Source organism: Gemmatimonas aurantiaca (genome assembly GCF_037190085.1).
Taxonomy (GTDB): Bacteria; Gemmatimonadota; Gemmatimonadetes; order Gemmatimonadales; family Gemmatimonadaceae; genus Gemmatimonas; species Gemmatimonas aurantiaca_A.
Map to the genome: position 1 here is coordinate 346,028 of NZ_JBBCJO010000001.1, position 57,253 is coordinate 403,280.

General features: G+C 65.8%; 51 protein-coding genes and 4 tRNA genes (2 of these 55 cut by a window edge). 34 read left to right on the forward strand and 21 right to left on the reverse strand.

Going from position 1 to position 57,253, the window contains the following annotated elements; all coding sequences use genetic code 11:
• On the reverse strand, window positions 1–2,843 hold the 5' portion of the coding sequence (locus WG208_RS01360; RefSeq protein WP_337169518.1) for an RHS repeat-associated core domain-containing protein. 1,846 nt of this gene lie to the left of the window's left edge; the window shows 2,843 of its 4,689 coding nt (coding positions 1–2,843); its start codon is at window positions 2,841–2,843; the stop codon falls past the left edge of the window.
• A gap of 273 nt (window positions 2,844–3,116) precedes the next feature.
• Here WG208_RS01360 and WG208_RS01365 point away from each other — a divergent pair, with 273 nt between their 5' ends.
• A complete protein-coding gene (locus WG208_RS01365) occupies window positions 3,117–4,142 on the forward strand; it encodes a sigma 54-interacting transcriptional regulator (RefSeq protein WP_337169519.1) in 1,026 nt (341 codons plus the stop codon).
• A 35-nt stretch (window positions 4,143–4,177) separates the two neighbouring features.
• Here WG208_RS01365 and WG208_RS01370 read toward each other — a convergent pair whose 3' ends face one another.
• Window positions 4,178–6,268 carry a hypothetical protein gene (locus tag WG208_RS01370; protein WP_337169520.1) on the reverse strand — a complete coding sequence of 697 codons (2,091 nt, stop codon included), beginning with the start codon at window positions 6,266–6,268 and terminating at the stop codon, window positions 4,178–4,180.
• 356 nt (window positions 6,269–6,624) lie between these two features.
• Here WG208_RS01370 and WG208_RS18750 point away from each other — a divergent pair, with 356 nt between their 5' ends.
• Together WG208_RS18750 and WG208_RS01375 are read left to right on the forward strand one after the other, a co-directional pair.
• Window positions 6,625–6,744 (forward strand): AbrB family transcriptional regulator, encoded by a 120-nt coding sequence (locus tag WG208_RS18750; protein WP_345786947.1) that lies wholly within the window; start codon window positions 6,625–6,627, stop codon window positions 6,742–6,744.
• A complete protein-coding gene (locus tag WG208_RS01375) occupies window positions 6,728–7,144 on the forward strand; it encodes a type II toxin-antitoxin system death-on-curing family toxin (protein ID WP_337169521.1) in 417 nt (138 codons plus the stop codon). The genes WG208_RS18750 and WG208_RS01375 overlap by 17 nt, the downstream gene beginning before the upstream one ends.
• A 27-nt stretch (window positions 7,145–7,171) precedes the next feature.
• Here the strand turns inward: WG208_RS01375 and WG208_RS01380 are convergent, their stop codons facing one another.
• The 5 genes from WG208_RS01380 to WG208_RS01400 all read right to left on the reverse strand — a co-directional run bounded on the left by WG208_RS01380 (window position 7,172) and on the right by WG208_RS01400 (window position 12,228).
• Window positions 7,172–9,070, reverse strand: coding sequence for a hypothetical protein (locus WG208_RS01380; protein ID WP_337169522.1), 1,899 nt, complete (start codon window positions 9,068–9,070; stop codon window positions 7,172–7,174).
• The gene (locus tag WG208_RS01385; protein WP_337169523.1) at window positions 9,067–10,248 is read right to left on the reverse strand and encodes a prepilin-type N-terminal cleavage/methylation domain-containing protein; all 1,182 of its coding nucleotides are present in this window, start codon (window positions 10,246–10,248) and stop codon (window positions 9,067–9,069) included. Before WG208_RS01385 ends, WG208_RS01380 begins: the two co-directional genes overlap by 4 nt.
• A complete protein-coding gene (locus WG208_RS01390) occupies window positions 10,245–10,619 on the reverse strand; it encodes a prepilin-type N-terminal cleavage/methylation domain-containing protein (RefSeq protein WP_337169524.1) in 375 nt (124 codons plus the stop codon). Before WG208_RS01390 ends, WG208_RS01385 begins: the two co-directional genes overlap by 4 nt.
• Window positions 10,616–11,170: a GspH/FimT family pseudopilin gene (locus WG208_RS01395; RefSeq protein WP_337169525.1), complete on the reverse strand. Its 555-nt coding sequence runs from the start codon at window positions 11,168–11,170 to the stop codon at window positions 10,616–10,618. Before WG208_RS01395 ends, WG208_RS01390 begins: the two co-directional genes overlap by 4 nt.
• 119 nt (window positions 11,171–11,289) lie before the next feature.
• The gene (locus tag WG208_RS01400) at window positions 11,290–12,228 is read right to left on the reverse strand and encodes a zinc-binding alcohol dehydrogenase family protein (RefSeq protein ID WP_337169526.1); all 939 of its coding nucleotides are present in this window, start codon (window positions 12,226–12,228) and stop codon (window positions 11,290–11,292) included.
• A 130-nt stretch (window positions 12,229–12,358) separates the two neighbouring features.
• Between WG208_RS01400 and WG208_RS01405 the strand changes: the two genes are divergently transcribed.
• Window positions 12,359–12,811 carry a MarR family transcriptional regulator gene (locus tag WG208_RS01405; protein ID WP_337169527.1) on the forward strand — a complete coding sequence of 151 codons (453 nt, stop codon included), beginning with the start codon at window positions 12,359–12,361 and terminating at the stop codon, window positions 12,809–12,811.
• Window positions 12,812–12,912: 101 nt separating this feature from the next.
• Here the strand turns inward: WG208_RS01405 and gyrB are convergent, their stop codons facing one another.
• The 4 genes from gyrB to WG208_RS01425 form a co-directional block, all read right to left on the reverse strand.
• Window positions 12,913–14,889: a DNA topoisomerase (ATP-hydrolyzing) subunit B gene (gyrB, locus tag WG208_RS01410; protein WP_337169528.1), complete on the reverse strand. Its 1,977-nt coding sequence runs from the start codon at window positions 14,887–14,889 to the stop codon at window positions 12,913–12,915.
• Between the two features lie 173 nt (window positions 14,890–15,062).
• Window positions 15,063–15,386, reverse strand: a complete 324-nt coding sequence (locus WG208_RS01415) for a DciA family protein (RefSeq protein WP_337169529.1) — start codon at window positions 15,384–15,386, stop codon at window positions 15,063–15,065.
• A gap of 21 nt (window positions 15,387–15,407) precedes the next feature.
• Window positions 15,408–16,646: a DNA replication and repair protein RecF gene (gene recF, locus WG208_RS01420; protein WP_337169530.1), complete on the reverse strand. Its 1,239-nt coding sequence runs from the start codon at window positions 16,644–16,646 to the stop codon at window positions 15,408–15,410.
• A 66-nt stretch (window positions 16,647–16,712) separates the two neighbouring features.
• A complete protein-coding gene (locus WG208_RS01425) occupies window positions 16,713–17,492 on the reverse strand; it encodes an enoyl-CoA hydratase-related protein (RefSeq protein WP_337169531.1) in 780 nt (259 codons plus the stop codon).
• A 371-nt stretch (window positions 17,493–17,863) separates the two neighbouring features.
• Here WG208_RS01425 and mtnA point away from each other — a divergent pair, with 371 nt between their 5' ends.
• From mtnA to WG208_RS01460, 7 genes are all read left to right on the forward strand, one after another.
• Window positions 17,864–18,877: an S-methyl-5-thioribose-1-phosphate isomerase gene (mtnA, locus tag WG208_RS01430; RefSeq protein WP_337169532.1), complete on the forward strand. Its 1,014-nt coding sequence runs from the start codon at window positions 17,864–17,866 to the stop codon at window positions 18,875–18,877.
• A 114-nt stretch (window positions 18,878–18,991) separates the two neighbouring features.
• Complete coding sequence (glpK, locus tag WG208_RS01435; protein ID WP_337169533.1) at window positions 18,992–20,488, forward strand: glycerol kinase GlpK; 1,497 nt, start codon at window positions 18,992–18,994, stop codon at window positions 20,486–20,488.
• Window positions 20,489–20,665: 177 nt separating this feature from the next.
• A complete protein-coding gene (locus tag WG208_RS01440; protein ID WP_337169534.1) occupies window positions 20,666–21,121 on the forward strand; it encodes a cytochrome c maturation protein CcmE in 456 nt (151 codons plus the stop codon).
• A 33-nt stretch (window positions 21,122–21,154) separates the two neighbouring features.
• Window positions 21,155–23,206, forward strand: a complete 2,052-nt coding sequence (locus tag WG208_RS01445) for a cytochrome c-type biogenesis CcmF C-terminal domain-containing protein (RefSeq protein ID WP_337169535.1) — start codon at window positions 21,155–21,157, stop codon at window positions 23,204–23,206.
• A complete protein-coding gene (locus tag WG208_RS01450) occupies window positions 23,203–23,874 on the forward strand; it encodes a cytochrome c-type biogenesis protein CcmH (RefSeq protein WP_337169536.1) in 672 nt (223 codons plus the stop codon). The genes WG208_RS01445 and WG208_RS01450 overlap by 4 nt, the downstream gene beginning before the upstream one ends.
• On the forward strand, window positions 23,874–24,446 hold the full coding sequence (locus WG208_RS01455; protein ID WP_337169537.1) for a zinc ribbon domain-containing protein: 573 nt from the start codon (window positions 23,874–23,876) through the stop codon (window positions 24,444–24,446). Before WG208_RS01450 ends, WG208_RS01455 begins: the two co-directional genes overlap by 1 nt.
• Complete coding sequence (locus tag WG208_RS01460) at window positions 24,377–25,294, forward strand: hypothetical protein (protein ID WP_337169538.1); 918 nt, start codon at window positions 24,377–24,379, stop codon at window positions 25,292–25,294. Before WG208_RS01455 ends, WG208_RS01460 begins: the two co-directional genes overlap by 70 nt.
• 63 nt (window positions 25,295–25,357) lie before the next feature.
• Here WG208_RS01460 and WG208_RS01465 read toward each other — a convergent pair whose 3' ends face one another.
• The 4 genes from WG208_RS01465 to cutA form a co-directional block, all read right to left on the reverse strand.
• Window positions 25,358–26,059, reverse strand: a complete 702-nt coding sequence (locus WG208_RS01465; protein WP_337169539.1) for a hypothetical protein — start codon at window positions 26,057–26,059, stop codon at window positions 25,358–25,360.
• 226 nt (window positions 26,060–26,285) lie between these two features.
• Window positions 26,286–27,992, reverse strand: a complete 1,707-nt coding sequence (locus WG208_RS01470) for a hypothetical protein (protein ID WP_337169540.1) — start codon at window positions 27,990–27,992, stop codon at window positions 26,286–26,288.
• A complete protein-coding gene (locus WG208_RS01475) occupies window positions 27,985–28,761 on the reverse strand; it encodes an ABC transporter ATP-binding protein (RefSeq protein ID WP_337169541.1) in 777 nt (258 codons plus the stop codon). The genes WG208_RS01470 and WG208_RS01475 overlap by 8 nt, the downstream gene beginning before the upstream one ends.
• A gap of 5 nt (window positions 28,762–28,766) precedes the next feature.
• Window positions 28,767–29,129 carry a divalent-cation tolerance protein CutA gene (gene cutA, locus WG208_RS01480; protein ID WP_337169542.1) on the reverse strand — a complete coding sequence of 121 codons (363 nt, stop codon included), beginning with the start codon at window positions 29,127–29,129 and terminating at the stop codon, window positions 28,767–28,769.
• Window positions 29,130–29,243: 114 nt separating this feature from the next.
• Between cutA and uvrA the strand changes: the two genes are divergently transcribed.
• The 6 genes from uvrA to WG208_RS01510 all read left to right on the forward strand — a co-directional run bounded on the left by uvrA (window position 29,244) and on the right by WG208_RS01510 (window position 36,231).
• Window positions 29,244–32,162, forward strand: a complete 2,919-nt coding sequence (uvrA, locus tag WG208_RS01485; RefSeq protein ID WP_337169543.1) for an excinuclease ABC subunit UvrA — start codon at window positions 29,244–29,246, stop codon at window positions 32,160–32,162.
• Window positions 32,163–32,325: 163 nt separating this feature from the next.
• On the forward strand, window positions 32,326–32,994 hold the full coding sequence (gene sdaAB, locus WG208_RS01490) for an L-serine ammonia-lyase, iron-sulfur-dependent subunit beta (RefSeq protein ID WP_337169544.1): 669 nt from the start codon (window positions 32,326–32,328) through the stop codon (window positions 32,992–32,994).
• Window positions 32,995–33,047: 53 nt separating this feature from the next.
• On the forward strand, window positions 33,048–33,932 hold the full coding sequence (sdaAA, locus tag WG208_RS01495) for an L-serine ammonia-lyase, iron-sulfur-dependent, subunit alpha (RefSeq protein WP_337169545.1): 885 nt from the start codon (window positions 33,048–33,050) through the stop codon (window positions 33,930–33,932).
• Window positions 33,933–34,002: 70 nt separating this feature from the next.
• Entirely contained in the window at window positions 34,003–34,896 is an 894-nt protein-coding gene (locus tag WG208_RS01500; protein ID WP_337169546.1) for a hypothetical protein, read from the forward strand.
• A 75-nt stretch (window positions 34,897–34,971) separates the two neighbouring features.
• A complete protein-coding gene (locus tag WG208_RS01505) occupies window positions 34,972–35,376 on the forward strand; it encodes a YbjN domain-containing protein (RefSeq protein WP_337169547.1) in 405 nt (134 codons plus the stop codon).
• Window positions 35,377–35,379: 3 nt separating this feature from the next.
• The gene (locus WG208_RS01510; protein WP_337169548.1) at window positions 35,380–36,231 is read left to right on the forward strand and encodes a PspA/IM30 family protein; all 852 of its coding nucleotides are present in this window, start codon (window positions 35,380–35,382) and stop codon (window positions 36,229–36,231) included.
• A 69-nt stretch (window positions 36,232–36,300) separates the two neighbouring features.
• On the opposite strand, the gene WG208_RS01515 is transcribed toward WG208_RS01510, so the two are convergent.
• Window positions 36,301–36,948, reverse strand: coding sequence for a DUF1345 domain-containing protein (locus WG208_RS01515; protein WP_337169549.1), 648 nt, complete (start codon window positions 36,946–36,948; stop codon window positions 36,301–36,303).
• Between the two features lie 93 nt (window positions 36,949–37,041).
• Here WG208_RS01515 and WG208_RS01520 point away from each other — a divergent pair, with 93 nt between their 5' ends.
• The 11 genes from WG208_RS01520 to WG208_RS01570 all read left to right on the forward strand — a co-directional run bounded on the left by WG208_RS01520 (window position 37,042) and on the right by WG208_RS01570 (window position 47,763).
• Window positions 37,042–37,620 carry a hypothetical protein gene (locus WG208_RS01520; RefSeq protein ID WP_337169550.1) on the forward strand — a complete coding sequence of 193 codons (579 nt, stop codon included), beginning with the start codon at window positions 37,042–37,044 and terminating at the stop codon, window positions 37,618–37,620.
• An 88-nt stretch (window positions 37,621–37,708) separates the two neighbouring features.
• A complete protein-coding gene (gene cysS / locus WG208_RS01525) occupies window positions 37,709–39,130 on the forward strand; it encodes a cysteine--tRNA ligase (protein ID WP_337169551.1) in 1,422 nt (473 codons plus the stop codon).
• Between the two features lie 90 nt (window positions 39,131–39,220).
• Window positions 39,221–39,293: transfer RNA gene (locus tag WG208_RS01530), tRNA-Thr, on the forward strand.
• A gap of 38 nt (window positions 39,294–39,331) precedes the next feature.
• Window positions 39,332–39,414, forward strand: a tRNA-Tyr gene (locus tag WG208_RS01535).
• 75 nt (window positions 39,415–39,489) lie between these two features.
• Window positions 39,490–39,562: transfer RNA gene (locus tag WG208_RS01540), tRNA-Gly, on the forward strand.
• Between the two features lie 149 nt (window positions 39,563–39,711).
• Window positions 39,712–40,272: a hypothetical protein gene (locus WG208_RS01545; RefSeq protein ID WP_337169552.1), complete on the forward strand. Its 561-nt coding sequence runs from the start codon at window positions 39,712–39,714 to the stop codon at window positions 40,270–40,272.
• Window positions 40,273–40,309: 37 nt separating this feature from the next.
• Window positions 40,310–40,831 carry an ECF-type sigma factor gene (locus tag WG208_RS01550; RefSeq protein ID WP_337169553.1) on the forward strand — a complete coding sequence of 174 codons (522 nt, stop codon included), beginning with the start codon at window positions 40,310–40,312 and terminating at the stop codon, window positions 40,829–40,831.
• 15 nt (window positions 40,832–40,846) lie between these two features.
• Window positions 40,847–43,591, forward strand: a complete 2,745-nt coding sequence (locus tag WG208_RS01555; protein ID WP_337169554.1) for a serine/threonine-protein kinase — start codon at window positions 40,847–40,849, stop codon at window positions 43,589–43,591.
• Between the two features lie 90 nt (window positions 43,592–43,681).
• A tRNA-Thr gene (locus WG208_RS01560) sits at window positions 43,682–43,754 on the forward strand.
• Window positions 43,755–43,865: 111 nt separating this feature from the next.
• Complete coding sequence (locus WG208_RS01565) at window positions 43,866–47,066, forward strand: ATP-binding protein (RefSeq protein WP_337169555.1); 3,201 nt, start codon at window positions 43,866–43,868, stop codon at window positions 47,064–47,066.
• 22 nt (window positions 47,067–47,088) lie between these two features.
• Window positions 47,089–47,763 (forward strand): response regulator, encoded by a 675-nt coding sequence (locus tag WG208_RS01570; protein WP_337169556.1) that lies wholly within the window; start codon window positions 47,089–47,091, stop codon window positions 47,761–47,763.
• 5 nt (window positions 47,764–47,768) lie between these two features.
• On the opposite strand, the gene WG208_RS01575 is transcribed toward WG208_RS01570, so the two are convergent.
• The 5 genes from WG208_RS01575 to WG208_RS01595 all read right to left on the reverse strand — a co-directional run bounded on the left by WG208_RS01575 (window position 47,769) and on the right by WG208_RS01595 (window position 53,093).
• Window positions 47,769–48,314 (reverse strand): DUF1003 domain-containing protein, encoded by a 546-nt coding sequence (locus WG208_RS01575; RefSeq protein ID WP_345786948.1) that lies wholly within the window; start codon window positions 48,312–48,314, stop codon window positions 47,769–47,771.
• Between the two features lie 69 nt (window positions 48,315–48,383).
• Window positions 48,384–49,766, reverse strand: a complete 1,383-nt coding sequence (locus tag WG208_RS01580; RefSeq protein WP_337169558.1) for a TolC family protein — start codon at window positions 49,764–49,766, stop codon at window positions 48,384–48,386.
• 23 nt (window positions 49,767–49,789) lie between these two features.
• Window positions 49,790–51,004 (reverse strand): ABC transporter permease, encoded by a 1,215-nt coding sequence (locus WG208_RS01585; RefSeq protein WP_337169559.1) that lies wholly within the window; start codon window positions 51,002–51,004, stop codon window positions 49,790–49,792.
• Window positions 51,001–51,759, reverse strand: a complete 759-nt coding sequence (locus tag WG208_RS01590; RefSeq protein ID WP_337169560.1) for an ABC transporter ATP-binding protein — start codon at window positions 51,757–51,759, stop codon at window positions 51,001–51,003. The genes WG208_RS01585 and WG208_RS01590 overlap by 4 nt, the downstream gene beginning before the upstream one ends.
• Before the next feature lie 11 nt (window positions 51,760–51,770).
• Window positions 51,771–53,093 (reverse strand): efflux RND transporter periplasmic adaptor subunit, encoded by a 1,323-nt coding sequence (locus WG208_RS01595; protein WP_337169561.1) that lies wholly within the window; start codon window positions 53,091–53,093, stop codon window positions 51,771–51,773.
• A gap of 304 nt (window positions 53,094–53,397) precedes the next feature.
• On the opposite strand from WG208_RS01595, the gene WG208_RS01600 reads away from it, so the two are divergent.
• The 6 genes from WG208_RS01600 to rplK all read left to right on the forward strand — a co-directional run.
• The gene (locus tag WG208_RS01600) at window positions 53,398–54,618 is read left to right on the forward strand and encodes a histidine kinase (protein WP_337169562.1); all 1,221 of its coding nucleotides are present in this window, start codon (window positions 53,398–53,400) and stop codon (window positions 54,616–54,618) included.
• Window positions 54,615–55,463 carry a LytTR family DNA-binding domain-containing protein gene (locus tag WG208_RS01605; protein WP_337169563.1) on the forward strand — a complete coding sequence of 283 codons (849 nt, stop codon included), beginning with the start codon at window positions 54,615–54,617 and terminating at the stop codon, window positions 55,461–55,463. Before WG208_RS01600 ends, WG208_RS01605 begins: the two co-directional genes overlap by 4 nt.
• A gap of 327 nt (window positions 55,464–55,790) precedes the next feature.
• Complete coding sequence (gene rpmG, locus WG208_RS01610) at window positions 55,791–55,943, forward strand: 50S ribosomal protein L33 (RefSeq protein ID WP_012682337.1); 153 nt, start codon at window positions 55,791–55,793, stop codon at window positions 55,941–55,943.
• Window positions 55,944–55,945: 2 nt separating this feature from the next.
• On the forward strand, window positions 55,946–56,179 hold the full coding sequence (gene secE, locus WG208_RS01615) for a preprotein translocase subunit SecE (protein ID WP_337169564.1): 234 nt from the start codon (window positions 55,946–55,948) through the stop codon (window positions 56,177–56,179).
• Between the two features lie 10 nt (window positions 56,180–56,189).
• Entirely contained in the window at window positions 56,190–56,747 is a 558-nt protein-coding gene (nusG, locus tag WG208_RS01620) for a transcription termination/antitermination protein NusG (RefSeq protein ID WP_337169565.1), read from the forward strand.
• Between the two features lie 165 nt (window positions 56,748–56,912).
• Window positions 56,913–57,253 carry the 5' portion of a 50S ribosomal protein L11 gene (gene rplK, locus WG208_RS01625; protein ID WP_337169566.1) on the forward strand. Its footprint extends 82 nt past the window's final position, so only the first 341 of its 423 coding nucleotides appear in the window; it begins with the start codon at window positions 56,913–56,915; its stop codon lies beyond the right edge, outside the window.

Consider the following 57,253-nt stretch of genomic DNA (forward strand, 5'->3'; position numbering starts at 1 on the left):
GTCCACTGCTCCTGATAACCACCCGGAAAGTCCAGCGTTGCCGGTTCACTCCGCACCGTGTACGAGTAGGTGTAGGCATTGCCCAGCGGATCGGAGATCGACAGCAGATCGTCGAGGTAGGGATGGTAGACCCGCAACAGACTGTCCTGTCCCGCGCTCGCCAACTGCGACGGCAGTTTCACCGACGTGCGTCGTCCGTTCAGGTCGTAGCGGAACGACAACAGGTAGTTGTGTTTGGTGGTGTCGATCGTTGCGGCGTTGGCGGCACGCAGGATCTGCCGCTCCGAGGCGAGCAGACCGTTCGGGAGATAGGTGCGCGTGACACGGGCGTCGCGATTGTTGGCCGTGAGAATCCGTCCCGCGCTGTCGTACGTGAATTGCTGGGTGTCGACCGGGATCAGATAGTCGGTGCCGCTGTTCGGCTTCCACGGAAATGCGAACGTATCGAATGCCGTGTCGGTCACCGCCGTGTAGCGCACCGCCGACAGCCGTCGCGTCAGCAGCTCGTTCGCCAGGCCGTACGTCATCGACACCGTATCGCTCTTGCGCGTGATCACCCGCTCGACGTTTCCCGCTGGGTCGTAGAACGTGCGCTCGACCTGGTTGTCCGGTGCGGTCTCCACGATGCGCCGTCCCGCGCTGTCGTACTGCCACTGGGTGGTGATGGCTCCGATGCTCGCGTCGGGCGACGACGACTGCCGTTGCAGCCACACCAGACGTCCCTCTCGGTCGTAACGACTCCGCGTCGTGAGGGTCTGTGTACCGGCGCCGAGTGGCGCGGTGACGGTGACGATGGAATCACGATCCATGCGATCGAACGTCGTCGACGTGCACTGCTGTGCCGGCGTGACCGCAATGCTGGTGTCGACACACACCTGGGCCGCACGTCCGATGGCGTCGCTCAGGGTGTGCGTGGCCGAATGGATCGTCGTGACCGCACCGATGCGCGACGCGGTACGGGTGTCGGACACGTTCCCGAGGGCATCGTATTGCAGGGAATCGAAATCGGTGCGTCCCGCCAGTGTATTCGGATGGACGACGGAGACCAGCAGCCCCGACGCCGAGGTCCCGGCCGCCCCGTAGTTGAACGAGGTGCGGGACACCGCGCCGCGATAGTCTTCGCGGGTCAGTACGTTGCCGCGGGTGTCGTACGTGAATTGCACCGACCCGCCCATCGGCACGAACATCGCCGTCACGCCGTCGGGCCACTGCGTGCTGCCGTAGGCGTACGAATAGACCACGGACACGCCTGGCGCGAAGGCATTGAGATCCCAGCGGGAGGTGGGATTGCCACGATCGTTGTAGGTGTACTGCTGCACGAATCCCGTGGGATCGGTGGCCTCGGTCACGAGCCCGGGGAAACGGGAGTCGTCACGCCGCAAGGTCGAGGTGCTCCCCCGGGGATCGCGGAGGCGATTCACCGCGCCATACCGGCTCACAGCGATGTTCCAGGTGTCCGCCACGGCACGCGGTCCATCGATCGTCGTGCGGGCATTCACCGTGTCGGGAGGCAGCGACACGCCACAGGTACCGCCGCCCAGCATTCCGCGCGTTTCGGCGGTACACACGGCCCACGTGATCGGATCGGTCGATCCGGCCCCGGCATGGACCGTGGTCCCCGCCAGCCGCGCCGCGCCGTCGAATGTGAAGGTCCGCGCCCGCGCATGTTTGTCGCTGCGCGAGGTCATGAGGTTCGTCACCGATCCGCCGTACGCGAAGGTGGTGACGAAGCCGTCGGGATCGGTGATGGACGTGAGGCGTCCACTGCTCACCGACGTGCCGACATTGCGTGTGCCGGATACGGTCGGTGCCGTGATCTGTGCGAGCTTCTGATTGCCGTCGTAGGTGAAGGCGTATGTCAGGGCCCCACGCGGCAAGGTGATACCCGAGAGGCGTCCGCTCGTGCGGGCGAAGTGGGTGGTATCGCCGAGCCGGTTGATCGTGGCGATATGCTCTCCCGTGATGTCGAACACGACACGTGCGCCCCCTTCGACTGCCCGCACGAACGTATTGCTGGCCAACGGACTCATGATGGAGTCGGGGCGCGTGATGGTGTCGGTGACCCAATGATTCAGCAGCTCCGCCTCGCCCACCACTTTCCGGCGATAGAGTCGCGTGCTGCCGTCACCACCCACCCACAACATCGGCCCATCGGGAAGGAGTACGAGGCGCTCGTAACCGGCCAGCCACCATCCGGCGCCGAACTCGGAGGCGCTGCGGTTGACGATGATCAACGTATCGACGGACTGGGTCTGCACCGTTGTCCCGTTCACCGTGGCCGAGAGCGCCAGAGTGTAGGGATAGACACCGGTGGGATAGCTGATGCCATCGAATGTCAACGCGATCCGGCGCGTGCTCCCACCGGGGAGCTGGGTGCCGGTGTAGTTCTGTGCCGCGACGGTGGTGGGTGTGCCGTTCACGACGAGTTGCAACGTGGCCGTCGCGGTCGACACCGTTCCACTGGGGAGGGTGACGTTCGCGCGCACGACGGGATAGGGATGCGCATGTTGCGCGTGATACACGAGCGTGGGCGTCCGCGCCGACCCCCGCACGCGGGTCGAGGGGAGTGCATGCGCCACACGCAGATCGCCGCATTCCGATGCCGTCGTGGCATCGAACGCGAATGTGAAACACTGATCGGTGGCGATCGATGTGCCGGGATTGACGGCGCGGGTGTTGACGGTGAGTGACTGGCGCGATCGTGGCGACGGCAGCGATCGCAATGGTGGAGCATGGTGCGCATCGGAAGCGGGTGCAGGCCGCTCCGGAGGGACCAGCGAGGAGAGCATCGAAGCAGCGGCTGCCGCGCCGACGCTCACGAGCACCGCGAGACGTGAGAACATGGGAAATGGGGATGATGGTGAACGATGAACGACCATCCCCCGAACAAAGCACGAAGAGTGCCATGTGAATCATTCATGCAACTCGTTGATGTACAGTCATTTGAGCGTTTCCACTCTCCCCGGTCGTTTTGCGGATTCGCGCGCATTCGCGCGAATTCGCATGACGGCCTCGGGCGTTTCGGCACGTCCTCGGCCTCTCTTGTGATTCGGTATTTATTCGGGTATCATGAGCACTCCAGTTCCGCGGATCCACTGCGCAATGCGGAGAGCACCATGTCCGTCAATTCGAACAATTCGAGGAGTACCGTCGGTTCCGTAAGCACGCTGCTGGGACGCAGTGAAATCATGGATCGCGTCCGCGATCTCATTGCGCGTGTCGCGGCGGCTCGTCTACCGGTGCTCATCGAAGGGGAGACCGGCACGGGGAAGGAACTCGTCGCGCAGGCGATCCACGTGGCGTCGGGGCGCCGCGGTCGTTTCATCCCGTTCAATGTGTGCGCGATTCCCGAGAGCATCTTCGAGAGCACCCTTTTTGGGCACGTCCGTGGTGCATACACCGGCGCACTCGATGATGCCGATGGTTTTCTCGTCGAGGCCGATCGTGGCACCGCGTTTTTCGATGAGATCGGCACACTCGCGGCGATCGCGCAGGGGAAACTGCTGCGCGCTCTGGAGACGGGAGCGTTTCGTCCGGTGGGTGCCCGGTTGGACCGGCGGAGCGATTTCCGTATCGTGGCGGCCGCCAACCTGCCGCTCATGCAAAGTGTCGAGGCCGGAACGTTCCGCGCCGACCTGGCGCATCGGTTGTCGGGGTGTGTGATCACACTGCCGCCACTTCGTGCGCGTCGTGAGGACATCGGTCTGCTCGTCGAACATTTTGGCGCGCAGGCGAGCGCCCGCACGATCCATTTCACGTCGGAGGCACTGGACGTACTGGCCTCGCTGCCGTGGCCCGGCAATGTCCGGGAGCTTCGACTTTTTGTCGAACGGGCCGCGCTGCTCGCCGACGGTCCCACCATCGGCACCCGGCAGGTCCAGACCATGCTCTCGGCTGCCACCTCACAGAGCGTATTCCCACCGGTATCTCCACCGGCGCGCGCGGTACACGAATCCGGACCACGAATGTTCGCCGCGTCCGACACACCGGGCCATACGGATGCCGATCGGGTGGAGTTGCTTCGTCTCCTCGACGACGCAGGCTGGAATACGAAGCGGCTTGCGATGCGGCTCGGCATTCATCGATCCACGCTCTATCGACGCATGACGCGGCTGGGCATCGCACCACGACGATCTCTCTGAGCGGGCGATCGGTTGGCGCGTCGTGTCGCCGTCGGCTAGCGCACCTGAATCACGCGTGATGCCAGCGCGGTCCGTTGTTTGGCATCCGTCGCCGAGATTTCGAGCACGTATTCACCCGGTGAGAGCTTCGAGAGATCGAAGTACATCGCCCGCGAGAGAATGGGCGTGCCGCGTCGCTGCGCCTGGCCGCCGGTGGCGTTGGGGGAGGCGGCCGGGTCCTGCCAGCCAACGGCCACACCATTGTAGGGCGCGGCCATGAGTTTGAGTGCCGCCACCGCGCGACGCAGGAAACCCGGGCGCTGCCGAGGAGTCACCGCGATGGTGAACTGCACACTGTCGCTCGCCGGCACGCCGTAGGTTTCCCAGAAGAGACCGATACGGTCCCGTGCGACACTCACACCCGGCAGCATGTGCGGCAGCATCGCGTCGACATCGCGTGGCAGGTCTGGGCCGTCGGCACGGAACAACACGGGATCGGACAGGGCGATGGAATCGCTGCCCAGGTCGTCGAGCGTGCCCGGCGCACGATAGCCGCGTCGTACACGACCCAGGACGCGATCGGGCGTATGGTCACTCGTACTGCTCTGCGTATTGCCCTGCATGGTGCCCTGCAACTCGAACGACAGCACGCCCGAGATCGGCGCGATCCGACCCGACAGCACCGCCGAGGCACCCTGGACGCCCGACGTGGTTGCGATGGTCGTGAAGACATCGGGCTCGGGACTCACGAGAAAGGTGAGTGTGTCATGTCGTGGCGATGCGGAGTCGGAACCCGCATGTACGGCGGCGATGTCCACGGCAGCGGCGATCTGCAATTGTGTCTGTCGCCGGAATGTGACCATCTGCCACTCCGTGAACTGGACCACGCGGGTGCCGGGCATGCGCATGTGTGCGAACGGCCACCACACGGTTTTCCGGAAGCCGCGCTCGTGGACGGCCGACACGCCCTCCGGTGGGGTGAGTGTCCATGCGGTATCAGCGGCCCGCGTCTCGTCGAGAAACAGGAGCCCCGGCGCGTCGAAGGCCACGCGGGGACCGTCGTATTCAGCCGAGGAGTAGGGAGCGAGAGGCGACGTGCCGCGGGCTTCGAGATAGCTGGAGTGCCCGGTATCCGTCTGCACCCCGATCCACGTCGTCAGCGCAGGCCAGCCGTATCGCTGGATCATTTCCTGGACCGTGGGCCCACCACCGTTCGGGGTCCAGTCGTAGCGTTCGTCGACGCCACCGGAGGTGTGCAACATGGCCGCGATGCGTCGGGCCATGTGGGTGGCGCGACGCTCGTTGTATGATGTCGTCCATGCCGGATCGGCCAGCCAGAAGTGGCGCTGCGCCATCGCGTGCCGAATGTCGCAGGGACGCTCGAGGTATTCCTTGCGTTGGGCCAGTGGCAGGATGGCCCCGATATCGGTGAGTCCGCACCGTTCGTCCGGCGCCATGGTCGACAGCGCCCGCGCGAAGTGGGCATCGGCTTCACGGTCATCACCTTGTTCGTGATGCACATACGCCGTGAGCGCGGCGCACAACCACGGCTCGGCGCCGCAGGAGGCCAGAACCTTCAGGGCCGGCGCGTACAGGCTGTCGTATACGAGAAAGCGGATGTACTGGCCGAGGATCCACTGGTCATCCGGCGTTTCGGCGAGCGTCCGTTGCAGCACCGTGCGCAGGCTGTCGCGGGCGTGCGCCAGGGAATCGGCATGGGCCGCCGTGAAGAACGCTCCCTGTCTGGCGGTCTCGCGCACGGAGTCGGGAACGTCCATCAGCATCCACGTGGGGCAGAGCCCGTATGCACTGCTCACCGCGATGGGAGTGTAGCCGCGGGGCATCGGCAGAATGTATCGGCCACGGGTTTCGTTCGCGTGGCAGTGTACATATGTCCCGAACTGTCCGCTGAGCCAGTCGTGTCCCCGGCCCCCGACGCGGCGGTGTTCACTGTCCAGCCAAGCGGTGCGCGCGCGCTTCAGGTAGCGTTGCACGACACGTCTTGCTCGCACGAGCGGTGCGGTGTCGATCACCGCTGCTTCGGATGTCGCCGGCTGCGCCTGCTGGTCCTTCTGCGCGTGCGCTGGTGACGCGACGACGAGCAGCAGGCCGAGGCTCAGCGGGAGGAGCGAGCGAGGGAAGGGCATCGGACGGTTCGCACAATCCAGCATTGGGACGTGGTGCGATATGGTGGGAGCGGGATGCCGCGGAATTGCATGGCAGGATTGAATGGTCCAATGTGGACCCTCTTGCTATTCTGGCGTTCCGGCACGCCGTCGGCAATTCCGCGACCATTCAGCGGTTGCCGCCACCTGCGGGGGGGCCAGGCGGTTCGGCACCACTCGATTCTTCCGCGACCGCCTTCTGTTGTAGTATGACAGTGCCACGGAGTGGCGATGGTGCGCGAACTCACCTTGCGCCAGGTCGGTGGCTCGATCGGGGCGACGATCCCCAAGGATATGGCGGAGCGGCTGCATCTCACGGTCGGTGACCCATTCTGGCAGTGGAGACCGATCAGGGCATCCTGCTGACCCCGTACGATCCGGATGTCGAAGCTGGGCTTGCCGTGGCGGCGCATGCCGCCAGGAAGTTCCGGAACGCATTGCGTGAACTCGCGAAATAGCGCATGGCTCCCCCCGCGTTGGGTACCGGGACTCGTACTGGACGCCGTTCACCTCGACCAACTGCGCGAGCACGGCGGTCTGCTGGGCGTGCGCGACGAGCACGCCCTGGAGGCCGCGCTCGCCCGTCCCCTGCAGACGCATCACGCCGAATCCGATTCCGATCTGGCGATGCTCGCCGCGGCCTGCGCGTTCGGACTGGCGAAGGGACACCCGTTCAATGATGGCAACAAACGCACGGCCTTCCTCGCGGCCATGATCTTTCTCGGATTGAACGGGAAGGATCTGGACGCTACGGAGGCAGAGGTTGTGCAAGTCATGACGGCTCTCGCTGCCGGCTCACTCACGGAGGTCGCGCTGGCCGCGTGGATGCGGAGTCGTCTCGCACGACTCAGGCTGTAGCTCACCCAACCGCCGCCGCCAGCCGACCTACCGCCGCGCGAACCAGTCGCCGATATCGAATCCCTGCGGATCGAGCTCGTAGTACTGACTGAGTGTCCAGCGTCCCGTCGTGGGGAAGTACGGCGGCGGATACGACATCGCACACCGATTGAACGACACGTCCTCGTGATAGCCGTGCAGCACGGTGCCACTCATGGTGCCGCTGGGTGAAGCCTGCTTGTTGATGCGGCCACCGACCTGGCGGATGGTACCGCGGTTCACCCAGTAGGCCGTTCCCAGCCCGGACGGTGGTCCGGGCCGCTCGGTGGCGACCGACTGAATGCCGAGTGTCACGGCATGCACCGCCAGATCCGGTCGGCCGGGTGACGGATCGAAGTCCTTGCGGGGCAGGCGCCAGCTCGTGCTGTCGTTGCTGCGCCGCTGCTGCGGACTCTGTAGCGTGTTGTCCGCGAACAGGATGTAGTCACCGGCAAACAATCCGATGATGTCATCGTCGGGGCGGCACGTGCCCGACGTGGTGGCGGGACTCGTGGCCTGCGTGAGGTCGGACAGCACGATGGTGGCGTTGCGTGAAGCCAGCGTGACACGGCCGCGCACGACACCGCTCACACCCACACGTCCTTCGACAAAAATGGTGCCGCGGAAGTTGGGGTTGTAGTTCGGGCTGAGCGGCCACAGATATGCGCCATCGGGACGCGCCGCCACGACGGCCGGCACCGTGCCACTGGTTCGTGGCAGCCACTCGCCGGCCGAGTCGGTGGGCGTGAAGACACCCGTGGGAGTCAGACGCGGGTCACCACCCAGGAAACACCGGGCATTGAGATCGTCGAAGGCGTCCTGCTTCTGCTTCATGCGGTCGCGGTAGTTGCCGGTCCCGCCTTCGGGAATCCCGCGGAGCGATGTCGTCATGCTCGTCACGCCACCGACGGTCGTGACGACGCCGCAATTCGGCGAATACAGCAGACTGTCCAGGGGACCGCGGGCACCGGCTGGTGGTGCCATGGTCCGTGCGGCGGCATACCCATGGCCATAGGGATTGGTTGCCTTCGTCCGGTACACCCGGAAGAAACCTTCGTCAGGGCCGGTCACGTTGCCATCACCATCGACATCGATCGCGACGAACTCGATGCGCATGGTCACCAACGCACTGTCGCCGGTCACGACCGCCGGCGTGAACACGTATCCCGCCTTGGTCGCGATGGTCTTGACCAGATTCAGATCGGCAGTGCCGGGCAGCGCAATCGGTGCGATCTTCGTGGCGGGTCCCTTGTCCCAGCGGGCATTCGACGCGTTGTACACACCGGTGGCGGTGGTCACCACATCTTTGAAGATCCCCTGCGGATACGCCAGTGTGTAGATGTAGATGGAATCGTTCGAATGAAACGGGCCGGCGTAGGTTTCACCGAGCGCGATCCACAACGTCGTGCCGTTGGCCATCTTCCCCTTGTCGGTGAAGTACGCGTAGCGCGCAAAGGAGCTCTGGTACACGAGCGAGCGACGGATCGTGGAGTTGCCGGCGGCGTCCTTGGCCCGGGAGACGATCTCGGCCTGCACGCCGTATTCACCGGCGTTGGCAAGTGAGTCGGCGTTGCCGATGCGCCCCACCCATGTGGATCGGGTGATGCCGTTGCCCCCGGTGATCGCCACGTCGTTTTCGAGGGCGATGTAGCCGGCCAGTGGAACGGTATCGAGCGCGGCGTTGAGACGGTTGCGCGCTTCTTCCAGGCCGGAGAGTGCGGCGTCGTCGAGCATGGCCGCGCGCTCGCTGGAATTCTGGACGAGCGTATTGCTCATCACGAGCATGGACGACGTCAGCGCCAGGGTCACCGCCACGATGCTGACGATCAGCACGGTGAGCAGCGCCGCGCCCCGCCGCTCATTCGCAAGCCGACGGTGGCGATGGGTATGCGTCTGTGAGGGCATCATGGGACGGAGACGTTGGCGGATGCGGCGATCCCGGAGAGATTGGGTGTGCAATCCTGCACTGCGACCGCATACCGGTAGACGCCAGGCCGCACTGGCATCCCCATGTCGTGGATGGTGTAGGTGCTCGACTGATTGGCGGCGATGGTGCTGATGGGATCACCCCAGGAAGCCGCTCCCACCTGTTGCCGCCACAACACATACCGCACCGCGTCGGCCTCGCCGGCGCCATCGTCGACGGCGCGGGGAATCGTGACCTGGACGAAGTTGGAATCACTCCGCCATGTCACGGTCGGCGCCACCGGCGTGATGGGCGGACGGCCACAGGCGCGCGACTGCCGTGCGTTCGCCACATTGGGCAACGGGACCAGGTAGCGGACCACCTCGTTCACTCCGCCCCGTTGTGGCGTCACTTCGTAGTTCACTTCGACCGCGCGCAGGGCGTCGATCCGTGTGGTGACGGCGACTCCGGTGTCGGCCCCCAGACCGCGCTGCGCCACGGTCTTGGCCAGAGGCAGCCAGGCCCGCGGCACGGAATCGAGACTCGGGTTGGTCGCGCCGAACTTCGCCGGGTCGTAGTAGTATCGGAAGAAGGGCTGCCCGGTGGCCTTGTTGATGCCCGTGGCCACGACTTCGGGAGCGCCGTTGTTGACCTGACGCCACAACGCATACTTGTTGTTGCCGGCTGCGGCATCGGGCGCGAACCAGTAGCTCAGGAACTCGGCGTCGCTGTTGATGAAGATCGACGTGGACTGCGAATAGTCCTGCAGGGGATACGTCACCGCCGGATTCGATCCGGGCACCGTCACCGCCGCCCCCTGCGTCAGCGCCGTCACCTGGCCCGCTTCGGCGTAGGTATCGACATAGACGGCGCCCGTGAGAGCCACCGAGTCCCTGTTGGCCGTGGTGAGATCGGCGTTGAAGGCGAAGGCGCTGTCGTTGGCCAGCACGATGATCGGTTGCTCTTCCGTCACGCCCGTGCCCGCCGTGCGCAATTCGGTCCGCAGAAGATCACGGCCGAATCGACCGCTCTGCACCGCATTGCTCTGGGTGGCCAGCGTCCGCAGACCCTTGCTCTGCGCAACGAGGAAGCTGATGGCTCCGCCGAATACCACACCGAAGATCGTGATCGAGATCAGGATCTCCGGCAGCGTCATACCACGTCGGGGTCTCGTGCTCATGGGGCCGCGATGGAAATCGTGCGTTTGACCGGAATGGCGAGCGCGCCCGGCACGGCGGAGGTCACTGTCACCGTGAGCCGTTTGATACGCTTCTTCGCCAGGGTGTCCACCTGAACCACCGTGGAGGTGATCAGGCCGTCCTTCGTGCCGTTGTAGGGCGTTCCGGTGAGGTTTTCCAGTGTGCCCCATGTCGGCCAGGCGCGCGCCATGCCGATCTGCACGTCGGCGCGGGCAAAGGCGCGGGTGCGCAGACCGGAATCGCTGACGCTGCGTTGCAGCTTCGTCGTACCCAGACCGATGGAGAGCACCACCGCCGAGAAGATGCTGAGCGCGATGACGGTCTCGATCAGTGTGAAACCCTTGCGGTTCATTGCAGCCTCCAGCCATCGGTGGCGTAGATGTAGACCGTGGCATGGCCGGTGGCGCGGGAGAACTGCAATGCCCGGGCGTCGACCTCGCCGATACCCTGGGCGCCGCGACGCGAGGTGACATACAGTGTGCCGCCCCGATCGAGCGCCCCATTGCGCTGAATGACGAGGGCCGGCATGCCGTCGACTGTCATCAGGGAGGGGAAATCCTCCGTGACGCCATTGTAGGGCGGAATGCCGGCGCCGCGTGCGAACGTCACGCGTTCGCCGAGCAGTGCCGGCCGGGTCTTCTCGCCGCCGTCGATCTGCAGATTGTTGTTCGTATCCCAGACCGTGCGCACGACACGTGCGGCGGTGTCGAACACCACGAGCACATTGTGGCCGCGACTGACGGCATCCGTGCGCGCTGCCATGATGGCGCTGGAGATGGTCCGGGCCGCGCCATCGACCTGTGATTGTTCGATGCGCATGCGGGGGAGGGCAATGGCCGCCAGCACGGCGATCATCACCACCACGATCAGAATCTCGATGAGAGTGAAACCGCGTCGTTTCACGAGGAGCCTGATTGAAGTTCAGAAAGGGAGGTCCTCGGCGAGAACCCCGGTCCCCGGAATGCACAGCCGGGGACTCCCACCATTTCAGACTTCGGTTGGTACCAGGCGTCACATCGCTGTCACGGCCTGAGCACGATCCGTTCGTTCGTGCCGACATCGCTCCAGGCGGTTTCCACATCCCGCAAAGGCATCACTCTGGCGTCGATCCGGAGGGTGCCGCGGGTGATCTCCTCGGCGAGTGTCGGGAGCTCGGCCACGATCTCACGTCCCGGCACCGAACCGATGCCACTGCCGATGAACTGCAGCCGCGATGCGCGCAGGGCCGCCGCGGGGATGGGAGCGGTGGCTCCGCCAACGGACCCCACCTGGATCCAGGTGAGTGGCCTGGTGCGATCGGCGCGTTCGATCACCAGGGATTCGGCAAGACGGCCCGCCGTGTCGCCCCACACAAAATCGAGGACCACATCGATGTCGTGGGCAAGGGCACCGAGTCGCGCATCGTCCAGCGTCACCACATCGGTGGCGCCGAGCGCCGCCAGCGTGGCCAGTTGTTGTGGATTGCGCCCCGCGGCGATGATGCGCGCGGCGCCGAGATGGTGGGCAATCTGCACCGCCATGCGCCCGGCACTACCCGTGGCGCCGAGGATGAGGACCTTCTGTCCGGCTGCAAAGGGGAAACGACAGCGGAGCGCGAGCCACGCTCCCATCGCCGGGTTCATGGCCGCGGCAATCGTGACGGGATCGGCGTCCGGCGGCAACACGATGCTGCGATCGAGTTCGATCACCGTACGTTCGGCCATGGTGCCGCTCTTCGAGCCATCGACCACGAAGTAACGGAGCAGGCCATCGGGCCCGCGTCCCACGCCATCGGCACCGGGAACGGCCGGAAGCGCGACGGTACCCGAGTAGTGTGTCCCGCTGGCCCGGGCGCGCGTGAGGTGATGGAGGCCCACGGCGAGTACGTCCACGAGCATCTCTTCCGGGCCTTCGGGGATCGGGTCGGCAAAATCGCCATAGCGGGGTGGACGGTCGAACGAGGTGATGACGGCGGCTTTCATGGGAGTGCCTCGCAGGGAGTCGGAGTGAGCGGACGTGCATCCGGCGGCGTGGGAGCGCCGGGGGTTGAAAGGTTCGTAACAGAAACTAAATTAATTCGTAATACTAACCATAGAAAGTGGAGACCGACCGATGCCGAAGACGACATTGCCGGAATCATCCGGTGCACACGACGAGGATGTGATCGACGCGCTCGTGCAGGCGGCCTTCGTCACGATGGCCGTGCTCAACCGCATCGGCGCGGAGAACGATCTGTCGCTGACGCAGTTGCGGGTGCTGGGAATCCTGCGGGACCGGCGTCCCCGGATGGCGGCGCTCGCCGATCATCTCGGTCTCGAGAAATCGACGATGACCGGATTGATTGCCCGGGCGGAGCAGCGGGGGCTGGTGGCCCGTGCGCCCAGCGCGGAAGACGGCCGGGCCGTCGATGTGTTTCTGACACGTACCGGTGCGCGACTCGTCGAACGGCTCTACCGGCAGGTGCAGGATGCGCTGGCGCCGCTCACCGATCGGCTGAATGCGGCCGAGCAGCAGCGTCTGCGGACATTGTTACGGCGCATGCTGGCGCCTGGTGATGAACATTGAAGGAGCAGAAACGACCGACGCCGGCCCGATAGGAGCCGGCGTCGATACACCTCGCTGCAACCGTGGTGACACACCCCGGTGCAACACCGCGGCGGTTCCGTCTAGATATCCAGATTGCTCACGAATCGCGCGTTGGTTTCGATGAACACCCGGCGGGGTTCGACGTCGTCGCCCATGAGGGTCTGGAAGGTCTGATCGGCCATCACGGCGTCGTCCATGGTCACGCGAAGCATCGTGCGTGTCTCCGGGTCCATCGTGGTTCTCCAGAGCTGATCGGGATTCATTTCCCCCAGCCCCTTGTACCGCTGCACCATGATGTTGCCGCGCCCCTCCGGTCCACCGAGACGCTCGGCGTATCCGTCACGTTCCCGTTCGGAGTAGGCGTAGAACTCCTCCTTCCCCTTGGCCACGCGATAGAGGGGCGGCTGCGCGATGTACATGTGACCGGCGTCGATCAGCTCGGGCATCTGCCGGAAGAAGAACGTGAGCAGCAGCGTACGGATGTGCGCACCGTCCACGTCGGCATCGGTCATGATGATGATCTTGTGATACCGGGCCTTCTGGAGATCGAACTCCTCCTTGATGCCCGTACCGATCGCCGTGATGATCGTGCGGATTTCCTCGTTGGAAAGCACCTTGTCGAAGCGCGCTTTCTCCACGTTGATGATCTTGCCGCGCAGCGGCAGGATGGCCTGGAAATTCCGGTTGCGCCCCTGCTTGGCCGAACCGCCGGCCGAGTCACCCTCGACCAGGTAGAGCTCGCAGAGCGCCGGGTCGGAGAGGGAGCAGTCGGCCAGCTTGCCGGGCAACGCGGCCACGTCGAGCGCGTTCTTCTTGCGCGTGAGATCACGCGCCTTGCGTGCCGCCTCGCGCGCACGCGACGCGGAGATGGCCTTGTCGATGATGGCGTTGGCCGTGCGCGGATGCTCTTCGAGATACTGCGAGAGCAGTTCGTTCATCACGCTGCGCACGGCGCCTTCGGCTTCCGAGTTGCCCAGCTTGGTCTTGGTCTGTCCTTCGAACTGCGGTTCACGCACCTTCACCGACAACACGGCCGTGAGACCTTCGCGCACGTCGTCGCCGGACAGACGGATTTCCTTGTCCTTCTTGTTCAGATTGCTCGACTTCTCGATGTACTTGTTGATCACCGAAGTCAACGCGCTCTTGAAGCCGGTGAGATGCGTGCCGCCTTCGTGCGTGTTGATGTTGTTGACGAACGAGAACACCGTATCGGCATAGCTGTCGTTGTACTGCAGCGCCATCTCGATGCCGATGTCGTCACGCTCGGTGTCGATATACACCACGTCCTGATGCAACGGCTTCTTGTGGCCGTTGAGGAACGCCACGAATTCCTTGAGGCCGCCACGCGCGAAGAAGATTTCCTCACGCGGCTGCCCGTCCTTCAGTTCCTCGGGCCGCTCGTCGCGCAGCGTGATCTGGATGCCCTTGTTGAGGAAAGCCAGTTCCCGCAAACGGCTCGCCAGCGTGCTCCACTCGTAGCGCGTGGTCTCCTGGAAGATCGTGGCGTCAGGCTTGAACCAGGTCTTCGTGCCGGTCTCCTTCGCCGGTACGCTGCGCAGCACCTTGAGCTTGGTCGTGGTCACCCCACGCGCGAAGTCGATGTAGTGCTCCTTGCCGTCGCGCTTGATCCACACCTTGAGGCTGTCGGAGAGTGCGTTCACCACCGACACACCGACGCCGTGCAGACCGCCCGACACCTTGTAGGTGTTCTTGTCGAACTTGCCGCCGGCATGCAGCACGGTCAGAGCCAGTTCGACACCGGGCAACTTCTCCACCGGATGCACGTCCACGGGAATCCCGCGCCCGTCGTCTTCCACCGTGATGGAGTCGTCGGCGTGAATGATGACTTCGATCCGCTTCGCGAAACCGGCCAGTGCTTCGTCGATGGAGTTGTCGACGACTTCGTACACGAGGTGATGCAGACCGCGCGCCGAGGTCGAACCGATGTACATACCGGGGCGCTTCCGGACCGCTTCGAGACCCTTGAGGACGGTGATGCTCTGTGCGCCGTACTCGTTCTCGTGCGCGTCGTTGCCGCTGGCGTTGCTGTTGGCCATGTGACGGGGAGATTCCTGCTGAATTCGTGCCGGGATGTGACAGGATGTGGCTTGGAAACACAAGCCTGAAATCTACCCGAAACCGGGGTACAAAGCAACTGGGAATGCTCAGCGCAACATATTGAAAATCAACGACTTACAAAACCATGAAAACCCCGGTCGACGCCTGTTCCTCAGCGCCGCAGCATCCAGCGGAGTCTGGCGATCGGCGCGCGTGACGGATCGCGGTTGAGCGACCGCAGCAACTCCGGTTCGAGCAGGGTCAGTTCCTGCATCCAGGCATGGGTTTTCACCATGACCACCAGCGTGCCGTCCTGTTGCAGCAACAGGGGTTCCGTCACGCCCGCGATCTGTACGCCCACCAGATGGGGCCACTCCGGAATGACCGAGGCCTGCGCGACACGGTCGGTGAGCCCGGCCTTTTCGAGCACCGAGGCCACCACGTCGCCCATGGCGCTCAGCGGCCGGCGACCGCCACGATCACGGCGAGGGGGCATGGAGGGGAGCTCCTCTGGAGTTCAGGATGCCGCGGCGCTGGTGGCGCCATGCAGCACGCCGTCCTGCATCGTGCGGCGTTCCAGTCGTGTGTAGGCGTCGGGGATGTCCTCTTCGCGCGGGACGGCCAGCAACACCTGTGAGGCGCCGGTCTCGTGAAGCAGATCGAGCACCCGGGCCGCACGTCCCAGGTCCAATTCGGCGAACGGATCGTCGAGCAGCAACAGGGGGGTGTGGCCGAGTGCCTCGCGCAACGTCAGCAGTTCGAGCAGACGCAGGGCGATGGCGGCACTGCGTTGCTGACCGGCCGATCCGAACGTCCGCAGATCGCGTCCGCCGAGGGTGAGCACCAGGTCGTCGCGATGCGGGCCCACGAGGGTGACGCCCCGCCGGAGTTCCGTGGCCCGCTGCTGGGCAAACGCGCGGGTGAGCGCCTCGGTCTGCGTGGCGGCATCTCCAATCGATGCCGGACTCGCTGCATCGATCGCTCCGGCGGGAATCGCTCCGGCGGAAGATGTACGGGCCGATGTATTGGCCGGTGCCGTGGCGGCGTGACCACCCACACTGGTGTAACGCAGGTGTGCGGGTTGACGCTCGCCGATGGCGGCGCAGAGTTGCGCATACCGTTCGGCGTGGGTCTGCACGAAGGTCTGACGGGCCGCGACAATGACCCCGCCATGCTCGGCCAGCGCCGGTTCCCACACGCTCACCCGCGCTTCGTGATCGTGGTGGCGGTCCTGGCGTGCCGGGCCGCGCAGCGCGGCTTTCAATACCGCGTTGCGGCGCAGCAGTGCACTGCGGTATCCCTGCAGCGCCTGCAGATACACGGGGGACGAGAGCGCCAGCATGACATCGAGATACCGACGTCGTTCGCCGGGTCCGTCGGCCACCAGCGCCACGTCGGCCGGTGAGAACGTCACCGATGGCAACGCGCCCAGCGCTGCCGTGAGACGGGGTTGCTCCACACCATCCAGCATCGCGCGTTTGCGCTTGCTGGCGCGTTCATACCCCACGCTCACCGTGTGCCACGAGGCGGGCGTGTCCAGCGTGGCGCGCACATGAAACGCCGGCGCGCCGAATCGCACGACATCGGCGTCCCGCGCGCCGCGGAACGAACGCAGCAGGCCGAGGTAGGCCACGGCTTCGAGCAGATTCGTCTTGCCGTGCCCGTTCTCCCCGATCACCACCAGCCCGCCCGTGGGCACATCGAGATCGAGACTCGCGAAATTGCGATACTCACGCAGGACGAGTCGGGCGAGCACGAGCGGGCTGTGGCTGAAAAAACGGATGGTCCGGTGGCGCGTCGCTGCGGCGGATTCCGGCGACCGTCAGCGGCCGGTGAAAACCGGCGCGCGCTTCTCGAGAAACGCCTTCATGCCTTCGCGCATGTCGCTGGTGGCCGACAGCAGTCCGAAAAAGTCCGACTCGATGGTGCAGCCTTCTTCGAGATCGACATCGAGACCGCGGTTGAGCGCTTCGATGCAGCCCGCGAGAGCCAGCGGGGCGTTGGCGAGCATGGACTGCAGCAGTGCGCGTGTGGTGTCCATCAGGGCATCCGGCGCCACCACCTGGTCCACGAGCCCGAGGCGCCAGGCTTCCGCGGCGTCGATCATCTCGCCGGTGAGCAACAGGCGCAGGGCCGGGCCACGACCCACGAGGCGCGGCAGACGCTGGGTGCCACCATACCCCGGCACGATGCCGAGCTTCACTTCCGGCTGACCCAGTTTGGCTTTTTCGCTCGCGATGCGGATGTGGCACGACATCGCGAGTTCACACCCCCCTCCAAGCGCAAAACCATTGATGGCGGCCACGGTGGGCTTGGGGCTGGTTTCGAATCGACGGAAAATGGCCTGTCCGGCGCGGGCCCGCTTGAGGGCTTCCAGCGGCGACTGGCTCTCCAGCTCCGAGATATCGGCCCCCGCCACGAACGAGCGACCGGCGCCGGTGAGCAGCACCGCACCCACGTCTTCCCGGGCGTTCGCTTCGTCGATGGCCCGCCCGAGTTCCGCGATGGTCGCGTCGTTCAGGGCGTTGAGCTTGTCGGGGCGATTGACCGTGATCGTCGCGATCCGGTCGGCGACATCGAACTGCAGGAACTGGTAGGACATGGCGGGGGCGCGGGTTGGTAAGGGAGATGCGGAATCTAGTGGATGGGGAGAGGAAGGCGGGCGATGGACCTACGGGGGGGCGCTACGGGGCTGGAACTACGGGAGCTGGAACGACGGGAGCTGGAACTACGGGCCCCGTTTTTCCAGCCTCCGTGGTACCGTGGTTCCCCGTAGGTCCAGCTCCCGTGGTTCCAGCTCCCGTGGTTCCAGCTCCCGTGGTTCCAGCTCCCGTGGTTCCAGCTCCCGTGGTTCCAGCTCCCGTGGTTCCAGCTCCCGTGGTTCCAGCTCCCGTGGTCCCAGCTCCCGTGGTCCCAGCTCCCGTAGGTCCTCCAGTATCCGTCCCCCTCGTCCCCATCCACTAGCTTCCCCCCGTGCTTCCCATCCCCGCCGTCGGCTGGTCCCCCGACCAGCGCGCTCTGCGCATTCTGGATCAGCGTCTGCTGCCAGGTGCGGAGGTGGTGCGCGATCTCGTCACGCTCGATGAGATCGTGGAGGCCATCCGCTCGCTGGCGGTGCGGGGCGCGCCGGCCATCGGGGTGGCGGCGGCGATCGGTCTGGTGGTCGCACTGGAAGCCGACGGCGACGGGCAGGATGCCCGGGCGGGCGCGCTGCTGGGCGGATATGCACGGCGGTTGCAGCACGCACGCCCCACGGCGGTGAATCTTGCGTGGGCGATCGATCGCATGGTGCGGGCGGCGCACAGAGCAGGGCCAGGTGAGGCCGGCTCGCTTCTGCAGACCTTGCGCACCGAAGCGGAGTCCATTCGTGCGGAGGATGTGGCCATGTGCGAGGCCATCGGGGAGCATGGTCTGCCCATCGTGCCCGATGGCGCGCGCGTGCTCACGCATTGCAACGCCGGTGCGCTCGCGACCGCGGGGATCGGCACCGCGCTGGCTCCGCTGTACACGGCGCATGCGCGTGGACGCACACTCACCGTCTATGCCGATGAGACCCGGCCGCTGCGTCAGGGCGCGCGCCTCACCGCCTGGGAACTGGCCCGCGCAGGGATATCGGTGTCGGTATTGCCCGATGGCGCGGCCGCCTCGCTGCTGGCCCAGGGGTTGGTCGATCTCGTGATCGTGGGAGCGGACCGGATCGCGGCCAACGGTGATGTGGCCAACAAGATCGGTACGTATGGCGTCGCGCTGGCGGCCGCCGCGCACGGGGTGCCGTTGTATGTGGCCGCACCACGCAGCACCATCGATCCGCACACGGCCACCGGTGCCGATATCGTCATCGAATATCGCGACGCCGAGGAACTCGGCGAACTGCCCGTCGGTGTGCCGGCGTGGAATCCCGCTTTCGATGTCACGCCCCGCGCGCTGGTGCGGGGGTATCTCACCGATCGGGGGTTTCTCGAACCACCGTTCCTGCCCCTTCATTGATCGTGTCGACGATCGTGTCGACGACGCACTCGATCACCGTGGCGTTCACCGTATCGATCACGTCGACGTTGCACATCGACACTTCACGCCGCTGACCCCCGGGAGATTCATCGCATGACCTGCGTGCTGGCCATCGATCAGGGAACGACCGGAACCACCTGCCTCGTCATCGCCCACGATGGGCGCGTGATCGGACGCGCCTATCGCGAAATCACGCAACACTATCCCGCACCCGGCTGGGTGGAGCACGACGCGCACGAGATTCTCGAGCGCACGCTCGATGCGGCGCGGGAAGCGATGGCCGATGCCCGGCAGGCAACGGGGCTGGTGCCGGCGGCGATCGGGATCACCAATCAGCGCGAGACCATCGTCCTGTGGGAGCGATCGACCGGACGCGCGGTGCATCGGGCCATCGTGTGGCAGGATCGCCGCACGGCGGAGCGGTGCGCGTCCCTCGCGTCACATGCACCGATGATCGCCGAACGCACCGGTCTGGTCACCGATCCCTACTTCAGTGCCACGAAACTGGAGTGGCTGCTGGCACAGGGCGACAACGCGGCACGCGCGCGGCGCGGAGAACTGGCGGCCGGTACGATCGACAGCTGGCTCGTGTGGCATCTCTCCGGCGGCATGGCCCATGTCACCGACCACACGAACGCCTCCCGCACGATGCTCTACGATCTCGCGACACGCACGTGGTCGCCCGAGTTGTGCGCGCTGTTCGGCATTCCGGCCTCGGTGCTGCCACGCATCGTGCCGTCGAGTGGGGAAGCGGCGCGATCCACCGTGGCCACGATCGGCGTGGCCTTGCCGATCAGCGGTATCGCCGGTGATCAGCAGGCGGCGCTGTTCGGTCAGGGCGGATGGAATGCCGGTGACGGCAAGAACACGTATGGCACCGGCGCGTTCCTGCTGCTGAACACGGGCGATCGGCGGCCCGCATCGGGCAGCGGACTGCTCACGACCATCGCCTGCGATGCCGCCGGTGCGCCGGTCTACGCGCTGGAGGCGTCGATTTTCATCGCCGGTGCGGCGGTGCAATGGTTGCGGGACGGGCTGGGGATCATCACGCAGAGTGCGGAAACCGAAGCCCTGGCCGCATCGCTCGCGTCCAACGATGGGGTGTATTTCGTGCCGGCTCTGGTGGGACTCGGTGCGCCCGACTGGGAGCCCCAGGCCCGCGGGACGATCGTCGGGCTCACGCGCGGCACCACGCGGGCGCATCTGGCCCGCGCCGCGCTCGAGGCCATGGCGTATGCGACCCGCGACGTGCTGGGCGACATGCGGCGGCAGGGACAGGTGGAGTTCGACCGGCTGCGGGTGGACGGTGGGGCCAGCGCCAACGACTGGCTGCTGCAGTTCCAGGCCGATGTGCTGGGCGTCCCCGTCGAGCGGCCCGATATGGTGGAGACGACGGCGCTCGGCGCGGCGGGACTGGCCGGACTGGCCGCCGGTGTCTGGCCTGATGGTGAAACGTTTCTCGCGAGTCGTCACTTCACCCGGTTCGTTCCCACCCCGCACGGAACGGTATCGGCGGCTTCGGCGTACGCAGGGTGGCGTCGCGCGATCCGGGCGGCGCTGGGGTGGGCCCGCGACAGCGATCAGGGATAACGGTCGCGACGATCCTGGAGCGGGAGCCCCGAAGATCAGCCGGCAACGGCTGTGAGGCGCACGCGTCCGTTGCTATCTTCCATGGATATCCTGGGCACAGGTACCCCAACCCTGCCGGGATAGCCCACCGGGGTGCCCTATCGGGGGCATCCAACCGGTCCACCAGGACAGAGTCCCGTGAAAGCTCGCAACAAGTTCCTGCTCGGCGGCGTGCTGGTGCTCGGCACCGCCGGATACCTGATGGCCACCTCGATCGATGAGACGGCCACCTACTACCTGACGCCGTCGGAACTCGCCGGCAAGGTGGCGGCCAATCCGCGCTTCGTGCAGAACGGCGTGAAGGTGGGGGCGCGTGTGGTGAGCGGAACCATCGTCCGCGACCCGGGCGGACGGGAACTCACCTTCAGGATGACCGACGGCGCGCACACGTACGACGTGCACTACCGCGGTGTGGCACCCGACACCTTCACCGACGGTGTGGACGTGGTGGTGGAGGGACGCCTCGATGCCAGTGGCACGTTCCAGGCGACCACCCTGCTCGCCAAGTGCGCGTCGCGGTATGAAAATGCTCCCGAGAAGTACCAGCAGACGCCCGGCTACCAGCAGGGCACCGCAGCCACCCCCAGCGCGTAAGACCCGCGCGCCTGCGCGTTTGCGCGAGGCTCCATGATTCTCGTCGGTGAATTGTCGCTCTGGGTCGCCTTGTTGATGGCGGCCTGGACGACGACGGTTTCCTTCTCGGGCGGACTGCAAGGCCGCGCCGATCTCGTGAAGAGCGGTGAACGGGCGATGTATGCCACGTTCGGCTTCACCCTTCTGGCTTCCATCGGGCTGTGGACGGCGCTGTTCACGCACGATTTTTCCATCAAGTTCGTCGCCTCGTACACGAGCGCGAATCTGCCCAAGGTCTACACCTTCACGGCGTTCTGGGCCGGGCAGGCGGGATCGCTGCTCTTCTGGGCCCTGGTGCTGACCGGGTATTCGGCGGTGGCGGTCTTCACGAACCGGCGCAGCAATCGGGCGATGATGCCGTATGTGACCGGCACCTTGGGCGTGGTGTCGCTGTTCTTTCTCATGACGATGGCGTTCGGGGCCAATCCCTTCGAACGGCTCGACTGGGTGCCGCCCGATGGCCGCGGCATGAATCCGCAGTTGCAGAACCCCGGCATGGCGGCCCATCCGCCCATGCTCTACCTGGGGTATATCGCGACCGCCATTCCCTTCGCCTTCGCCATCGGCGCCCTCGTCACACGTCAGCTGGATGCCCAGTGGTTGGGAGCGGTGCGTCGCTGGGCGCTGGTGTCGTGGTTCTTCCTCACGATCGGCATCGTGATGGGTATGTGGTGGGCGTACGTGGAACTGGGCTGGTCGGGCTACTGGGCTTGGGATGCGGTGGAGAATTCGTCCTTCCTGCCCTGGCTCACGGTGACGGCGTTCCTGCACAGCATCATGATCCAGGAAAAGCGCGGCATGCTGCGCAAGTGGAACGTGACGCTGGTGGTGCTGTCGTTCCTGCTCACCATTCTGGGCACGTTCATCACGCGGTCGGGCATCATCGAGAGCGTGCACGCGTTCGCACAGTCGCCGGTGGGCAACTGGTTCTTCGGGTTCCTGGTGGTGGCCACGGCACTCACGGCCTGGCTGGTGAGCACGCGCCTCAACGATCTGCAGGCCAAGGCGGAACTCGAGAGCATGGTCAGTCGCGAGGCCGCATTCCTGTACAACAATCTCGTGCTCGTGGGCATCTGCTTCGCCACGCTGTGGGGAACGATCTTCCCCATCCTCAGCGAATGGGTGAAGGGCGACAAGATCACGGTGGGTCCGCCGTTCTTCAACGCGGTGAACGGCCCGCTCGGCCTGCTGCTGCTCGCGCTCACCGGCATCGGTCCGCTCATCGCGTGGCGTCGCGCTTCGGTGACCAACCTGAAGCGGCAGTTCACGTGGCCCGTGGCGTTCGGCGTCACGGTGTTCGTGGCGCTGCTCGCGCTCGGCATGCGTGATCCGTATGCGCTCATCTCGTATCTGCTGGCCGGGTTCGTCTTCGGCACGATCATCCAGGAATTCGTGAAGGGCATCGGCGCCCGCCAGCGCATGTACGGTGAAGGGCTGGTGCCGGCTTCCCTGCGTCTGATCGCCCGCAATCGCCGGCGGTACGGCGGGTACATCGTGCACTTCGGCGTGGTGGTGCTGTTCTGCGCCTTCGCCGGTCTGATGTTCAAGAAGGACCTTACGGCCACCATCAAGACGGGCGAGTCGATCAAGGCCACCGATGCCTATGGACACGAGTGGGAATTCGTGAGTCAGGGGATTTCGGCATACGATCAGCTGAATCGTCAGGTCGTGGCGGTGGCGTTCGATGTCACGCGCGACGGCAAGCGCATGGGGATTCTCTCCAGTGAGAAGCGTCAGCATGTGAACTCGCTGGGAGAACCCACGTTCGAGCCGTCCACCGAAGTGGGCATTCTCGAGTCGCCGAAGCAGGACGTCTACCTCGTCTTCACCGGAGCCGTGGACAAGGACACCGCGGCGGTGCACATCCACTTCAATCCACTCGTCTGGTGGGTGTGGTTCGGTGGACTCATCATGGCGTTCGGCGGACTCATCGTGATGTGGCCGCAGGCCCAGCGCGCCGAACGGGAGAGTGGTTACGTGGCGGAGATCCCGATGGAACGGGATCGCCTGGCGACTGCGGGCACGGGTGTGGGAGCGGGCGCATGAAGGGCGATCAACATCGTCCGGCCGATCTGTCCGCTCCGACTTCACGTCGTCTGTTTCTCGTGCGTTCGTCCGGCGTGGTGGCGGGCATGACGTCGGCCCTCGCGATATCCGCCGGACCGGCGCGTGCGTTGCAGGCGACGCAGGCCGCCCAGGCGGAGATGTCCACGGATGCCTACCGTCCGGTGGTGCGTCCGCCCAAGCCGAACGCCACGCCGTCGATGGACGTGAAGCAGGTCGATGCGTTCGAGCGTCAACTGGCCTGTCCGTGCCCGTGTACGCTCGATGTGTACATGTGCCGCACCACCATGTTCTCGTGCGGCATCTCCCCGCGGGTGCATGGGGACGTGCAGCGGCTCGTCGACGGCGGGTACACGGCCGACGAGATCATGGCGGCGATGATGGAGACGTACGGCGATTTCATCCTCATGGCGCCGCGCAAGCAGGGATTCAATCTGCTGGCCTGGTTCGCACCGTTCGGCGCGATCGCGTTGGGCGCGATCGCCATCGGGGCGTTGCTGCGCCGCTGGCGTCTCAACGCCGTGCAGGCGGACGCGCGCGTGGCGTCACGGGCGGCGGCGAACGGTGTGGCGATTGCTGATGCAGAGGACCTTGGCGCCACACCCGAAGAGTTGGCGCGACTACAGGCGGCTCTCCGGGAGGAACGGTGATGGCGTTGCCCGAAGGAGCATTGCCGCTGGTCGTGGGAACGGCGTTGGCGCTCGGAGCGCTCACGCTGGTATTGGCGCCGCTGGTTTCCGGCCTGACGGACACCGATGCCACGCGTCGACCGAAACCATCCGGAGCGGATGCCGGAACCGATGACGGAAAGTCGTCGTCGGTGGATGCGTTGCGCGAGATCGAATTCGACCGCGCCACGGGGAAGCTGAGCGACACGGATTACGCCGAGCTCAAGACACGATACACTCGTCTGGCCCTCGAGGAACTCCGTGCGAATGACGCGGCGGAAGCAATATCGTCGCGCGTGACGACCGATGGACGCCTCGTGCACGCGATGTCGTCGGCATCGGTCGACCCTTCCGATCCCGTTGAAGCGGCCATTGTGCGGGCTCGGGCCAACCAAAGGAGCTGCAGCGTATGCGGACCTCGAAGCGAGCCGGATGCGATCTACTGTTCGGACTGCGGACGGTATCTCCCGGGAACGTGCGGCACATGTGGGTCGACCGTGGACGCGCCGGGCGCACGCTTCTGCAGCGGTTGCGGCAACGCGTTGGCGGCGTAAACCGGGGATACTCCATCGCGGGGCGGGTGGCGGCGGTGTCGCTGCCACTCGGGCTGCTGCTGGATGCCTCCGTTGCGACGGCGGCAACACGCGAAGGTCCCCGCGACCTGCGCCCGGCGGTCCGCGCGTGCAATGCGCCCGGTGACACGACCACCGAAGTGGGCCGTCTCTGGCAGACTGTGCGTCTGACGCTGCTGGATGCGCGCACGGCCGATGGGCAGTCGGATATCGATCTGTTCGAACGCACGGTCTCGCGCGATGGCAAGAAGGTGAAGGACGCGAGCTCCCGCAGCACCACGCTGCCGGCGCGTCGTCCGTTCAGCAGCCGTGCCCCGCAGGACATTCACAAGACCGGCTACATCGTGGAAGACGACCGGGAGAGCGCGTACTATGCGCCCGATGTCGACGTCCTGTTGTCGGACGAGTTCCTGACCACGCACTGTTTTTCGGTGGAGAAGGGCCCGCGTGATGCCCCACACCTCACAGGTCTCGCATTCAATCCTGAACGTGTCCACGAGGGGATCGCCGATATCGAAGGTGTGTTCTGGGTCGATCGCAATGCGGGTGGCACGACTCGTCTCGAGTTCCGGTACACGGGGGTACCCACGGCGTATCGCAACGCCCGCGTGGGTGGGGAACTGACGTTCGCCCAGGTCGGCAACAAGCAGTGGTTGCTATCGGGGTGGGAGATCCGGATGCCGCTGGGGGTGGTGAACACCAGGCAGCAAATGGCGCACAGTCAGTCGAGGACGCAGAAGCAATACGTCATCGATGAACTCAAGTCGTTCGGCGGAGCGGTGAAGGCGTACACGGATGCCGGCAAGAGTCTGCCGGTGCCCTCGCGCTGAGTCGCGTCCGGACAACGTCGTGCCGTGTCGTACCGCGTGTGCCGTGTTGCAGGGCACACGCGGTCACTCCTCAACGAATCGCTCGCGGCTCGCGCAGTCGGCGCGCACCGGACAGGCGCCACATCGGGGAGCGCGGGCCGTGCACACGAGGGCGCCGAGCTCCATGATGGCCTGATTGTGCAACCAGGTGGACTTGCCGGTGCGGGGCAGCAGTTGTTCGGCGATCTGCCAGAGGCGTTTGAGTCCGGCGCCTGACTTTGGTGCGACGTCGGGGGCGAAGACCCGGTGCAGGACGCGGGCGACGTTGGTGTCCACCAGCGCCGCCCGTTTTTCATAGGCGAACGAGGCCACCGCTCCCGCGGTGTAGGCGCCGATGCCGGGCAGGGCACGCAGTTGCACCGGATCGCTGGGAATCACGCCGGCGCGTTCCTCGGTCACTTCACGCGCCAGCTTGTGCAGATTGCGGGCGCGTGCGTAGTAACCGAGTCCCTCCCACGCCTCGAGCACCCGATGAGGCTTCGCCGATGCGAGCGTCGGAAGATCGGGAAACCGGTCGAGAAATCGCGCGTAGAAGTCGAGCACGCGCGAGACCTGCGTCTGCTGGAGCATCAGCTCCGAGATGAGAATGCGATAGGGATCGCGTGTGCGGCGCCATGGGAGATCGCGCGAGTGCCGGCGATACCAGCGATGGAGACGCCGCCGGAATGTCGCGGCGGTCTCGGGTGGAATAGATGAAACGGAGCTGGTTGTGTGGCGACGCGGCATGGTGCGGCAAGCTAACTCGGCGACCAACAGCGACCAACGGCTTTGCCGCGGATGACACGGATGGGGCGGAAACGACACGGATACAACATGGACAAACAGGCCAAACACAGATGCACCACTGAATGATCACATGGTGTGTGATTTCCCGTATTCCATCCGTATTTCATCCGTGTCGTTTCCGCCCCATCCGTGTCATCCGCGGCAAAAAAACTCTACCGTCCCCGTCTTACGCCCGCTCGATGCCTTCCAGCCGCCGTCGTGCAAGGACGAGCGGAACCACAGTTCCGGCCACGCACAGGGTGAGCGCCAGCACGAAGGGGGCAATCATGTCGGTGACACTGAAGGCCCACCCAAAATGCTCCGCTACCACGAATCGCGCCGATGGCCGACCGGTCAGAAACGCGATCGCGCCGATCAGCACCACGGCCGTCATCATGAACAGCAGCCCGCCGAACGAAGTCGGAATCTGCGCCGCGTTCTCGGTGTCGAAGCGGGGATACCAGGTGCCGTAGCCGAGGGCCAGTGCCGTCAGTGGGAACACGAGTGCGGCGATGGCCGCGAGTGACACGACATGCACGAAGGGACGCACCCCTAGCATGAGATTGGTGCATCCCACCAGGACGAGCGCGAGCAGCAGCAGCGGCAGCGCGCCCACCCAGAACTTGGCCCAGAGCAGATCGCGCATCGGCAGCGGACTCGAACGCAGCAGCCACAGAGCACGCCCTTCGAGGCTCACACTCGGGAAGACGAAACGGGCGGCGATGGACGCCAGCACGAATCCGGCGAGTGCGAGATTGAGGAACGGGATGACGTTGCGGAGCAGCGTGGTGAGGCCCGCGCCATCGAGCGGCAGATACCGCACGTTGGCCACGTACACCACCAGCAGCACGCCGAGCAATACGAGCTGGGACCACTGCGTACTGTCGCGCACGAACACCCGGAGTTCCTTGAGCACCAGTTCACGCCGCAGCGGTCCCAATGCCGATAGCATCCGATCCAGCAACGGGCGGGTGCGGTTGGCGCGGCTGCGCTGGTTGGCGCCTTCCTGCGCCATGCTGTAGGCCCGGCGCCATCCCCGTGCGTAGAGCAGATGACCGATCACCACGAACACGGCGCCCGTTCCCCACAGCCGGAGCAGGGGTTGCCACGAGGCCTTGCCGCTCAGGTAATGGATGATGGCTTCGCTCACCCATTCACTGGGCATCCAGGGTGAGGAGGGGGTGTCGAGTGCGGCGACGAACTGCATGAAGTTCGCAAACCCTTCCGGGCGCGCCAGCTGCTCGGGGCGTGCGGCGCGCAGCATCACCACCAGTCCCGCGATGGCCAGCGCGGCGATCACACTCAGCAGATCGCGTGTGCGTCGGGCCGGAAAGACGTTCACCAGGAGCAGTGTCACGGTCGACCCGAGTGCCGCGGGAATGAGCAGAAATGGTGTGACGGCCACGAGGGCGAATCCCGCAAACCCGATACCCCCGCCGTATGCCACGCCGTACGCGGCGAGCAGGGGCACCAGCAGCAGCGCCACCATCCAGCTCGAATGCAGTGTGGTCTCCGCCAGGCGGGCGCGATACAGGGCGCCGGCCCGCACCGGCGCGGCGGCCAGTTGATCGAGATCGCGGGCGAGAAAGAAATTCGAGAGGGCCGCGATGGTGTTGGACAGCAGCAGAATCGTGCCGAACGACAGCAGGATCATCGCCAGCAGTTTCGACGCCAGCAGCGTGCCGATGTCCTCGGCGCTGCGGAAATAGCGCAGCAGTTTGAGCGCCAGCGCAAATGCACCTGCCCAGAAGCCGACGCCCAGCGTGCTCACCACCAGCAGACGACGCAGGTCGCCGTGTTCGTGTCGGCGTGCCCGATGCCGGGTCATCTGCCACTTGGGGTGCAGCAGCGACCACGCGCTGTGTGTGCCGCCGAAGGTCGTGTCGTCAGGCATCGAGCACGTCCACGAGATCGCGGGCCGCGCCATCACCGGTCAGGCGCAGGAAGATGTCTTCGAGCGCATCGTCACGACCGGAGGCCTGTTGCAACTCGTGCATGGTCCCGCAGGCCACGAGTTCCCCCCGCTGCATGATGCCGATGCGATCGCACATGCCTTCGGCGATTTCCAGCGTATGGGTGGACATCATCACCGTATGACCGCGGCGCGTGTATTCGCGGAACAGGTCCTTGAGGATCTTCGACGACTTGGGATCGAGACCCACCATGGGTTCGTCCACCACGATGACCTTGGGGCGATGCACGAACGCGCTGGCGATGATGAGCTTCTGCCGCATGCCGTGGCTGTAGCTCTCCACCAGTTCGTTGCGCCACGGTTCGAGATCGAACAGGGCCAGCAGTTCCTCACCGCGTCGTTCCACGTCCGGCCCCTGCTCGCCATAGAGTCCCGCGGAGAAACGCAGGAACTCGATGCCGGTGAGTTTTTCGTAGATGAACGGCCGGTCGGGGATGAACCCGAGGGCGCGTTTGGCGGCAATGGGATCGGCGCGCAGGTCGTTGCCGGCGATACGGATGGAGCCGCCGGTGGGCTGCAGGATGCCGGCAATCATCCGCATGGTGGTGGTCTTGCCGGCTCCGTTGGGGCCGAGAAAGCCGAAGAGCTCTCCGGCGGGCACCACCAGGTCGAGGGAGCGCACGGCGGTGAAGGAGCCGTACTGCTTGCTGAGCGACGTGATCTCGATCATGCCCGGAGGACGATCACGCATGCCCCCTACGCAACTTCCCCACGGACCCAGTCGAGGTAGGCGGGGAGGCCGTCGCCCGCCGGGAACACGAGGAGCTCCGGCACCTCGTACGGGTGGTGTGATACCATGTGCTCGCGCAGCAACGGCACCCGGTCGGCCGTGGTTTTGAGCAGCAGGAGGATTTCCGCGTTCTCCTCGATGCGACCTTGCCAGCGGTACAACGATCGCATGCCCGGCAGCATCGAGACACAGGCCACCAGACGGGCCTCCAGCAGTGCCTGGGCAAACATCCCGGGGTCGCCGTTCGCGGGCCAGGTGGTGAGGGCCAGGACGACCGGTCTCTCCTGGGACGTGCCGCGGCTGTTGTCGGAAAGCGTGGGGGAATCCATGAGAGCGGCTCGACGGTCGGCGTGGGAAGGGTCGTGCGGCGGCCATGCGCTGCGGGCCGGCCGTCCGGGTGGCGGGGTTGTTTCCGCCCGGTGGTTCCCGCACCTTCAAAGACTATGTCCGAATCGGTGAATCCGGCGCCTGGCGGGAAGCCCGCCGAGGCGCTCATCGTGCGCGGGGCGCGCGAACACAACCTGCGCAACATCAGCGTGACGATTCCGCGCGACAAGCTGACCGTGGTCACGGGGCTGTCGGGATCGGGAAAATCGTCGCTGGCCTTCGACACCATTTACGCCGAAGGGCAGCGCCGGTACGTGGAATCGCTGTCGGCCTATGCGCGCCAGTTCCTCGGGCTCATGGAAAAGCCCGATGTCGACGCCATCGAAGGGCTGTCACCCGCGATCTCCATCGAACAGAAGTCGGCGGGGCACAATCCGCGTTCCACGGTGGGGACCGTGACGGAGGTGTACGACTATCTCCGTCTGCTGTATGCGCGCGGCGGGACGCCCCATTGTCCCAATTGCGGGCGCGCGGTGCAGCGTCAGAGTCCGGTGCAGATCGCCGAACAGCTGCTCGCCTGGCCCGAAGGCACGCGCATTGAGATCCGGGCGCCGCTGGTGCAGGAACGCAAGGGCGAATTCCGCGAGCTGTTCGAGAGTGCGCGGAAGCAGGGATTCGTGCGCGCCGTGGTGGACGGCGAACTGGTGGAACTTGCCGATCCGCCGAAGCTGAACCGCCGACTCAATCACTCCATTTCGGTGGTGGTGGACCGACTGGTCGTGCGCACCGAAGATCGGGGACGCATCACCGATTCCATCGAGACCGCACTGCGGCTGGCGGAGGGGTTGGCAGAGGTCGTGCGGTATGACAGCGCCGATCCGGTGACCGAGATGTTCTCCGAGCGGTACGGCTGCCCGGTGTGTGGCATCTCCATGCCCGAACTCGAGCCGCGCCACTTCTCGTTCAATTCTCCCTTCGGTGCGTGCGAGACGTGCAGCGGTCTGGGGACGACACGCAGCGTGAGCGAAGAGCTCATCCTGGGCGATCCGTCGATCTCCATTCTCGAAGGGGTGGTGCTGCCGTGGGGGGAACCCGATGGCTATCTGCGCAAGGTGATCCTGCCCGGGCTGGCGAAGCTGCTGGGCTTCGATCTCAACACGCCCTGGGGCAAACTGTCGGCCAAGGTCCGGCAGCAGTTGCTCTACGGCATGGGCGATGCGCCGCCCCGTGCACGCATGGGCGTGAAAAAAGCCGCCAAGGGCGCCGCGGCGCGGACGGCAGCCCGCACGGCGGCGAAGGTCGGCGCGGAAAGCACCTGGGAAGGCATCGTGGCGCACGTGCAGCGGCGTTACGACGAAAGCAGCTCCGATGGAGTGCGTCTCGAACTCGAGGCGTTCATGGTGGCCGCGCCCTGTCCATCGTGTCAGGGTCAGCGTTTGCGCCCCGAGTCGCTCGCGGTGACGGTGCACGGTCGCAACCTCGGTGAGGTGGTGGAGCTGAGTATCCTGGATGCGCTGGCGTTCTTCGACGAGGTGCCGGTGCGCAGTGCGGGACATCCCGGACTCGATCCCGGCATTGCCGGCCCGATTCTCAAGGAGGTGCGCGAACGGCTGCGCTTCCTGGTGGACGTCGGTCTGGACTATCTCACGCTCAATCGCAGCGCGGAATCGTTGTCGGGTGGCGAGGCGCAGCGCATCCGTCTGGCCACGCAGATCGGTTCACGTCTGGTGGGCGTGCTCTACATCCTCGACGAGCCCAGCATCGGTCTGCATCAGCGTGACAACGGACGGTTGCTCACCACGCTCAAGCAGCTGCGCGATCTCGGCAACACCGTGATCGTGGTGGAACACGACGAGGAGACTATTCGCGAGGCCGATCACCTCATCGATCTCGGTCCGGGCGCGGGCAAACATGGCGGTGAAGTGATCGCCGCGGGCTCGGTGCAGGATGTGATGGCCAATCCGGCGTCGATCACCGGGGCCTATCTGACCGGCTCGCGTCGTGTCGATGTACCGCGAAAGCGGCGTCCCCGCGATCCGTCACGGGTGCTCACCGTACACGGCGCCCGTGAGCACAATCTCAAGGACGTGACCGCGGAGTTTCCGCTGGGCATGTTCGTGGCCGTGACCGGTGTGTCGGGATCGGGCAAGTCCACGCTCGTCACCGACATCCTGCGGAAGGCGCTGTCACGGTATTTCTATCGCGCGCGTGTCATTCCGGGCGCGCACACGCGCATCACGGGGCTCGAGCATCTCGACAAGATCATCGATATCGATCAGAGCCCCATCGGTCGGACGCCACGCTCCAATCCGGCCACGTACACCGGCGTGTTCACGCCGGTGCGTGAGCTGTTCGCGGAACTGCCCGAAGCGAAGATCCGCGGGTATGGACCGGGGCGTTTTTCGTTCAACGTGAAAGGCGGACGCTGCGAAGCCTGTCAGGGTGACGGACTCGTGAAGATCGAGATGCACTTCCTGCCCGATGTGTTCGTACCGTGTGACGTGTGCAAGGGCAAGCGGTTCAATCGCGAAACGCTCGAGGTGCGATTCCGCGGACTGAGCATCGCCGAAGTGCTCGATCTCACCGTGGAGGATGCGTGCGGGGTGTTCGAACACCAGCCGCGCATCGTGCAGAAACTCGAGACGCTGCGTGATGTGGGACTTGGCTACATCCATCTCGGACAGAGTGCGACGACCCTGTCGGGGGGCGAGGCGCAGCGCGTGAAACTGGCCACCGAGCTGGCGAAGCGCGACACGGGACGCACGCTCTACATTCTCGACGAGCCCACCACGGGACTGCACTTCGAGGACGTGCGGGTGTTGCTCGATGTGCTGCACAAGCTCGTGGACCGTGGGAACACGATCCTGGTGATCGAGCACAATCTCGATGTCATCAAGACAGCCGACTGGATCGTCGACCTCGGACCCGAGGGTGGCGTGCGGGGTGGCACCATCGTCGCCCAGGGCACACCGGAGGCGGTGGCGAAGGTGCGGGAGAGTCACACGGGGCACTATCTGAAGCCGTTGTTGCGGTGAGGGGCAGTGGCGGCATCCGGAGAGATCGGATGCCACTTTTTTCTCTCGCATCAACGGTTTCAGAAGGGAGCAGGGAGGAGCTGGTCAGGGGGGAGAGTGATAGCGCGAATCCCGTGCCTGCCCGTAGTTTGAAGGAGTCTTTTCACTTCTTCCTCGAGGTATTGTGGTTTCCCTCCTCGATATCATCGGCCCGGTGATGGTGGGGCCGAGTTCCAGCCACACCGCCGGTGCCTGCCGTCTGGGATTGCTCGCGCGCTGCCTCGTGGGAGGAACACCGGAGCGGGCACTCATCGAATTGCACGGCTCGTTCGCGCGCACGGGCGAGGGGCATGGCACCGACAAGGCCATCGTTGGCGGTCTCATGGGATTCCGTCCCGATGACGAACGCCTGCGTACGGCGCTCGAGATCATGGATCGTGAGGGACTCGACTATCGATTCGAGAAGACCAGTCTCGGCGATGAGGCGCATCCCAACACCGTACGCATCACGCTCGAGCGTGGCGATCGCAAGGCGCAGATGCTGGGTGCCTCACTGGGGGCCGGCCGGATCCTCGTCACCGAGATCGACGGCTATCCGGTGGAGGTGTCGGGCAGCAGTGACACGATCGTGCTGGTGGCCGAGGACGTGAAAGGATCGGTGGCCCGCATTGCGGGTCTGCTGGCCGATGCGGGGCTCAACATCGCCACGCTCCGGCTGACGAGAAAAGAACGCGGCGGCGATGCGTTCATGGTGATCGAAGTGGACGAACGTCCCGGCGAGGAAGTACGTGACGCCATCCGGACGCTGGGCTGGGTGAAATGGGCCTTCCGTCTCGACAAGGTGAGCGCATGACCCGTGTGCGGAGCGGAATCGATCGGCGGACACGCGCCGTGGAGGACCGGTAGATGTATCGCAGTCTGGCGGCAGCGGTTCAGGATGCGGAGGCGCGTGGGGTGCCTCTGTCGACCGTGGCCCTCGAGGCCGAAGCCAAGGATCAGGGTCGTCCGATTAGTGAGATCCGCGATGCTCTGAAGCGGGCGCTCGCGGTGATGCGCGAGGCGGTGGAGCGCGGGCTGGTGGGCGATCTCATGTCCACCTCGGGATTGGTGGGCGGTGATGCGGCGCGGCTCCGGACCGGCCCCGCCGGCCCGTTGTACGGCACGCCGTTTCGTGATGTGCTGGCGCGCGCGCTGGCGGTGCAGGAGGTGAATGCCGCCATGGGGGTGATCGTCGCGGCTCCCACGGCCGGCGGCGCGGGCGTGCTGCCGGCCGTGCTCACCGGACTTGCGGCGGCACGGGGCATCGACGACGAGCGGCTCATCGACGCCCTGGCCACTGCCGGATTGATCGGGGCCGTGGTGGCCGATCGCGCCTCGCTGTCGGGCGCCGAAGGTGGGTGTCAGGCCGAGACGGGTGCGGCGGCCGGCATGGCCGCCGGTGCGGCGGTCGAGATGCTGGGAGGCACACCACGACAGGTCAGCCATGCCACGGCGCTGGCGCAACAGGGGACGCTGGGGCTCGTCTGCGATCCGCTGGGTGGACTCGTCGAGCTGCCCTGCGTGTTCCGCAATGCCACCGGTGCGGCGATCGCGCTGGCGGCCATCGAGATGGCCATGGCGGGCATCGAGTTCGCGATTCCGGCCGATGAAGTGATCGACACGATGGGTGAGATCGGCGAGAGCATGGATGTGCGGTACCGCGAAACGGCGGGCGGCGGTCTCGCGGCCACGCCCACCGGACGCCGTCTGGCAAAAGAGCGTCTCTACGAGCTCAAGCGCGCCGGCGGGTGATGTGGCGCCACGTGGACGTCGAAGGATCGTCCTGCGAGCGCTGAGGCTGGGCATCGCGGCCGGTCTCGTGATGTCGGTGAGCAGCGGGTGTGACGGCATCGGTCGTCTGCGCACCACCTGGGTGGCGGAAGGAGACGTGGTGCTGCGTGACACCGAACGCGCGGGTCGTCTCACCGATCCCGCGTTGCGTGAAGCCTCAGGGCTCACCGCGTCGCAGCGGGAGCCCGGTATCTTCTGGTTGCTGAACGACAGCGGTAACGACGAGCGGCTCTTTGCCGTCGATCACACCGGGCGCGCCCGTGGAACGGTTCGTGTACAGGGGGCGCACAATCAGGACTGGGAGGCGCTTTCGGGCGGTCCATGTCCAGCCGGGCACTGTCTGTACATCGGCGATGTGGGTGACAACATGGCCCTGCGGGCGACGGTGCAGCTCTGGCGCATCGCCGAACCCCGGTCGACCGACACCGAGACACAGGCGAAGGAGACAGTCGTCCTTCGGTATGCCGACGGTCCGCATGATGTCGAAGCCATGTACGTCGCGCCCGACACCAGTGTCTGGCTGATCACCAAGCGGCCCAGTACCCGGGGCGATGGCGCCTATCGCCCGGTACGGATCTATCGGGTGCCCCCGGAGGCCTGGGGCCGTCGCGAACCGGTGACACTGCCGGTGGTTGACTCACTCCCGGTGGTGCCGGTGCGACGGACGTCACGGGACTGGGTGACGGATGCGAGTCTGGCCGGGCCCGACAGCAGCGGGCATCGCCGGTTGCTGGTCCTTTCGTACGGCGCGGTGCATGTCTTTGCCGTGGACGCTGTTACGGGGCACCCGGGGGCGCTCGTCATGCGCTGCGCACTACCCATTCACGAGCGCAGCAGCGAGGGCGTGACGTGGCTGGCCGATGGCCGGATTCTGCTGGTGAACGAAGGGCGCGGCGGCGTGATGTACGCGGGCGCCTGCCCCTGAACGTATCTTCCGGGCGAAACGAATCGTCCCTGCGCGCCGTATGGCTCGGCATCCGAACCCACAGGAACTGCTCTTATGGTCACGCGTGAAGACATCGAGGCCTTCCTCGATCGCTTGAGTGCCGATGGCGCCACCCACCAGGAGGTCGAACCCGGACTCTGGGTGGTGAAGCCCGGTGGCGCACTCGACTTCGATGTGGTCGTGACACACAATCCGCCCGTGGTGGTGCTGCGCGTGAAGGTCATGGCGCTGCCGGTCGATACCACGGACGCCGCGGCGCTCAATCGCCGTCTGCTGGAACTCAACGCGACGGATCTGTTGCATGGCGCCTATGGCATCGAAGGGGATGCCGTGGTGCTGACCGAGGCGCTCGAACTGGCGCACCTGGATTTCGAGGAGTTCCTCGCGTCGTATGAAAGCATGACTCTCTCGCTCACCACGCACCTGCGTGAGCTGGCCGCCTTCCGCGAGGCTCGCTGATCCATGGGTATCTTCGATCGTCTTTCGACGCTCATCAAGTCGAATCTCAACGACCTCATCTCCTCGGCCGAGAATCCCGAGAAGATGCTGAATCAGATCATCGTCGACATGCGCGACCAGCTGGCCAAGGCCAAGCAGCAGGTGGCCGCCGCGATCGCCGACGAGAAGCGCCTCAAGGATCAGGCGGACGCCGAGTTCAAACTCGCCGACGACTGGGAGAAGCGCGCCATGCTGGCCGTGCAGGAAGGCCGCGACGATCTCGCCAAGCAGGCGCTGATGCGCGGGCAGGAGCATCTCGAGCACGGTCAGGCGCTCGCCACCACGTGGGAAGCGCACAAGCTCGAAACGGAGAAGCTCAAGCAGTCGCTGCGCGATCTCAACGACAAGATCGAAGAGGCCAAGCGCAAGAAGAATCTGCTGCTGGCCCGTCAGCGTCGGGCCGAGGCGCAGGCGCGCATTTCGCAGACGATGTCCGGTCTGTCGAACAATTCGGCGTTCGATGCGTTCGCGCGCATGGAAGAGAAGATCACGGCCAACGAACGCCAGTTGCAGGCCGCGCAGGAGATCGACGAGGAATTCAGCGGCGATCGGCTGGCGGGCGAGTTCAAGCAGCTCGAGCGTGCCACGGGTGGGGCGAGCGCCGACATGCAGTTGCAACTGCTCAAGCAGCGCATGGGCGTGCTGCCGGCCGGTGCACCCGCCGCGTCGCGTCAGCTCGGAGCTGGCGCCACCGAAGCGGCGAAGCCCGCCGAGCCGGCGGCGCAGCTCGGTGCCGGCAAGGAAGAGCAGAAGACCGGCGAGGCCGAACTCATCGCGGAGATCGAACAGTTGCGGGAGATCAATCCGCGGTCGTGATCGCAGTCGTGACTGACCTGAACGTCCATCGACGCGCCGGAGAGGCACACCTCTCCGGCGCGTTTGTCGTTATCCGCCGATGGCGTTCACCGTGAACGCGAGAACTCCCATGTTGAACACGAACGCCGCCATGGAATGGCCCAGCGCGACGCGGCGCATGTGGGCTCCCACCACCGTGATGTCGGACGTCTGGAAGGTCATGCCCAGTGTGAAACTGAAGTAGAGGAAGTCCCAGTAGCCCGGCTCGTGGGCCTCGGGCACCTGCAGGCCACCGCGGTCCTGGCCCTTCGACTGGAGGTAGTACAGGTGCGCATAGTGCAGGGCGAACACCGTATTCGCGAAGAGCCACGACAGTCCGAGCGTGGCCACGATCAGCGCGATGTCGGCGCGGCGCAGCGTGCCGGGCGTCGCGACCAGCGTCCCCACGGCGAACAGGATCACCAGTGAGAGCAACACCGTGATGGCGAGCAGGCCCGCGCGGTTGGCGTCGTTGCGCTCCGCCGTGCGTCGCATGCGGGCGGGATCGGCTTCGAGCAGCGGCCACACCGAACCGAGGAAGACCAGCGCGGCGAGATCGAAGGCCACGAGCAGCGCCGTGCGTGCGCCGAGACCGATGATGAAGGCCGCGCCCCCTGCCGCCAAAAACACCGCGGCGAACAGCAGAAAACGGGCGGGGGCGATGCGGTTGCCCAAGGCGGGACGAGCGGAAGAGGTCATGGCGCCAAGCTAGCCTGTTGCGTTCTTCCGGCCAGAGCCGCGCATTTTTGATGATACATATCGACGGGACACATTGCATCGTGGCGACGCCTCATGTCGCCACTTCTTGCTCTCTTTCATGCCACCGCGGAATGGCAGGCGGGTCTTCCCCCGGATTGCCTCGTGTCCGTGCGTTATCTCGACGCGATCTCGCTGTCCATCGATCGCGGAGACTGCCTGGTCGTGCGTCACGACGATCCGGCAGGCGCGCGGGTCCTGCTGGCGGCGCTGGCAGGCAGTCCGGCCACGCTGCAGGCTCGCGGCTGGCGCGGTGAGCGAAAGGCGTTCTCGGGGCTCCGGATCCGTCGCGCCGCGATCCGGAGTGCTGTGTTGCCCTGGATTCTCTCGGGGTGGCGGATGCCCCTGGAGAGACCCGCGGGGCTTCCCCTCCGGGCGGTGGCAGAACCCGCGGTCGCCAGACCGGCGGTGATGCCGCCCCTGGTTCATCTGTTTCGCGCCTCGCGGGAGGGTGACGTCAGCACGGTCGAAGGGGAATGCTGGCGTCGATGGGCCCGGGACCAGCGCGAGGGTGGCAACGCCGTGGTCCTGGTCGTCGGCGCGGAGATGCTGCCGCAACCCGGAGAAAGCGCCGTTCGCGCACTGCGCCTGCGCGATGGCCAGCTTGGTCCATAGATTTCCCGGATTCCCCATGTTCCCGAGCCCCGCTGCCGAGCGCCGAGCGCCGACGGGGGGCGTATCACCGTCTTCCTGCTCCGTGTTCATGCCCCAGTTCCGCCTGTACAACACGCTCACGCGCCGCGTGGAGCCGTTTGCGCCCGCCGATGGTCATACGGTGCGCATGTACACGTGCGGACCCACGGTCTACAATCCGGCCCATCTGGGCAATTTCCGCACGTTCCTCTTCGAGGATCTGCTGCGGCGGGTGATCCGCCTCGCCGGCTGGCAGGTGGAGCAGGTCATGAATCTGACCGACGTCGACGACAAGATCATCCGGAAGGCGGCCGCCACCGGGCAGGACATCCTGCAGGTCACCGAGCCGTTCACGGCGCTGTTCCATCAGGATCGGCGGTATCTGCGCATCGAGGATGCGGAACGGTATCCGAAAGCCACGGAGCACATTCCGGAGATGATCGCACTCGTGGAGCGTCTGGTGGCCAACGGGGTGGCGTATGTGGCGGACGATGGCTCGGTGTATTTCGCCATCGACCGGTTCCCCGACTACGGCAAACTGTCGCAGCTGGACAAGCGCGAAGTGAAGAGTGGCGCGCGTGTGGCGCAGGACGAATACGCCAAGGAGAACGCGCAGGACTTCGCACTCTGGAAGAGCGCCAAGCCTGAAGACGAGGCCACGGGCGCCGCCTGGGATTCCCCCTGGGGACGTGGGCGTCCCGGGTGGCATCTCGAATGCTCGGCCATGGCCATGAAGTATCTGGGCGAGACGTTCGATCTGCATGCCGGTGGTATCGATCTGATCTTCCCCCATCACGAAGACGAGATCGCGCAGAGTGAGGCGGCCACGGGCAAGCAGTTCGCACGCTGCTGGTGCCACGGGGAGTTCCTGCTCACCGACGGGGCCAAGATGGCCAAGCGAGTGGGGAACGTGGCCAACGTGGTCGAACTACGCGAGCACGGGATCAGTGGCACGGTCTACCGGCATTTCGTGTTCAACGCGCACTACCGCAAGCAGCTCAATCTGAGCGAGGACTCGCTCGACCAGTCGCGGGCGGCGGTGAACCGCATCGGCGCGTTTGCGCGACGTCTGGCGGAAGCCTCGGCCGGCACACCGGCCTTGGCCGCGGCGGCCGACCGGGCGCAGGAGGCCTTCATGGCCGCGCTGTTCGACGATCTCAACGCCCCCGAGGCGATGGCCGCGCTCTTCACGTTCATCTCGGAGGCCAACCGCGAGTTCGATATCGCCGCCGCCGAACCGGCGGTGGCTGACGAGGCGGCTCTGGGACGGGCGCGGGAAGTGTTCGCGTTGATGGACGGCGTGCTGGACTTGGTGCCGGAACAGGTGTCGGACGACGAACTGGCCGCCTGGGTGGAGGAGCAGCTGGCGGCCCGCCGGGCGGCCCGTGAGCGACGGGATTTTGCGGCGGCCGACGCCATCCGGGCGGCGCTGACGGCACGGAATATCCTGATCGAGGATGGCCCGACCGGCACCCGCTGGCGTCAGGGCTGAGCCACTCGGGGCCCCGGGGAGCGGCCCCGCCACCTACCCAAAGGTGGGGGTGCCGATTATCCTTGGGGACTCCGGGAGTTCGGGTCCTTCGCTGACGTAGCTCAGTTGGTAGAGCAGCTGATTTGTAATCAGCAGGTCAGGGGTTCGAGCCCCCTCGTCAGCTTCGTCCGGCGGTGCCGGTCCGGAGCATCGACGGACTTGGGTGGGGTACTCAAGTGGCCAACGAGATCAGACTGTAAATCTGACGGCGCAAGCCTTCGAAGGTTCGAATCCTTCCCCCACCATTTGCAGCAGCAGGACCAGCAGTCGTGTCGTCGCAGGACCGGCGGTCATACCGCTCGGAGCAGTGTGCCAGCCTTGCGGGAGTAGCTCAGCTGGTAGAGCGCAAGCCTTCCAAGCTTGATGTCGCGGGTTCGAGCCCCGTCTCCCGCTCTGTTCCAACCTGTTTCCCACGCACGCCCCGGCAACGTTCGCGTTGGCGGGGCGTGGTGTTGCCGGGGGCTCACCACGGGCCATGACGGTCAGCCATGGGTTTTTGCGCAAAGCGGAGTGCCGTTCCCTCCTCCTTCACCCCGCTGACCATGCCCTCCCGTTCCGGCTCCCTCTCCTCGTCGCTCCGCGCCCTGGCGGCCACCGCGCTCACCGCCCTGATCATCCCCTGTGCTTCTATCGCCGCGCAGGGCTTCACCGCCGGTCCGATCTACGCCGGTCCCCGCGTGTGGCTGGGCAATCTCAATGGGGCCACGGCCATCGGCGTACAGGCCGAAAAGGGCTTCACACAGCCCGGCAAGTACGGCTCGGGGATCATCTCGTTCGGCGCCGGTGTCGATCACTACTCGTGGGACTGGAGCTATCCTGGCGGCAGCTACGAGTACTCTGTCACGCCGATCCAGGTCTTTTCGAACTACCATTTCAAGATCACCACACAGCCCAAGCTCGATCCGTATGCCGGCCTCGCGCTCGTCTACTCGGTGGTGAGTGCGTCCTACACGGGCATTGGCAGCGCGAGTGCGAACGCCAGCACCACCGACATCGCCGGTCATGTCGGCGCGCGCTACTTCCTGAGCGACAAGTTCGCCGTGCAGGGGCAGGTGGGTTTCGGATACGGCACGCTCTCACTCGGCGCCACCTGGCGGTTCTGAGATTGCCGCGCGGCACGTTGGCGTCCACATTTGGCGGGTGTCCGGGGACCAGGCTGCACTCGACGCGCTCTTCAGTCTCACCTACGAGGAACTACGCCGGCTCGCCCAACGCGTCCGGAGTGGTGAGCCGGGTGTGTCGATCACGCCGACCACTCTCGTCAACGAAGCGTGGCTCAAACTCGCCGCGTCGCCGGCCGCGGCCAACACGTCACCGCTGCATTTCAAACGCATTGCGGCCCGCGCCATGCGGCAGGTGCTCGTCGAAGCGGCCCGTCGACGTCGTGCGGAAAAGCGCGGCGGTGCGCAGGTCGTCCATGTCACGCTCGATCACGACATCGGCGCGCGCGACGAGAGTGACGACGTGATCGCTCTGCACGATGCGCTCGATCGGCTGGCGGTGCTCGCCCCGCGTCAGGCCCTGCTCGTCGAAAGCCGGTATTTCGGCGGGCTCGATGTGGGTGAGACTGCCGAACTGCTGGGCGTGAGCGAGTCCACCGTGCTGCGTGAATGGCGCGTGGCGCGGGCGTGGCTCGCTCGCGAACTGCAGACGGCTCCCTGAGGACGGTGGACGTTCATGACGGCGCCTGATGCGTCACACGACGGGACGCCGGAGCGGTGGGCGCGTGTGCAGGCGCTGTTCGATGCGGTGGTCGATCTTCCCGTCGCCTCGCAACCGGAACGCCTTCGTGCGCTCACCGACGACGCACGCCTGCAAGATGAGGTGCTGCAACTGCTGCAGGCCGACCGCGCGCCGGCCGGCCTGATCGATCGCCCCCTCGAGGAGGTCGCGGCCCGGCTCATCGATTCCTCGACGGGATATCTCGATCGCACGATCGGTCCCTATCGTCTCCGCACGCTGCTCGGCGAAGGGGGCATGGGGGTGGTGTATCGTGCGGAACGCGAGGATCTGCCACGGCCCGTGGCGCTCAAGGTCCTGCGCGATGGTGCGCTGTCGCCGGCCCGCCGCGCCCGTTTTCTGGCCGAGCAGCAGGCCCTCTCGCGCCTCACGCATGCCGGTGTGGCGCAACTGTTCGATGCCGGCACGTTCGACGACGGGACGCCCTGGTTCGCCATGGAGTACGTGCCCGGTGAGCCGCTGGACGTCTATTGTGAACGGCACGGGCTCGATCTCGATGCGCGACTCGCTCTGCTGGAGCGCGTGTGTGATGCCGTGCAGCACGCGCACGAACACGCCATCGTGCATCGGGATCTCAAGCCGTCGAATGTGCTGGTGACCGATGGCGGCGATGTGAAGCTGCTGGACTTCGGTATCGCCAAGCAGTTGCTCACGGCCCGCGACGATACCGCGACGCACGATCCGGCTGTGCACGACGCGGCCCCGCACGACACCACCACACAATCCCAGTTGCGACTCATGACACCGGCCTATGCCGCGCCCGAACAGGTGCGCGGCGATCCGGTGGGCGTCTACACCGATGTGTATGCGCTGGGCGTCATGCTCTATCAACTGGTGGCGGGACGTCTGCCGTTCGATCTCTCACGATCGACACCCGGCGAAGCGATGACCACCATCGTGGAGCAGGAGCCGGAACGACTGTCGGTGGTGGCGCAGCGCCGGACATCGTCGTGGGTGTCGTCGATACGACGGGCGCAGTGGGCCGATCTCGATCTGCTGAGCGCGACGGCCATGCACAAGGATGTCACGCGACGCTATCGCACGATCGATGCTCTGCGCCGGGACATTCAGCATTTCCGTCACGGAGAAGCGCTCGAAGCGCATCCCGACAGTCTGTCGTATCGTGCCGCCCGATTCCTCAGGCGGCGATCGCGGGCCGTCATCGTCACCGCGGCCGCCGTGTTGCTGGTGACGATCCTCGGCACGGCGTTCGTGGCACAGATCGCGCACGCACGGGATGCGGCCCGTGCGGAATTGCATCGACGCGAGGAGTTGCAGCAGTTTCTGCTGGCGCTGTTCACCGGCAACGAGAAAGGGGCGCCGCCCGACAGTCTCCGGATCACCACCGTCATCGAACGCGGGGAACGGCAGGCGACGATGCTCGAACGCGATCCGCTGGTGCAGGGCGATCTGCTCGTGGCGCTGGCCCGGATCCAACGGGCCCTCGGCAACTACGACCGCGCGGATTCTCTGGTGCGGGCGGGCATTGCGGCATTGCAGCAGGCCGGCGATACCATTGCCGTTGCCGATGCCTTCCTCGCGCGCGCCGATCTGCGTCTCGAGCAGGCGAAATATGCGGACGCCGACTCGCTGCTCGATGAAGCCGGCGCGCTGGTCGCGGCGCATGACCCCGGCCGGCGAGGTGGACTCGGTTGGCTGCGTGGCAACAATCGACGTCAGGCTGAAGCGGCCATCGAAGCGCATCTCCTCGATCTACGGGGCCGGCGTCAGGTGTTGCAGGGGCAATACGACTCGGCGCGCACGACACTCGATGCCGCGTTGCGCAGTGTGCCGCCCGGTCACCCCGATCCCATGCTCGTCACGGATATCCTGGGTGATCAGGCCGACGTGGCATTTTACACGGGCGCCTACGATCGGGCCGATTCACTCAACCGGAACGTCCTGGCCCGTGTGCGGCGGTATGCCGGGGCATTTCATCCCCGTGTGGCCAGCACCATGGTGAATCTGGGAGCCACCGAATTCGATCGTGGCCGGTACGTGGAAGCGGAACGATGGTTCCGCGAGGCGCTCGGGATCACCGAGCGCTACTTCGGATCGGATCATGTGCAGGTGGCGTCCACCCGCACCATGCTCGGACGGGCGCTCGTGTTCCAGAATCGCCTGGAGGAAGGCACCGCGGCGCTGCAGGAGGCGCTCCAGGTGCAGGAGGCCAGTGTGGGGCGTGCCCACCCGAGCGTGGCCAGCATCCTGAATGAGCTGGGCAACGTGGCCATCCGCCGCAAACAGCTCGACAGCGCCGATGCGTATTTCGCCCGCATGGCCGATGTCTACCGGGCCAGCAATGGGGATGCGCATTTCACGGTGGCCGTGGCGCTGTCCAACCGTGGCACGGTGGCGATGGAGCGCCGGGATCTTCCCGCCGCCGAACGATGGTTTCGTGAAGTCGTGCGCCGTTTCGCCGCCGCGCAGGGTGAGGAGCATCTCAATACGGGCATCGCCCACATCAAGCTGGGGCGGGCGCTCATTCGGCAGGGGCGTTGGCGCGAAGGCATCAGGGAGTCGGAAGCCGGATACACGATCGTGAAAGCCGCGGCGGCGCCGGGCGTGAGCTTCCTGCAGGCGGCCCGACGTGATCTGGCGGTGGCCTATGATTCCATCGGGCAGGGGCCCATGGCGTCGAAATACCGCGCCGAAGCCGCGCAGTACGATCCTCCCAAGTAACGTCGCGGTGGGGGGCGGCCCTGCGCATGGGCGGGGCTGACGCCTTGTCCGCGTCCCGTTCATTGGATAGCTTGGGTGTCTCGTTGTACTGCTCACGTAGCTCAGTCGGCAGAGCACATCCTTGGTAAGGATGAGGTCACCGGTTCGATCCCGGTCGTGAGCTCTTGGTGTTGTGGGGCTGGAGTATGCGGGAAATGATCCGGCGGAAGTATGATCCGGTCATGATTGACAGTTTCCTCCCCGAGCGCGCACCACACAGGCGATAAGGGTCCGCATGGTCACGAGACTTCCGCGCCTGATCGCCGGCCTTTCGGCTTTGGTGGCGCTGTTTCTGTCGGGACTTCTCCTGGGTGCGGGAGACGTGGGTGCGCAGCCGCGCGCGAGTCGCCTGCGGGTGGACCCGGTGGACAACATGGTCAGCGCCCGCATATGGGGCGTGGAGCAGGGCCTGCCCCAGGGGTCGGTGACCGAACTGGCGCTCGACGCCGACGGGTACGTGTGGGGAGCGACCTTCGGTGGGCTCTTTCGCTTCGATGGGCAGATCGTCACCCGCTATTCGGCCACCGACGTGCCGATGCTGGTCTCGAATTCCGTGACCGCCCTGCTGTCCGCGTCCAATGGTCTGCTGTACGTGGGGACACCGTTGGGCACCGTGGGGCGGCTGCGCGAAGGGCAGTTTCTCGATTCGCTGCCGTCGCAGCGGGGACCCTTGTTGCACGGGGTGGATGCGCTGGCGATCGATGGCGGTGGGACCACCTGGATGCGCAGCGGACGGGGCGTTCACAGCTTCCGCGATGGTCGATGGCGCGCGACGCCACTGCGTCATGAAGCGTACACGATGCTGGCCATCGATCGGGAAGGGGCCTTGTTGTATGCCGGCCCTGATGGACTCGTCCGCGTGCAGGGGGACAGCGATGTCGTGCTCGCCCCCACGAAGCAGATCCCGGCCGACGACAACAACTATGCGTTGCATGCCGACCGTTTCGGACATGTCTGGGTCGGCCAGCCCGACGGACTGCATGTGCTCCGCGGCCGGGAATTGCAGCGGGTGGCCGGCATCGAGGGCCGGGTGCATGCCATCACGTCCGATGGGCGCGGCACCGTGTGGGTGGCCGGCGACAGCCGGCTCTATCGCTTTCGGACGGGTGCCTCGCAGGCCGTCGTCTCGACGCCCGATCTCGTATTGCGGACCAACAGCGACATCGTTTCGCTGCTCGTCACGCCCGACGATGTGCTCGTGGGCGGCACGCTGCAGGGACTGTTCACCATGCGCGAGAGCGTGGTCCGCGTCGTCGAGAACCCCGCCGGCGAGCGACACCGCGAAGTCTCCTCGATGGTGCCCGCCGGTGGTGGACGCATCTGGGTCACCGGCAGCTGCACCGATGTCTATCTGATCGATGAGCAGGGGCGCGCACTCGATTCGATCGCCCGCCCCGACGACGGCGGGTGTGTGCGGAGTCTGCTGCTCGATCGACGCGGCGCATTGTGGTTCGGCCACGATGGCAAGATCAAACGACGCGATGCGAACGGACGCGAGCGTGTGTGGACGTTGCCGAAGTGGGGCGACAATCTGAATCTCGCGCGGCCCCTGCTGCTCGTTGGCGACACGCTGCTGTTCGGTCTGTCCGATGGCCGGATCGGCAGCATCGGTGCCGACGATTCCCTGCGCATGGTCCCACCCTGGCATCGGGTGTCCAATCTCGCCATCGAGTCGATGAGTCGCGACGACGACGGAGCGATCTGGGTCGGACAGTTGGGACGCCTCACCCGATGGCGCGGCGCTTCACTCGAGGTCTTCGGACCGGAGCAGGGTGTTCCCCGGGCGGTACCGAGAGCGCTGCTGCCCGAATCGGGACAGGGCATCTGGATCGGCACGTATGGCAGCGGGCTCTGGTTTCTCGCCCCGGGCCAGCGCGCGCGCGCCGTGCCGCTCGTCGACGAAACCATCTCGGCGATTCTTCCCGACCGGCGTGGGCGCCTCTGGATGCCGGGCAATCGTGGTGTGAGCATGCTCTCGCGCGATGGACTGCGTCGCTGGCTGCAGGACAGCATCGATGTGCCGGACGTGCGTCTGCTGAGTGACGGAGATGGGGTGCCCGAAGGCAACGCCGGATATCCGGCGGCGGGTATTCTGGCGTCCGAGATTCTCGGATTTGCATCGGTGGCCGGACTGGTGACGGTGCACGAACGGCAGATTCCTTCGGCGGCGACGACGTCCACCGTCCGCATCGACGAGATCCGCACCTCACGCGGACGGCGCCGGGTGGAGAACGGCCGTCTTCGACTCGCGCCGGATGAACGTATCGTGCTGCTGACCTTCAGCGCGCCGACGTTCCGGTTTGCCGATGAAGTGCAGTTCCGGTATCGACTGGAAGGGCGCGACGCCGAATGGGTGCCGGCGGGCATCAATCGCGAACTGCGTCTGGTGGCCGATGAACCGGGACCGTACACGCTGCGTCTGGAATCGCGCGTGCCGGGGGGCTACTGGCAGGCGGCGCATCCGGTGCTGCTGGATGTCCGGCCGATGTTGCTCGAGCGGCAATCACTGCGGGTCCTGTTGGCCATGGGGATCCTGGCCGTGGCCATGTCGTTCTATCGTCAGCGGATCAATACGCTCAAGGCCGTGGCCCGGGCGCGGGAAGTCACACTCAATGCCCGACGCGACGCGGCCGAGGAAGCCGCGCGGCACGAGCGTGAGCTGGCGCAGGTGGGAAGACTGGGGGTGGCCGGTGAATTGACGGCTTCGCTGTCGCATGAACTCGGACAGCCGTTGGCCGCGATCGTGAACAATGCCGAAGTCGCCCGGCGCATGGTGGAGCGCGCGCCGCAGGGAGCGGCTGTCGATCGAAGTGCGCTCGATGCGGTGTTGCGCGACGTGGTCAGGCAGGGACATCGGGCATCGGAGATCGTGCGCGAGTTCCGACGTTTCCTCAGACGTGAAAAAGGTGAACGGGAGACGCTCTCCGTTCGCGAACTAATCGACAGCGCGTTCCTGTTGCTGCGTCACGAGTACAGTGAAGCCAATGTCCCCATCGAGGTGCGGATTGCGGAGCGCACACCGACCATCACGGTCGAACGCGTTCTGCTGCAGCAGGTGATCGTCAATCTGCTGCAGAATGCGCTCGAGGCCGTGCGACGTGCGCCGGGTGGACGTGTCCTCGTCCGGGCGCGTCCGGTCGCGCGGGGCATCCGCATCACGGTGCTGGACAATGGCCGGGGGTTTTCCAGAGAGGTGCGTCGTTCGGCATTCGAGCCATTCGTGACGTCCCGGGCAACCGGCATGGGACTGGGGCTGGCCATCGCCCGACGGGTGGTGGATGCGCATGGCGGACATATCGGGCTGGGGCGCTTCCCAGGAGGCGGCGCCGTCGTATCCTTCTGGATCCCGTCCGTGCCGACTCCTTCGGAACATTCCGATTCACTTGTGCCGCCACAGGTCGTGGCATCGGCATTCCGGGAAGAAACGTTGTGGTGATGACGATATCCGGAGTGACGTGATGGAAGAGAACGATCGCAGGCCGACCCCGGTGGAGTCGGCGGCAGCGGGCATGATAGGGGTGTTGCAGACGAGTGCCGTCATCGCGGTGGTGGATGACGATGCCGCGGCACGCATCTCCCTCGTGCGTCTGCTGCAGTTGGAGGGATACGATGTGCGCGGATTCGATTCGGCCAATGCGCTGATCGAAGCGCCCGATGTCGGTGAGTACTCCTGCATCGTGACGGATCTGCGGATGCCGGGCCTGACGGGACTCGATCTGCAGCGGGCGCTCGATCTGCGAGGCGCTTATGTCCCGCTGATCTTCGTGACGGCGTTCGGCACGGTGCCCGTCAGTGTCGAAGCGATGCGCGGCGGTGCGGTGGATTTTCTCGAGAAGCCGGCCGATCCGGCGGCATTGCTCGATGCGGTGCAGCGGGCCGTGGCGCGCTGCGCGGAACATGCGACACGGCGGAGCGTGGTGGCCGGCGTGCGGCAGCGTGTGGAACGCCTCACCGCGCGCGAACGGGAAGTCTTCGAAGGCGTTGCGCGGGGTTTGCCCAACAAGAGTATCGCCACCGAACTCGGTATCGCGCTCAAGACGGTGAAGGTGCACCGGGGCCGCGTGATGACGAAGATGGGAGCGGAGTCGGTCGCCGATCTCGTCAGAGCGAAGGAGATCCTGGGCGGTACGTGACCGTCTCAGGTCGAGGTGCGTGATTCCGCGGTGCGTTCCATGGTCTGACGCAGCGCGACCATCTCACTCTGCAAGGCTTCGAGGCGACTCTGCACGAGCCGGATTTCGAGTTCGGCCTTGAGGTTCACTTCGTAATCGTTGCGCGTTTCGAGCCGGTCCCGTTCGGCCTGACGGTTCTGCGACATCAGGATGACCGGCGCCTGCAGAGCCGCCAGCATCGACAGCATGAGATTCAGAAAGACGAACGGATAGGGATCGAAAGCGTCCTTCTGCGGCGCGAGGATGACGGTGTTCAGTATCGTCCACGCGATCATGACGAGCACGAAGAGACTGATGAAGGGCCACGACCCACCGAATCCCGCGAGGCGATCGGCCATGCGGTCACCGAAAGTGCTCTCGGTACGGAATTCGTGCTCGGTGTCCCGCACGAGTGGCAGATCCAGCAGCAGACGGCCGAGAGCCCGGCGTTCGTCTTCGGACAAACCATGAAAGGCTGCCGAGCGCAGCGATTGCAGAAGCGCTTCTGACGGAGGGAGTTGGTCGGCCGGCATCGTCGGAGGGATCGGAGGACGAAGCGGGGAGCGACGTCCGGATGACGCCGCTCCCGCTGACCAAATTGTCTAGCGCGGCGCCGCTCCCGACAAGGCCGCGAGTGATGCCACTTCGGGTGTCATGTCACCGACATAGTACGACATCGTGGACTGCTGGAAAGCCACCGTGTACTTGGCGGTGATGACGGCACTGGCCGCCTGCACGAGTTGCGCCCGTGCGGTCGTGACCTCCACCAGGGTGCCCGCGCCGACTGCATACCGACGGGCCTGCGTGTTGGCGGCCAGTTCCGCGGCCGCGTACTGCGCCCGGGCGGCATCATACTGTTCCACCGCTGCCGTGTGATTGAGATACGCCTCGCGTACCTCGGCGGCGACGGCCAGACGGCGGTCCTGCACCGACAACCGGGCGTTGTCGGCCGCGATACGCGCCTGCTGCGCGGCCACACTCGACTGCCGGCGGTCGAAGATCGGCACACTCAGTGCCAGACCGAGCGATCCGCTGCGCCGCTGGTTGAACTGATCGCCGAACGAAAGATTGCTGGCCGAGTTGAACGCCGTGCCGTACCCCAGACTCATGGACACCTGCGGCAGACGCGAGCCGCTGGCGTTGCGGATGGTGAAAGCCGTCGCTTCCAGCCGGGTGTCGAGCGCCTCGAGATCGGCGCGCGAACCCAGCGCCTTCGTGAGCAGGCTGTCGAGATCGAAACGCACCACGCGGATCGAATCGGAAATGCTCGGCGCCATGAAATGATAGGACCCGCGCGGGTCGAGCTGCAGCGTCCGGATGAGCGACACACGCGCGAGTTCGAGATCGCGCTGCGCCGTCACCAGCGCATACTGTGAACTCGCCACCGTCGCCTGCTGCTGGTACTGATCGGAGATCGGACGCGCACCCGCGCGCACCATCCGCTGGATGACCGAATCCTGCGCCATCTGCGCCGCGAGATTGTCGCGCTGCACCCGTACCTGTTCCTCCCGCTGCACGAGCGTGAGGAATCCCGCCGCCGCGGTGAAGACGGCGGTCTGCCGAGCCCGCGTCAGATCGGAATCGTTGGCCTCGTTGCTGAGCCGCGATTCCCGCAACTGCGCCGTGTTGCGTCCGCCGTCGTACACGGTCAGCGCCGAATTGGCGTTCAGATTGACGGACGTGGTCGTCTGGTCGACGATGCGCCCTTCGTTCTGATTGAACGTGTAGCCGTACGACTCCGACGTGTTCGTGCTGACGGAGAACGACGGCAGGAACGCGGCCGAACGCTGACGGACGGTGGCCGTGCTCGTCGCGACGGCATTCTCGGCCTGCCGCACCGCGACATTCTGCTTGAGCGCGAGGCGGACGGCGTCGTCGAACGTGATGGTCACCGGAGTGCCCTGGGCGAGCGCGCCGGATGCCGTGAGCGCGAGGAGGCTGGCGATCGCGAGGCCGCGCCGTTGGATCGCGTGGAACGGGTGCATGATGTATGTCCTCCGGTGCGCGCTCATTCGTAGCGCAGCGCCTGAATGGGATCCAGCGCCGCAGCCTTGCGCGCCGGGTAGTAGCCGAAGAAGACGCCCACGGCGGCGGAGAAGCCCGTGGCGATCATGACGGCGGTGACCGAAGTGGTGGTGTGCCAACCCGTGATGTGACCGACGATCATCGACCCGCCGATGCCCACCAGCAGTCCCACGATGCCGCCCATGAGACAGAGCACCACGCTCTCGACGAGGAACTGCGTCAGCACGTCCGAGCCACGCGCGCCGATGGCCATGCGGATGCCGATCTCGCGGGTGCGCTCGGTGACGGAGACGAGCATGATGTTCATGATGCCGATGCCGCCGACCACGAGCGAGATGGACGCGATGGCTGCCAGCAGCGCGGTCATCACCGTCGTGGTGCTCGTGGCGGTGGTCGCGAGCGCCGACTGATCGCGCACCGTGAAGTCATCGGCGCCCCCGCCGATGCTGTGCGATTCGCGCATGATGCCCTTGATCTCTTCCATCGCCGCCGGGATCTGCTTCGTATCGTTGGTCATCGCGAGGATGGACCCGATGAAGAAGAAATTGCTGATGCGGGTCTGCGCCGTGGTGTAGGGCACGACCGCGATGTCGTCCTGGTCGGTACCGGTGGCCGCCTGTCCCTTCTTCGACATCACGCCGATGACGGTGAACGGCGTGCGACCGAGACGGACGCGCTGCCCCACGGCATCCCCGTCGGGAAAGAGTCCGTCGGCCACCGTCTTGCCGAGAATCACCACCGTACGCTTGCCCTGCACATCGTCATCCGTGAACTCCACCCCGCTTTCCACGGTCCAGTTGCGGATGCGGAAGAAGTCGGTGGAGACGCCGTTCACTTCCGTGCGCCAGTTGCCCGAGGGACCGACCACCTGCGTGCGCGTGTTGATGACCGGCGACACCCCCGCGAGCAGCGTGGCCTCGCGCCGGATCTTGTCCACGTCGTCGATGGTGAGACGATTGAAGCTCTGGGCGCCCTGATTGGAACCGCCTGCCTGCGACGAGCCGGGCGTGATCACGATCAGATTGGTGCCCAGCGTGGCGATCTGCGATTCGATCTGACTGCGCGCGCCGGCGCCGATCGCCACCATCACGATGACCGCGGCCACGCCGATCACGATGCCCAGCATCGTGAGGAACGTGCGCATCTTGTTCTTGACGATGCTCTGCATCGCCATCCGAAGCAGTACGATCAGCTTCATGCCACCACCTCCTGCGCGTCGTAGGCCGCCAGGTCGGCGGCGGCGTCCCCGCGGTCTTCCACCGGGTGATCCTTGCGGATCGTGCCGTCGCGCATCTCGACGATGCGCTTGGCGTAGTGGCTGACTTCGGGTTCGTGCGTGACCAGGAGGATGGTGATCCCCTGGTTGTTGAGTTGCTGGAACAGCGCCATCACATCGAGTGTGGTGCGGGTGTCGAGATTGCCCGTGGGTTCGTCGGCGAGCAGCAGCGTGGGGCTCGTCACGAGAGCCCGGGCGATCGCCACCCGTTGCTGCTGACCGCCCGAGAGTTCGCTGGGGTGGTGATCCATGCGCTTGCCCAGCCCCACGCGCTCGAGAGCCGCCCGCGCCATGGCCTTGGTGTCCCGATGCCGGCCGAGGCGATCGTAGAGCAGGGGCAGTTCCACGTTGTCGAGTGCCGATGTACGCGAGAGCAGATTGAAGCCCTGGAAGACGAACCCGAGCTTGTGATTGCGCAGATCGGCGCGCTCGTTGCGCGTCATGCCGTCCACCCGCACGCCATCCAGCAGATACGATCCCGCGGAGGGCGTATCGAGGCAGCCGAGGATGTTCATCAGCGTCGACTTGCCGGATCCCGACGTGCCCATGACGGCGATGAACTCGCCCGGCATCACCGTGAGATCGACCTGTCGGAGCGCCGCCACTTCGTTCGAGCCCATGTGATAGACCCGGGTGAGACCCCGGACTTCGATCACGGGCGTGGTTTTTTCGGTCATGTCACCTCCGATCAGAAGGGACCCGGGGGACCGCCACGGCCACCGCGCTGCTGCTGTTGCTGGAACGGGCTGCTGGTGGTGCCGGATGTTGCCGCGCTCCCGCCCGCGTTGATGCCGATCACGACCTGCATGCCCACGGTGAGACTCTCACCGCGGATCTCGGTGCGCGTGCCGTCGGTGATGCCGGTGTGCACCCGATGCGGCACGAGCTTGCCCGCCTCGAACGTGTAGATGGTGCCCGCATCGGAGCGCGCACCGCCGGCCCGGCGGCCCTGACCGCCCATGCCGCCCGCACCCGGGGCACCGCCACGCTGTCCGCCCTGCGCGCCGGTCGATGCACCGGCGGGCGCACCGGCCGGCGAGCCCGCGGCACTCGCGCCCGCGCCACGGCCACCAGCGGCCTGCGCCGTCGAATCCACCGGGGGACGGAATCGCAGCGCGGTGTTGGCCACCATGAACACATCGTGCGCTTCACCGGTGATGAACTGCACCGTGGCTGTCATGCCGGGCAGCAGCACTCCGTCGGGATTGTCGACGTTCACCACCACCGTGTAGCTCACCACGTTGTTGGCCGTCGTCGAAGCCAGGCGCACCTGCTGCACCTTGCCGCGGAACCGGCGGTCCTGGAACGACTGCACGGTGAACTCCGCCAACTGGCCTTCCTTGATGGAGCCGATGTCGGTTTCGTCCACCGACGCCAGGATCTGCATCTGCGAGAGATCGTTGGCGATGACGAACAGCTTCGGTGCCGACAGACTGGCGGCCACCGTCTGCCCCAGATTGACGGCGCGTTCGATGACGACGCCGTCGATGGGCGCGTAGATGTTGGTGTAGGCGAGATTCTGGCGCGCGCGCTCGAGCGCGATCTGCGCCGACGTCACGCTGGTCTGCGCGAGCGCATAGGTGGTGCGCGCCGTGTTGTATTCGGTTTCGGTGACGATCTTCTCGTCGTGCAGCGTCTTGGTACGCTCGAACTCTTCCTTCGCCTGCGCCAGCGAGGCCTGCGAACGGGCCACACCCGCCTCGGCATCCTGCACCGCCTGGCGCAGCAGGATCGGATCGATGCGCGCGACGAGCTGTCCCTTCTTCACGCGATCATTGAAGTCCACGAGCAGTTCGGACACCTGCCCGGAGACCTGCGTGCCGACTTCGACGGTCTTCACGGCACTCAGTGTCCCCGACGCCGATACGGTCGAGCGCAGGGAACCCTGCTCCACGGTGGCAAACCGGTACGTCGGAACTTCGGCGCCACGCTTGGTCATCGTCCAGAAGCCGGCACCGGCGATAGCGGCAACGACAACCGTCGCCGCGGTGATCTGCATCAACCTGGTCATGGTGGTTCGGATGAGGGTGGATTGGGCGGGGGCGCCCGGCGCGGGCCCACACCACGGCGGTGGGGCACGGTCCACTCACCCTTGGTAGACGGCGGCCCGGACGGATGTTTATGGCCCTGGCATGAACCGCCGCCTGGTGTTCCGAACGGTGGGTCTGAACCCACGAACGACGGGGAGCTGCACACGAACCGCCGGTGGCCCATGGGACCGGTGGCCTACACCGCCGTCATCGCTCCTGCCCAACCGCTCACGACCCTTGCCTCCGCTGCTGGCGCCCCCCGCGGCGCTCGCAGTATGCTGGATCATGCCCACGGATCTTCAGCCTGCGGCCCTGACGGCGACGGGCACGCGCTCCGCGCTCTCGGTTCGTGTCTCGCGGCGCGAGCGGCTGCTCATTGCGGCGTTCTGGCTGCTGTATGCGGTGGTGACCGTGGTGAACCTGCTCTTCGGTGGGCGCCGCGGCCCCGACGGCACCTCCGATGCCACCATCTTCTGGGTGGCCATCGCCGAGGCCGTGGGCTGGGCGCTGGTCACGCCCACACTTTTCGAACTGGTGGCCGGCCATACCGTGGAGGAAGGGCAGGACAACCTGACCTCCGGTGAGTTGCTGCGCTTCGTTCTCGTGGGCCTCGGTGTGGTGGGGGTCATGACCGCCTTCGGCGTGGCGCTGCGATCGTTGTTGTACGCCCCGCGCCCAGGCGGAGGCGGACCGCCCATCTGGTTTCCGTTCACCAACAACGCCGTGCTGTACGGTGCGGTGATCGCGGCCGGACTCGCCCGGGCCTATTCACTGCAGTCGCGGTGGCGTGAGCAGCGCGCCGTGCGCCTGGAGGCCGAACTGGCACGCGCGACACTGGCCACACTGCGGCAGCAGATCGATCCGCATTTTCTGTTCAACACGCTCAATCTCATTTCCTCACTCGTCGACCGGGATCCCAAAGGCGTACGCCGCATGATCGCCCGTCTGAGTGAACTGTTGCGGGCGAGTCTCGAGACCGGCGGCCGTCAGGAAATCACGTTGCGGCAGGAACTCGCCCTGCTGGGCGCGTACCTCGAGATCATGCGCATGCGATTCGGATCGCGCCTGGAGATTTCGCAGACGGTGGACGAATCGCTGCTCGATGTGTTCGTGCCGAGCTTCCTGCTGCAGCCGCTGGCCGAGAATGCGGTGCGGCACGGGATCGAACCGCTGCGTACGCCGGGGCGTGTGGAGGTGTCGGTATCGCGCGATGGACACGACCTCGTGCTGCGGGTGTGCGACAACGGCAGCGGCGAAGGGTTCGGTGAAGCAGCCGATGCGGACGACGCCGTGCGCCGCGCGCTGCGCAGTGCCTCGCGCGGCGCCTCGGCCTCGGTGTTCGACGATGAAGACGACGAGGTCGGCGCGCGGCACGGCATCGGACTCGCCAATACGCGGGCCCGTCTCACGCAATTGTATGGACAGGAGGCTTCGCTGGAATTGCGACGGATGGAGGACCGCACGGTCGCCGAGGTCCGCATTCCGCTGGCCGGGGAGGTGTCGTGAGCGCCACTACCCCTGCCCATACTCATGCCGGTAGCCATCCCAATACGCGGTTGCGGGTGCTGATCGTCGACGACGAGGAATTCAACCGGCTCCGGTTGCGCGACCTGTTGGAAGCCCAGTCCGACGTGGACGTGGTGGGAGAGGCCGCCGACGGCGTGGAGGCCGTGGAGCGTATCAGGGCCTTGCGCCCCGATCTGGTGTTCCTGGACATCCGCATGCCGGGGCTGTCGGGATTGGATGTGGTGCGGCAGATCGGCCCCGAGTCGATGCCGGCGACGGTTTTCGCGACGGCGTATGACCAGCACGCGGTGGAAGCGTTCCGGCTGGCGGCGCTGGATTTTCTGGTCAAGCCGTTCGACGACGACCGGTTTGCCGAGACGCTGCAGCGGGCCCGGCGGCTGGTGGCCCTCAATGATCTGGCGACCATGCGGGCCCGGCTGCTAGACGTGCTGGGGACGACCGCCGAGCCGCCGGTTGAAACTCCGGGGCCGGCCGGGGGTTACCTGGAGCGGATCGCGGTGGAGGAGCAGGGGACCATCCGGCCGATCGCGGTGGCGGACATCGACTATATCCTGGCCAGCGGTCCCTACGCCGAGCTGGTGGTGGCGGGGCGGCGTCACCTGGTCCGGGAGTCGATGCAGTCGCTGGAGGATCGTCTCGATCCCCGGCGGTTCCTGCGGATTCACCGGTCGGTGATCGTGCGACTGGACCGGGTGGAAGGGCTGCGGCGCGGGGCGGGAGGCGACGGGGAGGTGCTGCTCAAGGGCGGCGGCCGGTTGCGGGTGAGCCGGACCCGTCGGGAGGCGCTGGAGCGCTGGCTGGGGCTGGGCGGCCAGCCCCGGTAGCGGGGGCTGGCGGAGCAGGGCCGACGCTCTCTTGCGCGGATCTTCGGCGGCGCTTCGGGCGCGGAGCGCAAGGGACTAAGCGCCCATCAGCGCGGCACTTGCGGGTCTTTGGCGGGTCGTGTGGACAGCGCGGGCCCGTGACTTGCGGGTGGCGTCGGACCGCGCTACGTTGCAAGGCTCACCCCGTACCGGCCAAATCCCGGGACTGGGTGTCTGCAGGATATCGCAGAACTCTGCGGGATATCGCAGAACACAGTGCTGGACCTACAGTCGCACGTAACGCAGCAGCACGCATAAACGCAGCAGAACGCAGTACGGAGCCGGATCATGCCGCGCGAGAAGATCATCCTCGGGTGCACCGAGTGCAAGAACCGCAATTATTTCACGATGAAGAACAAGCGTCTTCATCCTGAGCGCGTGGAGTGGAAGAAGTACTGCCCGCGCTGCAACAAGCATCAGACGCACAAGGAAACCAAGTAGTCATGACTGCTCCCGTCGAGGTGAACCGCCCGGGAGTCGGCACGCGGCTGGTCACGTTCTACCATGAAGTGGTCGCCGAGATGAAGAAAGTGACCTGGCCCGACCGCGCGCAGCTGCAGCAGTCGACGATCCAGATCCTCATCTTCGTGCTGGTCCTTGGTGCCGTGATCGGGTTGGTGGACGTTGCGCTGCAGGCGCTGCTGGTGCGTCTGCCGAGCATGCTCTTCGGGGGCTGAGTCCGCACCCATGACCGTGTCGATACTCGAGCACCGTTGGTACGCGATCCAGACCACGTCCGGCCACGAGAACAAGGTGCAGCGCCTGATCCAGCGGAAGATCGACATGGATCCGGCGCAGCCCGAGGACCGTCTCATTCGCCAGGCGCTCGTGCCGACGCAGGATGTGGTGGAAATCAAGAACGGCAAGAAGGTCACCGTCGAACGCAAGATCTTCCCGGGCTACGTGCTCGTGGAGATGGTGGCCAGTCAGGATACGCTCCACGAGATCAACGCCATTCAGGGCGTGATCAAGTTCGTGGGGAAGGACAAGGATCCGATGCCGCTGCGGGACGACGAAGTGCGTCGTCTGCTGGGGCAGGCGGATCCGGCCGATGAAACGCCGGTGCGCGAGGAGATTCCGTTCCTCGTGGGACAGGCGGTGGCGATCAGCGAAGGGCCGTTCGCCGACTTCAATGGCACGGTCGAGGAAGTCCTCCCCGACAAGGGGAAGGTCCGGGTGTCGGTCAGCCTGTTCGGCCGGCCGACCTCGGTGGAGCTGGATTACCTCCAGCTCCGCGGGTACTAGGAGAAGCCGTTCCGGGTTCGGTGTTCAGGGTTTGGCGTCCCCAAACCGCGAACCCTGAACCCGAAACGCTGTTGGCAGTCCGTCGCCACCACACGACGTGAAATACCGTGGCAGCAAGACCACGCGCGGATGGTCCGCGGGTGGAACTCGCGATGAGGAAGTCGCATGGCCAAGAAGGTCACTGGATTCGTCAAACTGCAGATTCCTGCAGGCAAGGCGAACCCGGCGCCCCCGGTAGGTACGGCCCTCGGTCCCCAGGGTATCAACATCATGGGGTTCTGCAAGGAGTTCAACGCTCGCACGCAGGGCGGGGATATGATCATCCCCGTCGAGGTCACGATCTACGCGGACAAGTCGTTCACCTTCATTCTCAAGACGCCGCCCGCGGCGGAATTGATCAAGAAGGAGCTCGGCGTGGAGAAGGGCTCGGGTCAGCCGAACAAGGTCAAGGTGGGCAGCATCAGCCGCGCGCAGCTGGAGAAGATCGCGACGGCCAAGATGCCCGA

Bases quoted from the DNA above. Each gene is read 5' to 3' on its own strand.
- WG208_RS01365 (WP_337169519.1), top strand. From the start codon at position 3,117: ATGTCCGTCAATTCGAACAATTCGAGGAGTACCGTCGGTTCCGTAAGC.
- WG208_RS01370 (WP_337169520.1), bottom strand. From the start codon at position 6,268: ATGCCCTTCCCTCGCTCGCTCCTCCCGCTGAGCCTCGGCCTGCTGCTC.
- WG208_RS01380 (WP_337169522.1), bottom strand. From the start codon at position 9,070: ATGATGCCCTCACAGACGCATACCCATCGCCACCGTCGGCTTGCGAAT.
- WG208_RS01385 (WP_337169523.1), bottom strand. From the start codon at position 10,248: ATGAGCACGAGACCCCGACGTGGTATGACGCTGCCGGAGATCCTGATC.
- WG208_RS01390 (WP_337169524.1), bottom strand. From the start codon at position 10,619: ATGAACCGCAAGGGTTTCACACTGATCGAGACCGTCATCGCGCTCAGC.
- WG208_RS01400 (WP_337169526.1), bottom strand. From the start codon at position 12,228: ATGAAAGCCGCCGTCATCACCTCGTTCGACCGTCCACCCCGCTATGGC.
- WG208_RS01405 (WP_337169527.1), top strand. From the start codon at position 12,359: ATGCCGAAGACGACATTGCCGGAATCATCCGGTGCACACGACGAGGAT.
- gyrB (WP_337169528.1), bottom strand. From the start codon at position 14,889: ATGGCCAACAGCAACGCCAGCGGCAACGACGCGCACGAGAACGAGTAC.
- WG208_RS01415 (WP_337169529.1), bottom strand. From the start codon at position 15,386: ATGCCCCCTCGCCGTGATCGTGGCGGTCGCCGGCCGCTGAGCGCCATG.
- WG208_RS01425 (WP_337169531.1), bottom strand. From the start codon at position 17,492: ATGTCCTACCAGTTCCTGCAGTTCGATGTCGCCGACCGGATCGCGACG.
- glpK (WP_337169533.1), top strand. From the start codon at position 18,992: ATGACCTGCGTGCTGGCCATCGATCAGGGAACGACCGGAACCACCTGC.
- WG208_RS01445 (WP_337169535.1), top strand. From the start codon at position 21,155: ATGATTCTCGTCGGTGAATTGTCGCTCTGGGTCGCCTTGTTGATGGCG.
- WG208_RS01450 (WP_337169536.1), top strand. From the start codon at position 23,203: ATGAAGGGCGATCAACATCGTCCGGCCGATCTGTCCGCTCCGACTTCA.
- WG208_RS01455 (WP_337169537.1), top strand. From the start codon at position 23,874: ATGGCGTTGCCCGAAGGAGCATTGCCGCTGGTCGTGGGAACGGCGTTG.
- WG208_RS01460 (WP_337169538.1), top strand. From the start codon at position 24,377: ATGTGGGTCGACCGTGGACGCGCCGGGCGCACGCTTCTGCAGCGGTTG.
- WG208_RS01465 (WP_337169539.1), bottom strand. From the start codon at position 26,059: ATGCCGCGTCGCCACACAACCAGCTCCGTTTCATCTATTCCACCCGAG.
- WG208_RS01470 (WP_337169540.1), bottom strand. From the start codon at position 27,992: ATGCCTGACGACACGACCTTCGGCGGCACACACAGCGCGTGGTCGCTG.
- WG208_RS01475 (WP_337169541.1), bottom strand. From the start codon at position 28,761: ATGCGTGATCGTCCTCCGGGCATGATCGAGATCACGTCGCTCAGCAAG.
- cutA (WP_337169542.1), bottom strand. From the start codon at position 29,129: ATGGATTCCCCCACGCTTTCCGACAACAGCCGCGGCACGTCCCAGGAG.
- uvrA (WP_337169543.1), top strand. From the start codon at position 29,244: ATGTCCGAATCGGTGAATCCGGCGCCTGGCGGGAAGCCCGCCGAGGCG.
- sdaAA (WP_337169545.1), top strand. From the start codon at position 33,048: ATGTATCGCAGTCTGGCGGCAGCGGTTCAGGATGCGGAGGCGCGTGGG.
- WG208_RS01500 (WP_337169546.1), top strand. From the start codon at position 34,003: ATGTCGGTGAGCAGCGGGTGTGACGGCATCGGTCGTCTGCGCACCACC.
- WG208_RS01505 (WP_337169547.1), top strand. From the start codon at position 34,972: ATGGTCACGCGTGAAGACATCGAGGCCTTCCTCGATCGCTTGAGTGCC.
- WG208_RS01510 (WP_337169548.1), top strand. From the start codon at position 35,380: ATGGGTATCTTCGATCGTCTTTCGACGCTCATCAAGTCGAATCTCAAC.
- WG208_RS01515 (WP_337169549.1), bottom strand. From the start codon at position 36,948: ATGACCTCTTCCGCTCGTCCCGCCTTGGGCAACCGCATCGCCCCCGCC.
- WG208_RS01520 (WP_337169550.1), top strand. From the start codon at position 37,042: ATGTCGCCACTTCTTGCTCTCTTTCATGCCACCGCGGAATGGCAGGCG.
- cysS (WP_337169551.1), top strand. From the start codon at position 37,709: ATGCCCCAGTTCCGCCTGTACAACACGCTCACGCGCCGCGTGGAGCCG.
- WG208_RS01545 (WP_337169552.1), top strand. From the start codon at position 39,712: ATGCCCTCCCGTTCCGGCTCCCTCTCCTCGTCGCTCCGCGCCCTGGCG.
- WG208_RS01555 (WP_337169554.1), top strand. From the start codon at position 40,847: ATGACGGCGCCTGATGCGTCACACGACGGGACGCCGGAGCGGTGGGCG.
- WG208_RS01565 (WP_337169555.1), top strand. From the start codon at position 43,866: ATGGTCACGAGACTTCCGCGCCTGATCGCCGGCCTTTCGGCTTTGGTG.
- WG208_RS01570 (WP_337169556.1), top strand. From the start codon at position 47,089: ATGGAAGAGAACGATCGCAGGCCGACCCCGGTGGAGTCGGCGGCAGCG.
- WG208_RS01575 (WP_345786948.1), bottom strand. From the start codon at position 48,314: ATGCCGGCCGACCAACTCCCTCCGTCAGAAGCGCTTCTGCAATCGCTG.
- WG208_RS01580 (WP_337169558.1), bottom strand. From the start codon at position 49,766: ATGCACCCGTTCCACGCGATCCAACGGCGCGGCCTCGCGATCGCCAGC.
- WG208_RS01585 (WP_337169559.1), bottom strand. From the start codon at position 51,004: ATGAAGCTGATCGTACTGCTTCGGATGGCGATGCAGAGCATCGTCAAG.
- WG208_RS01590 (WP_337169560.1), bottom strand. From the start codon at position 51,759: ATGACCGAAAAAACCACGCCCGTGATCGAAGTCCGGGGTCTCACCCGG.
- WG208_RS01595 (WP_337169561.1), bottom strand. From the start codon at position 53,093: ATGACCAGGTTGATGCAGATCACCGCGGCGACGGTTGTCGTTGCCGCT.
- WG208_RS01600 (WP_337169562.1), top strand. From the start codon at position 53,398: ATGCCCACGGATCTTCAGCCTGCGGCCCTGACGGCGACGGGCACGCGC.
- rpmG (WP_012682337.1), top strand. From the start codon at position 55,791: ATGCCGCGCGAGAAGATCATCCTCGGGTGCACCGAGTGCAAGAACCGC.
- secE (WP_337169564.1), top strand. From the start codon at position 55,946: ATGACTGCTCCCGTCGAGGTGAACCGCCCGGGAGTCGGCACGCGGCTG.
- nusG (WP_337169565.1), top strand. From the start codon at position 56,190: ATGACCGTGTCGATACTCGAGCACCGTTGGTACGCGATCCAGACCACG.